This window comes from Candidatus Manganitrophaceae bacterium, from assembly GCA_016200325.1.
Classification (GTDB): domain Bacteria; phylum Nitrospirota; class Nitrospiria; order SBBL01; family Manganitrophaceae; genus Manganitrophus.
The window spans coordinates 173015-229738 of record JACQEZ010000008.1; the positions used below are offsets into that span (position 1 = coordinate 173015).

Consider the following 56724-nt stretch of genomic DNA (forward strand, 5'->3'; position numbering starts at 1 on the left):
ACGATCATCTAAAAAAGCCTGCACATAAATTGTATCGCGAAGATCATTTAAAACAAGCGCCAGAGCCAATATTAAATTACAGACGTATTGTGGTGTCTCATTATCACCGATAAAAACCGCCGGATCGAAAGTTTCGAGTGAGCTCAGATCCGACCATATCTCATCGAACTCCATCAAAACCCCCTCTTCCCAATAATTTATTAAATTTTCCCAAATTAACATTTTCTATTTTAAAAGAAAAGAATAAAGCCAATGAAACTAAGGTATCCGAGAGAGCTGACAGCGCGCCCCGAAAAGCGGTCACGCCGCCAGCATTCCCGATCTATCAGTATGCCAGCTTTCCCCTTTTATTCATCCAATCCACCCCCCGACCTCGAAGCGAGGGGGGCGGTTGGATGAATTTTAAAAGGGAGGAAACCATGACATACACGATCACCGGGACCATCGCAGGCAAACAGTACTCTTTCGCGTCACCGTGTCTCAGTAAAGCGGTGGCCCGTTGGGCCGAACTGAAAGATGTTGCAAGGAATAATTTTGAGTTTAGAAGCAGCACAAATCTCCGCTCAATTTTGAGCTTCTGAAGTAACTCTGCTAGCATACCAACTGGTTATTTATGTATAATACGACTAGATCCCCCTGAGCTTAGAGATGAGAGAGACGGCGCGCAGTATTTTAATCGTCGATGACCATGAAGATACCCTGAAGCTTTACTCACAGGTTCTCTTGAGAAACGGTTATGAAGTCGCGATCGCGAGAGATGGGGAAGAGGCGCTGGAGTGGATCGACAAATACCCGCCCAACCTCGTTGTCCTGGACATCATGATGCCAAGCCTCAATGGGTGGGAGGTCTGTCGGAGGATTAAAAATACCCCTGCCTTGAGTTCCGTGATCGTCCTGATTGTCAGCTCAGGCATTCGCCGCGACGGGGCCTTACAGCAACTCGCTTCCGAGTGCGGCGCGGTGGAAGTGGTGCCGAAGCCACTTTCCCCACCGGAGCTTCTTACCAAAATTAAGACTTATCTTAAAAACCCTCCCTCCAGATCAGCCGCTTAGTTGTGTTCGCTTCTCGTAGGCTTCCTATTACGTCTCGTCGGCCCTTTTGAAAGGCACCCTACCCTCCTTGCCGGGACTCTTTTTAATTCCGCTCACTCCCTTCCTTGGAAGGATAGTCCGGCGCAGGGGATGCCTGCGCTTTCGATTCTCTCAATGTCAAAAAAGAAAGGCGTCAGCGACAACCGGCCGGGCGATGTGGTCAGATATATCGGTGATTTGAAATAGAGCGGATGATGGATAAATGAATATACTTTATCGCATTAGAACGGGTTTCTGAAAGAACAATCAGACGATACGAAGGGAGGGCGCCTTACTGGACCTTGAAAGATGTTTTCTCACATGCTCTAATATTTCTAATGGGTATACAGGTTTAATCAGATATTGGCAAACACCCAAAGCATAGGACCGCTCGATCAAAAGTTTGTCCGGCATGGCGCTGACGATTAAAACCGGGACGTTCTTCATGCTTGCGAGGTTTTTGAGCGTTTCGAGAACGTTTAGGCCATTTCTGTCCGGAAGGATTAAATCGAGGATCACCAGCGCAGGCGCCTCTCGCTTTGCGCGCTCAATCGCCTCCGCGCCGCTTCTTGCCGGAACAACAAGATACCCCCCTTCTTCCAAAACGGCCGAAAGGATCGTAATGGTATCTGCATCGTCATCGACTGCGAGGATCTTGGGGACGGCCACCGGTATTGACCTCAATGAATGCTTATCATAGCAATCATATACCGGAAGCCTTTCCGTTCGCAATCATAATTGGCGCTTCATACAAGAGCCTGAGTCGGCACGGGAGGAGGTTGTCAAACGAACAGGGTAACGCTTCAGAATAAACAATATAGGAATCCGGCGCCTTCTTTACAGAAAAAGAAGCCGATCGGCCCCTTGCGATAAAGTTCGGTTGTCTTAACAGGCCGCTTTATTCCCCCTGGGAAGATGCTCCCTCACCCGATTCAAGAGATCTGAAGGGTAGATCGGTTTCGTCAAATATTCGCGGACGCCGAGGGAATACGATCGTTCCTTGGAATATTTATCCGACATCGCGCTCACGACTAAAATGGGGACATTCTTTAAAGGGGCGATCTTTTTAATCGCCTCGAGAATGTCTAGACCATTTCTATCTGGAAGGATTAAATCGAGTAAAACCAGCGCAGGCAACTCTCGCTCAGCAAGCTCAATCGCCTCTGCGCCGCTCCTTGCGGAGATAACCGCATACCCCGCCCTTTCCAGGATGCTGGAAAGGATCGTAACGGTATCTGCATTGTCATCGACCGCCAATATCTTGGGGATCGCGGAGCCGATATCGGCCTCCATATGAGGGTTATAAAGCGTCATATCACACCGAAGCCTTTCTACTTGCAACCATAATTAGAGTTAAATAAACGCTTTAGATGTTTAGATATACGAAGCGGCGTCCGCCATAAAGGTTGCCTCAAAAAAGGAGGTCGATACGCAACCAGACGGAATGCTAACACAATGAAGATCGGCTATCTGTCATTCAACGTACACGGGTAACGCAATGATAACCGAATCCTCGTCGGGCGCGGTTCACTGACCGTCGGAGATCGGCTTTCTCTCTTTATTCATCCAATCCATCCCCGACCTCGAAGCGAAGGGGGAGGTTGGATGAATTTTAAAAAGAGGCGCTGATGATACAAGATTTTTACAGATGAGACAGGCTGGATTTATCGGGATCCGAGCGCGGAAATTCTTTTCTTTGTCGAGAGGCGAATGGCGGTGAGACGACGATTAACTGAACGTTCCTTCAAAATTCAGATAGCCCTTTTGAACGGCATAGTGGACCAGCTGTCCGCTATGCCGCAGGGCGAGCTTGTTCATGATCTCGACACGGTGCATTTGGACCGCATCGATCGACAGACAAAACTTCTCGGCCAGCTGCTGATCGGTTAAGCCCTCTGCCACGAGTTGAAGCACTTCCTTCTCTCTCTTCGTCAGTCCACCAGACACAGATTCCATCGATGTATCTCCATTGGGTTAAGTGGGGGCGGCAGAGTCATTTATACCAGAGTTTTTTGAATCGGCAAGTTCAGGCGGATAAAATCGGCGGACCGACCGACGCAGGAGCAAAGGGAATACGAAAGGAGGAAAGGTCAAAGACTACATTTCAATGGCAGGAAGGTGCGTTTTGATTTTTTGAAGGAGCCCCTCCGGGCTGAGCGGTTTCGTTAAATAATCACTCGCGGAGAGGGGAAAGCCTTGCTCAGGCTGAAAAGAGCCGACCTTTTCGGTCAGTATTAAAATAGGAATGTCTTTGGTGATTGGATTTTTGCCGAGCGCCTCGAAGACGGCACTCCAATCTCTTCTCGAATGAAAGACATCCACCACGATCAAGGAGGGGATATCTCGCTCGGCATTCCGAAGGACTTCCGAGCCCTCTTTCGCCGTGATGACGGTATATCCGGCGCTCTGAACGATCGCCGCGATAATTTCGAGCATGTCGACCATCTCATCGACCACTAAGATTTTATGAGGCAACGTCCACCCTTCACCTCTTATTCAGTTCAATCCTGAAGAGAGCCGCCTTGGATTTTATAGAAAGCGCTTCCCTATTACAATCGATGAAATACTCTGCGGAGTTCAACGCAACGCCGGCAAAAGCGGCGTTCCGGCCGGATCGTGCCCCGGATCATGTCGATCATGCGGAGAAGCGTACCCAAGGAGAGATCGGGCTGCGATTGAAACAGAGGGTGGGCCTCCCCTCTTCTTGAAGCCCTCCCCTTTTTGTCGGGATACGCTGAATAGAAATAATGCAATTAAGTATTTACAGCTCCTGCCTTTCATGATAAATTCACCAGACGGGCATACGACGGCCGATGGCCGCCAAGGAGGGAGGCGAATGAAGACACGCATCGTGATGGAATTGGGATTCGTGAGGGTCGAAACATCCAAGATGGTTCTTTTCGTCAGCACGCAAGGGAAGCACCGGAGAAAGATCGAGGCGATCAAAAAAGCGCTGGTCGAACATCCCGACGCGGAAATCTTCGGCCTGACCGCGCTGGAACTCAATGAGCTCCAGATTGAAAGATAACGAAGACCGGCCCGCGTCCCGTTCCCGAAATAACCCTCTACTGTATCGCCTCGGTATCGCCTCAAACGCGCCCGAATCCGATTTGTCCATTCCGCGCCATCCGTGCTAGAATAAACCGTTTTTTCAAATAGGGGAGAGAACCGGGATGGGAAGTTGGCGGCGGATCAAGCGCGATCTTGCGTTGGCAGCGATGGGGGTTCAGGAGGCGACGGTCGCCATCGCCGAGCGGGTTCACCAACGGGTGGAGACGGTCAAAACGTCCTTGGCGATGGCCGACCTGGAACAGCAGATCCGGCAGAGCCAGGCGACGCTCGGTGAGAAGATTTATCGAAAGCTAGAGGCCGGCGTGACCGATCTCGATCTTCTGTCGAAGGAGACCGAGCTCGCCCTTCTCGGGAAAGAGATCGAAGCGCTTCAAGCGGAGCTGACGATTCTCGAAGCGCACACCGCCGTCGATGAGCCGGTCCATCTCTTCGAGCAGCTGCTCGCCCAATCCGACCTCGTTTTCCAACAGGTGACCGTCTCGGAGCAATTTCCTTGGATCGGAAAACCGCTTCGGGAGTGGGCGTTGCCGGAGGACATGCGGATTCTCTTCGTTCAGAAAAACAGCCAGGTCGAAATCGCTTACGGCGGGACGATCATCGGGATGCACGACCAGGTCGCCTTCATCGGCCCCAAAAGTAAAACCTACCTCTACAAACACTTCTGGATCACCCGTTAGCGCCGTCTTTATCCGTTTGATCAGCTGCTCACCTCCGCCTGTGAGATCCGGTGCGGGAGCAAAACGATAAAGGTCGTCCCCTTTCCGAAGACACTCTCGACGGCAATCTCTCCCTTCAACAAGGAGACGAGCTCCTTCACGATCGCCAGCCCCAGCCCCACCCCGCCGAACTCCCGCGTCGTCGTTCGATCGACCTGATGAAACGCGTCGAAGATTCTTGAAAATTGATTCGGAGGAATGCCGATGCCGGTGTCTTGGACGACGATTTCAATCCCTTCATTCCGCAGCCGCCTCCGGATGGAGATCGTCACCCCACCGCTCTCCGTAAACTTCAGGGCGTTGGAGAGAAGATTCGTGATGATCTGCCGGATTTTGTAAGGGTCCGATTCTATCATCGGAAGGCCCTCTTCAATTTCCCACGCAACCGAGAGCGACTTCTTCTCGAACAGCGGCCGTATCCCGATATGAACATCTTCCAGCAGCTCCGGAAGATCGACGACTTCAATGTTGACCGGCATTTTTCGAGATTCGATTTTGGTGAGATCGAGCAGGTCGTCGACCAGCTTCAACTGATCTCTCGCATTTTTGAAAACCCCTTCCAGCGGCTCCTTCTGCGTGTCGGCCACCGGACCGTACACCCCGTCAAGCAACAGCTGGGTGTAGCCGATAATGGCATTGAGCGGGGTCCGCAGCTCATGCGAGACGGCGGAGAGAAAATACGACTTCGTTTGATTCGCCTCCTCCGCCTCGATCGTTTTTTGTTTCAGCTGCTGATTGGCCCCGAGGAGTTCGGCGGTTCGCGCTTCCACCCGGCTTTCCAATTGGGAATGCGCCTCCCACAGCGCGCGCTGGGCGGCCTCGTATTCCGTCCGCAACCGCTCCTTCTCCAGCGTCTCCTTCACCGACAAAGAGAGCTGGAAGAGATATTTCTTCAGGACATAATCGCTGAGCCCCGCCTTCATCCCCTTCACGGCGATCTCTTCATTCCCGGTGTCGGTCACCATGATGACGGGGAGGTGAGGATGACGCTCCTTGAATTGGGAGAGGACCCAGAGCCCGTCGGTCCAGTTGAGCCGATAGTCGGTGAAAACCAGGTCGAAGCCGCCCCGGGCGATCGCATCGTCAAAATCTTTTTTTCGAAAGGCTTCGGTATAAATCGATGCGGGATACTCTTTCTTCAATTCCTGAATAATCAGCTCGCGATCATCCGGATTGTCGTCGACGATCAGAAACTTCAACGCGCCTCCCGCCGCTCCTGCGGCTCGGCCACTTCAAGCTCAATCCAAAACCGGCTTCCGATCCCCTCGGACGAATCGGCCCCCACCCGACCGCCCATGATTTCAATCACCTTTTGAACCGTCGACAGGCCCAGACCAAATCCGGGATATTCCTCGATGCTATGCAGACGGACGAAAGGAGAAAAAATCCGACCCAGATTTTCGGATGAAATCCCGATGCCATTGTCCTGAATTTCGATCCGGCAAATTCCGACGCGCACGGAGGCGGAGAGGGTCACCCGGGGCCGGGTTCCGGGGGCGACATATTTAACGGCATTCGAGAGGAGGTTGGTCAACGCCGCTTTCAGCAGGGTCGGGTCGGCCTGGACGGCGGGAAGATCTCCCTCGACGCGGACCTCCCCCTTCGCCGCTTCGACCTCCTCCTCCACGTTCCTCAAACAGCTTTCCACCAAAGAGGCGAGGCGGACGCTGCGGAGGGCGATTTTCTTCTGTCCCAGCCGGGAAAATGCCAGGAGTGAATCGATTAACTCCCATGCCTGCTCGGCAACGGAGTAAATGCGCTCGAGCTGATGCTGTCCGCGCGCATTGAGCTTCTCCGGCTGTTCATTGATTAATAATTTTGCAAAGCTCGAGATTACACGCACCGGCGCCCGCAGGTCGTGCGTCAGCGCTTGAGCGTAGGTCTCCAGCTCATCGTTGCGAACCTTCAGCTCGGAGGAGAACTGTCGCGAACGGAGCAATACATCGACCCGCACCTGCAGTTCCACCTTGTCCACCGGATTGATAATCAACTCGTCTATACTTTCCCAGAGGTGCTGTTTGAAGAGGCCGACATCGTGTCTCGGAACGATCAGGAGGAACGGAAGAAATCGGGGACGATCGGCCTCTCTCCTCGATTGGATTTCTTTGACCCAGCGATGGAGGGCCGGGCCGTCGACGATGCCGAGGTCAAAGGGTTGGCCGAGCGCCGCTTCGGAATCAGCGACAACCACCGGGTGGCGCGGCTCCAGCCATTCCGCCAACAGCCGGCGATTTTCCTTATGGTCGATCAGAAGCAAGATACGGTTCATATCACTACGTTTAGGGTCCGACGCGGTTCACTGGGTTTTAGGCGGGGAGACCCATTCGGGGATCCCTCTGAGGATGCCCCGCAGCTCGGTCAACGGCCGGCCGACCTTCACCCCGTCGCCGGTAATTTCAATCTCCCGAAGGGTCTTCTCGAAATCGGTCAGCCGCTTCTTCAACACGCCGATCGTCTTCCGCAGCTCCCCGTGCAGCTCCAGGTAGCGGAGGAAAACCAAATTATCGGCCAGGTAGCTGATGCCGACCTCGGTCGCTTTAAAGTCCCCGGTAATCTCTTCGGTTTCATTGATCAGAATGACCGTCACCCCCATGTTCTTCAGATACCGGCAAAGAGAATGGAGATGCCGGATGAGGTCTCCGCCCCGGACCGAAAGCTGATAGCCGGTCACCCCGTCGATCATGACGATCCGGGTATTTTGCGCTTCGACCTCCGCGCGAACCATCGAGGCGAATTCATCCGGGGCAAACTGAAGCGGCTCGACCTGAACGACCGAAAGGGTTCCCCGCTGGATCATCTCTTGGATCGGCACCTTGATCAACGCGGAGCGATGGAGCAGGGTCTCCATCCCTTCCTCGAATAGATAGATCACGGAGCGCTCACCCCGGGCCGCCGCCGCCTTCATGAACTGAACGCCGAGGGTCGTTTTGCCGACCCCGCTCGGGCCGGTGAAAACGCTGATCGTCCCTCGCTCCAGGCCGCCATGAAGAAGGGTGTCGAGCTGGGGCACGCCCGAGGAGATCGATTCGGCGACAAATTCTTTCTGGTGAGATTCGGGAATCAGGCGCGGCGAGATGGCCATTCCATGATCGGTCAGCCGCATCGTGTGATCGCCTCCCAAGAAATCCGATCCGCGAAACTTGGTAATGCGGACGATCCGCTGTGAATCGGAGAGTACAAGGTGGATGGCGCCATCGCACATGAATTCCAGATCGTCATCCGGCGCAGACGCCGTCCCTTCGGAGGTGAAGAGAACCGTCCCTTTTCGGGAGGTCAGAAACTGAAGAAAGGAGAGGACCTGCTTTCGGAACTGAAAGGGATCGGGGGAGAGGTAGCGGAATTGGGTCATCGAGTCGATCAAAATCCGCTGCGGATTGAGTTCCTCCATCTTCTCAATAATCTTCCGGGTCGTCGGCTCTCGCTCGACGTCGGCCGCGGAGAAGATGTCATAGGTTTTTACTTCAGAGAAAAACGCCATCGACGGGCTCAAATCGAGAAAGGAAATCCCGGTCAGATCGAGCCCCAGCGTCTCCGCATTTTTACGGATCTGCGCCTCCGCTTCCCCCAGGGTGATCAGCAACGCTTTTTCCCCATTGACGGCGCCGGCGCCGAGGAAATGGAGGCCGAGGATTGTTTTGCCGGTGCCCGGCTGACCGCTCACCAGGTAGGTTCGGGCCGGGGTCAGCCCGCCAAAGAGGATCTCATCCAGGCCGGCGATGCCGGTCGACAAACGGCGGGAGGGCTCTCTCATTAACATCTCCAGGTTAGAAGGATCGACGGGTCTAGTCCCTGTGGGTCTATTCTACTACAAATAGATGACCTTCTAAAACCACGGATCACCACTGCAAGAAAATTGGGAGACAATCGGGAGACAATTTCCGGATACAACGGCCCTCCTCTTCCCGGAGGAAGACTACGGCAATTCCTCCTCTTTCCGAAGCATCTCGACCTCCGCCAGCAGCTCCGCTTCGGTGATTATCTCCTTTTTGAGGAGGAGCGAGATCAGCGCCTCTTGGAACTGTCTGGCCCGCTCGTCCTGCCCTTTTCCACGGTCATACCCCGACCGCTCCTTTCCATTCTGCGGAGGCATCGCCGTCTGGCCCCGGCGGCTCGCCTTGGAGCCAAACCGCGCCAGCAGAATGATGGCCGAAATCCCCAACAAAAATAAAAAAAGAAATCCCATGGCTTATTCCCCGCTTATTCCCAGTTATTCCAGCCGATTCAGCCGATTCAGCCGATTCAATGGACCGGTTTTTGCGCTTCAACAAAAACCTCATCCAATAGATGAAGTTTAAGGAGGTCTCGCGCACTCCCTCCCGGAACGAAGAGCTCCAGGTGACCCGAGCTGTTGATAATCAGATTGCCGGCCCCCCGCTTCCCCTCCGCATAATGGCGTTTCAATCCGGCAAGCCGCTTCCCTTTGAGACGGAGAAGAAGCGCGTCCGGATCGGCGGTGCGGTCAAGATGGTCGGCGGTGAGATTGGTGATGGCGTTCCCGAACCGGTCGAAGTAGACAATTTTTCCGACGACCTGCGTCCCCTCCCGCCGGGGGGAGAGCCCGTTCATTAATACCGGATCGTCGATCTTCCGTCCGAGCCGCTCCTGGGAGACACCGGCCGCCAACCGGGCCGCGATCGGGGCAAATTGGTCGCGGCCTGCGAAGGTCGGACTCTTCTTGAGCGGAAGATGCGCCTCCTCGACCGAAAAGACCCGGCACCCCACCCGCTGGAGAATATAGGTGAGGAGGCCGTTGTCGGGGGCGACGTAGAGCTGATCCCGCTCGGCGGCGATCAGCCGCCGCCGGTCGGTGCCGACCCCGGGATCGACCACGGCGAGGTGGACCGTTTTTGCGGGAAAATAGAGCGAGATCTCTTTCAGAATGAACGCGGCGCTGATCAGATCTTGAGGGGCAATCTCATGGGTGATGTCGACGAGCCGGAGGGAGGGATCGTGCCGCAGCAAGACCCCTTTGACGCTTCCGACGAAATAATCGCTTGAGCCAAAATCGGTGGTGAGGGTGATGGTGGGAGCGGCGCTCGAAATTTCGGAGTTCGGATTGCGGATTGCGGAATGAGGAGCGCGTTTTTTTTTATCCGGCATCCCTCACCCCGCACGCCCGCATTCCTCGCCTCGCGTCATTCAAATGTAATTTTGAGAATTTCGTATTCGACCGTCTTGGAAGGGGTCACGATCGAGACCGAATCGCCGACCCGCTTTCCGATCAGCGCTTTTCCGACCGGCGATTGAACCGAGATCTTTCCCTCTTTCAGATCGGCCTCGTCTTGGCCGACGATCGTATACTTCTTCTCTTCGTCGTTCTGAAGGTCCATGATCGTCACGGTCACCCCGAAGACGACTTTTTCGGTCGAGAGGCCCGTCGTGTCGATCACCTCCGCATTGGCCAGCTTGTCTTCCAGCTCCCGGATCCGTCCCTCGACAAAACTCTGCTTCTCCTTGGCCGCCGCGTACTCCGCGTTTTCGGAAAGATCGCCGTGCGCCCGCGCCTCTGCAATCAAGGAGATGACATGGGGGCGCTCCACGCGCTTGAGCCGGTCGAGCTCTTCTCGAATCAGCTCATACCCTCTTTGGGTCATCGGTACTTTCACTTTTTTCCTCCCATTTCTGCATGATACTCCTGGAGCGTTTTCACCGCCATCCCCTCCTTCAAGAGTGATTCAATCCCGCGGACCGCCGCTCTCGCCCCCGCAATCGTCGTGAAGTAGGGAATGCCGTTCAACAACACCGTCTGACGGATCGAATACGAATCGGTCTGCGACAGTTTATCGCCGACAGTGTTGATCACCAGATGAATCTCTCGGTTCTTTAAAACATCGACCACATGGGGTCGTCCTTCGTTGACCTTATAGACCTTCTCGACCGTTAAACCCCGCTCGCTCAAATAGGCCGCCGTTCCCGCCGTGGCGATGAGGCTGAACCCCAACTCCGCCAGCCGCTGCGCCGACGCTAAAATCGCCGGCTTGTCTTTGTCCTTGACGCTGATGAAGACCTTTCCGGCGGTCGGAAGAAAGTTCTCCGCCCCCGCCTCCGCCTTGGCGAATGCCCGGCCGAAATCGTGGTCGATCCCCATCACCTCCCCGGTCGATTTCATTTCGGGTCCTAAGATCGAATCGGCGTTCAGCCGCTTGAAGGGGAAGACCGCTTCTTTCACGGCGATGTGGGTGATCGGCCGCGCCTGAAAGACCCCCTGCTCCCGGAGCGATTTCCCGAGGACCGCCTTCATCGCGATCTTCGCCAGCGGCAATCCGATCGTTTTGCTGACGAACGGGATCGTGCGGGAGCCGCGCGGATTGACCTCCAGAATATAGACCTCGCCGTCTTTGACCGCAAATTGGACGTTCATCAGCCCGATCACCCCGAGCTCCTCGGCGAGGAGGACCGTCTGCTCCCGAATCGTCTTTAAAATCGACTCGCTCAACGAGAACGGCGGAAGGGAGCAGGCCGAATCGCCCGAATGGACCCCCGCCTCTTCGATATGCTCCATGATCCCGCCGATGAAGACCTCTTGGCCGTCGCCGACCGCATCGACGTCGATCTCGACCGCATCTTCGAGATATTTGTCGATCAGCACCGGATGTTGCGGAGAGGCCTTGACCGCGTTCGTCATATACCGCTGCAGGCTCTCCTGATCATAAATCACCTCCATCGCCCGACCGCCGAGCACATAGGAAGGCCGGACCATCACCGGATAGCCGATCTCTCCGGCCGCGCGGAGCGCTTCGGGATAGGAGCGGGCCAATCCACTCTGCGGCTGCTTCAATCCGAGTTTTTCCAGCAGCGCCTTGAACCGCTCCCGGTCTTCGGCCCGGTCGATCGCGTCGGACGAGGTTCCCAAGATCCGGACCCCTTCCCGCTCCAGCGGCACCGCCAGCTTCAACGGCGTCTGGCCGCCGAACTGGACAACGACCCCTTCGGCTCCCTCGCGCCAGATGATATGGAGCACATCCTCCAACGTCAGCGGCTCGAAGTAGAGCCGATCGGAGGTATCGTAATCGGTGCTGACCGTCTCCGGGTTGCAGTTGACCATGATGCTCTCATAGCCGATCTCTTTCAGCGCCGCGACCGCATGAACGCAGCAGTAATCGAATTCGATTCCCTGCCCGATCCGGTTCGGGCCGCTTCCGAGGATGACCACCTTCTTTCGGTCGGTCGGCGCCGCCTCGCACTCCCGCTCATAGGTCGAGTAAAAATAGGGGGTGTACGCTTCGAACTCGGCCCCGCAGGTATCGACCCGCTTGTAGACCGGCATCACCCCTTCTTTCTGGCGGTAAGCGCGGATCTCCGCCTCCGAGAGGCCGACGAGTTGGCCGATCCGCTTATCGGAGTATCCGGTCTCCTTGGCCAGCCGGATCACCTCCCGATCGAGCGGCGAGCCATGGTTGAGCTTCTTCAGCTCCTCCTCGAAGGCAATCACCTGTCGAATCTGATCGAGAAACCAGGGATCGATCTTGGTAATCTGATGGATCTCATCGATCGGGAGACCGAGCCGGAGCGCGTCGGCGATCTGCCAGATCCGATTGAACGTCGGACGGGCGAGCATCTCTTTCAAGCGCCCCCCGTCGTCTTCCAACGCCCGGTGGTGCGGCTCGAATCCCTCCCGCTTGATCTCCAGCGATCGGAATGCTTTCAATAGCGCCTCTTTGAAATTCCGGCCGATCGCCATCACCTCGCCGACCGACTTCATCTGAAGGGTCAGGGTCGGATCGGCGTTCGGAAATTTCTCGAAGGCAAACCGGGGAATCTTCACCACGACATAGTCGAGGGTCGGCTCGAACGACGCCGGCGTCACCCGGGTGATGTCGTTTCGAATTTCATCCAACGTCAGGCCGACCGAGAGCTTGGCGGCGATCTTCGCGATCGGAAAGCCGGTCGCTTTCGAGGCGAGCGCCGAGCTGCGGGAGACGCGCGGGTTCATCTCGATCACCCGCATCTCGCCATTTTCCGGGTTGAGCGCGAATTGGATGTTCGATCCGCCGGTGTCGACGCCGACGCCCCGGATGATCCGGATCGACGCGTCCCGCATCCGCTGATACTCTTTGTCGGTCAGCGTCTGGGCCGGCGCGACGGTGATCGAGTCGCCGGTATGGACCCCCATCGGGTCGAAATTCTCGATCGAGCAGACGATGACGACATTGTCCCGCTTGTCGCGCATCACCTCGAGCTCGAACTCCTTCCATCCCAAAACGGATTGTTCAATCAACACCTCATGGATCGGGCTGCTCGAGAGACCGGCCTCGACCCGCGTCTCAAACTCCTCGCGGTTGTAGGCGATGCTCCCCCCCGCGCCGCCCATCGTGAACGAAGAGCGGATGATCGCCGGAAAGCCGGTCTCTTCCACGATCGCGAGCGCTTCTTCCCGGTTGCGGGCGCGGCCGCTCTTCGGATATTCCAGGCCGGCCGCTTCGATCACCCGCTTGAACGCCTCCCGGTCTTCGGCCCGCTTGATCGACTCGTACTTCGCCCCGATCAGCTCGACGCCGAACCGCTCCAGAATCCCCCGCTCGTAGAGGGCGACCGCCATGTTGAGCGCCGTCTGTCCCCCCATCGTCGGCAGGAGCGCATCGGGCCGCTCGCGCGCGATGATCTCCTTCAACACCTCGACGGTGATCGGCTCGACGTAGGTCCGGTCGGCGACGTCGGGATCGGTCATGATCGTCGCCGGGTTGCTGTTGACCAGGACGACCTGATACCCCTCCTCCCGCAGCGCCTTGCACGCCTGCGTCCCGGAGTAGTCAAATTCGCACGCCTGCCCGATGACGATCGGCCCGGAGCCGATCAAAAGAATCTTGTGAATGTCGGTTCGCTTCGGCATTGCTCCCTTTAGCTCTTTTTGTTTTTTGACTGTTTCAATTTCTCTTCCAAAAGACTCGTTCGTGATGTGCGATGGCAAACCCGCCGATGAGCACATACCGAACACTTATCTCATTCAACGATTTACAAAGTTGCTTCCAATCCTCTATCGTTGGGTTTCTACTGAAGCCTTCGCGATCATCCGGACCATCCATTGATCTGCTTCCTCATGCGTTCTGAAACGATAGACTCCTTTTGGACAGATGCGGTTCCCACTCAGCGCCGCCAGGGTCTTCAACAAGACGTTATAATCCTGCTCCGTTTGGGTCTCTCGCGGCTGTCGTTTTCCGACGATTTTGATTTTGTCCGGTTTTATTTTGTCCGCCATCCGTCGCTTAAGGCATCCAGAGATATAAAAACTTCGCCGAGTTTCCTTGTCCTTGGAGCAGCCGTTTGGGATCGACCCCCCAGGCGGAGAGAGGATTCGCCTCTCCCTGCATCGCCTGCGAGTAGATGTTATTGGTATGCTCGTTCGGCCGGCTGTAGAGGATCACCTTGGCCTGCTGAATCCCCGCCTCCGACTTCGCCAGGTCGATCGCCTGATCGAGATAGCCGATCTGGTCAACCAGGCCCGCCTCTTTGGCCTGGGTCGCGGTGTAGATCCGGCCGTCGGCGAGCGTTTTAATCCGGTCGGCCGCGAGCCCCTTCCGTCCCTGGCCGACCACTTCCAAGAACCGACTGTACATGTCGTTGATCATCGCCTGCAAGATCTCGCGGTCTTCCGGCGCGAGCGGCTTGGTCGGGATCCCCATATCTTTGTGCGCGCCCGACTTGATTGAATCGGCCTCGACGCCGACCTTCTCCATCAGCCCCTGAAGATTCACATGAAGCATGATTACGCCGATGCTTCCGGTGACCGCCGTCGGATGGGCGACCACCTGGTCGGCCGACATGGCGATGTAATATCCGCCGGAGGCGCCGATATCGACGATCGAGGCGACGACCTTCCGGCCGGTCCGCTCTTTGAACCGCTGGATCTCGTGATAGATGATGTCGGATGCAGTCACCGTTCCCCCCGGGCTGTTGATCCGGAGGACGACCGCCTTCACCGATTTGTCCGACTCCGCCTTCTTCAGCTCCTCTTTAATTCGGGAGACCATATCGGGCTTCTCCACCAGGCCGTCGACCTTTTCCTCGGAGATCATTCCGGTGATATCGAGGAGAAGGACTTTGTTCTCGCCGCTCCCCTCGACCACCTTCTCCTCCAGCGGCCCCGTCTGCGGAAGGAGAGAAATATTATAGATACAACCCGACATCATCACGCAGGCGAGCCAACCGGTCAACGCCGCCAACAGCCTCACAGAGAATTTCGCCCTCATCGCCCCTCCTGGATGTGGATCAACCGCTTTGAACTTCGAATGAATCGATAAACCGCTTAAAGAGAAAATGGGCATCGCGCGGTCCCGGCGATGCTTCCGGATGGTATTGAACCGAAAAGACCGGGAGGGTCCGATGGCGCATCCCCTCGACCGTGTTGTCGTTCAGGTTGACATGGGTCAGCTCGACCTCTTTTTCGATCGATTGAATATCGACCGCAAAGCCGTGGTTCTCGGCGGTGATCTGGACTTGACGGGTCACCAGGTCCATGATCGGCTGATTGCCGCCGTGATGGCCGAACTTGAGCTTCCTGCATTTCCCCCCGAGCGCCAGCCCGAGAATCTGATGGCCGAGACAGATTCCGAAGAGCGGCTTTTTCCCGATCAGCTTCTCCGTGTTCCGGATCGCGTAGGAGACCGCTTCGGGATCTCCCGGCCCGTTGGAGAGGAGGACGCCGTCGGGATTCATCGACAGTACTTTTTCGGCCGACGTCTCGGCCGGAATGACCGTCACCCGGCATCCCGCCTGCGTCAGCCGCCGGAGAATATTCTGTTTGATCCCGAAGTCATACGCGACGACATGGTAACGCGCCGGGACAACCGGTTCTTGCCAGGCCCCTTCTTTCCAGGGATAGGCCTCCGCACAGGTGACCTGCCGGACCAGGTCTTGGCCTACCAGGGGCGGCTGCGCTTTTAATTTCTTCAAAAGCTGCGCCGTGTCAAACGCTTCCGTTGAAAGAATCCCTTGCATCGCCCCCCGATCGCGGAGCTTCCGGGTGAGGGCGCGGGTGTCGAGTCCTTGAATGGCGACGATCCCGCTTCGTTGCAAAAGCCGGTCGAGCGGTTCCGTCGCCCGCCAGTTGCTTGGAAAGCCGGAGTACTCTTTGACGATGAACCCTTCCAGCCACGGCCGCGGCGATTCGACATCGTCGGGGTTGACTCCGACGTTGCCGATCAGCGGATAGGTCATCGTGACGATCTGCCCTTTGTAGGAAGGGTCGGTAAGGATCTCCTGATAACCGCTCATGCTGGTGTTGAAGACCACCTCGCCGACCGCCTCTCCGTCGGCGCCGAACGACCGGCCGACGAAAGCCGTTCCATCTTCCAGGAGGAGAATCGCCCGGCTCATGAAGTTTTCCCCGGCTCTTTGCCCGCGCCGGCCGCTTCCGCAGAGGGGGTCCACTTTCCGGCCACGACGATTCCGGCGATCCGGCCCTTCAGCTTCCAGCCGAGGAAGGGAGAGTTCTTGCTCTTCGATTTAAAGGAGCCGACATCGACGCTCCACTCCGCGGCGGGATCGATCACCGTCACGTCGGCGGTATCGCCGACGCCGAGCCGCCCGATTTTCTTCCCGATGATCCGCGCCGGACTCTCGGTCAGCTTTCGAATTAAGTCTTGTAATGACAGGACGCCTTCTTCCACCAACATCAGCGAGAGGGCGAACGCCGTCTCGAGCCCGATGATCCCGAACGGCGCATGGTCGATCTCGCACTCCTTCTCCTGCGCCGCGTGCGGGGCATGGTCGGTGGCAATCGCGTCGATCGTCCCGTCGGCCAATCCGGCCCGGACCTCTTCGAGATCGCGCCGCGTGGCGAGCGGCGGCTTCATCTTCGCGTTCGCGTCGAAGCCGCGGACCCGGTCGTCGGTCAGAGTAAAATAGTGCGGGCAGGTCTCCGCCGTCACCGCGATCCCACGCCGCTTCGCCTCCCGGATAAGATGGACCGAGCCGCCGCAGCTGATGTGGGCGAGGTGGACCCGTGCCCCGGTCAGCTCCGCCAGGGCGATATCCCGCGCGACCATCACCGTCTCCGATGCCGCCGGAATTCCCTTGAGCCCGAGCGCCGTCGAGACCTCCCCTTCGAACATCACCCCGCCGGCCGAGAGGTTCAGGTCTTCGCAATGATCGATCACCGGGATATCGAAGATCTTCGCATACTCCATCGCCCGGCGCATTAATTCACTGTTCATCACCGGGCGGCCGTCGTCGGAGATGGCGACACAGCCGGCGGAGACCAGCTCCCCGATCTCGGCGAGCTCCTCCCCTTTTGACCCCTTCGTGATCGCGCCGACCGGAAGGACATGAACTTTTCCCTCCGCCTTCGCCCGCTCTAAAATAAACTCGGTGACCGACTGGTTGTCGTTGACCGGATTGGTATTCGGCATGCAGCAGATTGAAGTAAACCCGCCCGCCGCCGCGGCCGCCGTCCCGCTCGCCACCGTCTCTTTGTATTCGAACCCCGGCTCGCGCAGATGACTGTGGAGATCGATCAGTCCCGGCACCACGAGCTTGCCCGCGGCATCGATCCGCGTGACCGCCCCTTTGATTGCGAGCTTCGGGCCGATCTCCCGGACCACCCCCTCTTCGATCAAGAGATCGCCGACTGCGTCGCGGCCGTGCGCCGGATCGAGGATCCGCCCCCCCTGAATCAAAATCCGCTCGGTCATTGTTTCTCCCCGGAGAGTAAAAAGAGCAATGCCATCCGGACGGCCAGTCCATTCGTCACCTGGTCTAAGATTACGGAGGAGAGGCCGTCGGCCACCTCCGAGGTCACCTCCACCCCCCGATTGATCGGGCCGGGATGCATTACCAAGACGCCGCCGTTGGCGAGCGCCAATTTTTTGCTGTCCAACCCATACAGCCGCGCATACTCGCGCAGCGTCGGGAAATATCCTTTTCCCTGTCGTTCCAATTGCAGCCTCAGGAGGATGATCACGTCGGCCCCGGCGATCGCTTCTTCCAGACGGTAGTGGACCTTCACCCCCCACTGTTCTATTCCGCGCGGGATCATCGTCGGCGGACCGGCGAGATGGACCTCCGCGCCGAGCTTCTTCAGTCCATGAATGTCGGAGTGGGCGACCCGGCTGTGGAGGATGTCGCCGACGATCACGACCTTCAGCCCCGCAATCGTCCCCTTCTTCTCTTTGATCGTAAAAAGATCGAGCAGCCCCTGGCTCGGGTGCTCGTGCGCGCCGTCGCCGGCGTTGATCACGGCGCTTCGCAACGCCCGGGCGAGAATATACGGCGCGCCCGACGACGCATGGCGGAGAATCAGGATGTCCGACTGCATCGCTTCGATGTTGCGCGCCGTGTCGAGGAGCGTCTCCCCCTTCACCACGCTGCTCGAAGAGGTCGAGATGTTGATCACGTCGGCGGAGAGCCGCTTGGCCGCCAGCTCGAACGAGGTTCGCGTCCGGGTGCTCGGCTCGAAAAAAAGGTTGACCACTGTCTTTCCCCGGAGGGTCGGCACCTTTTTGATTTCGCGGGTGGAGACCTCTTTAAAAGACTCTGCCGTTTGGAGAATCAGATCGATCTCCTCCCGCTCCAATTCGGCCACCGCCAAAATGTCTTTTCGCTTCAGTCCCATCGTCGCCTCAGGCGTGTGATCCGGTTACGTCTCCGCCCCTTGAACGCCGACATCCGACAGCCGTCTCAAGAGGATCCGATCCTCCTCTCCGGCTTCTTCAAGGAGCACTTCAACTTTTTCGTCGAAGCCGGTCGGCAGGTTCTTCCCGACGTAGTCGGCCCGGATCGGCAGCTCGCGGTGTCCCCGGTCGATCAGCACCGCCAGCTGAATCTGCCGCGGCCGGCCGAGGTCCATCAACCCATCCATCGCCGCGCGAATCGTCCGGCCGGTGAAGAGAACGTCATCGACCAGGATAATCCGGCGGCCGTTGAGGTCGAACGGAATGTGGGTCTTCCTGAGGACGGGAGATTCTTTGCGGGTCGCAAGGTCGTCGCGGTAGAGGGTGATGTCGAGCTCGCCGATCGGCACCGTCTCCCCTTCGATCTCTTGAATCTTTTTGGCCAGCCGCTGGGCGAGAAAGACGCCGCCGGTCCGAATGCCGACGAGGACGATCTCCTTCGACCCTTTGTTTCTCTCGACGATCTCGTGCGCGATCCGGGTCAGCGCCCGAAAGATCTCGACCGAGTTGAGAATCACCCGTTCCATTGCCGGCCTCCAGGTACAAAAAAACCTTCTTCCGGCCGCGCTGACCGAAAGAAGGCTCTTATGAAGTCGCTATAAGTCGTCATCCGAATCCTTACCAGCCTCACCGGACCGGTTTAAAGGGAATTGAGGTTATTCTAGTGCGATGGGAGAGGAATGTCAAGAGGTTATTGTTATGTTTCAGGTAGGCTCCTCTAAATCGTAATAGCGATGGAGTTCGAATGGTGTAATCGAAGACTGAAGAGAATCGTCGCTTCAAGTAAGTAGACGAGAGCTCGACCATTGAGGGCTATCAATGATGAATCGCCGATTTTCGCCTTTCCGCATGCTCTTCTTCAGGAGTAACGACCATCACTGGCATACGATTTGAAAAAGGAGCTCATCGTTCCTCACAAAGATCTCGCAACGCCAACACCGTCCGCCAATTCCGCGTCGTCGCAGGCACTCCCAACTTTCTTTCGAAAAAAGCATTATTCAGCTTCGTTCTCCCATAGCCATGCGGACAGTAAAGGAACACCACCTGATCGATCAACACCGCCCGCTCCCCTTCCTGCGCTGGGAGGACGAGCTTTTCAAAATCAGTCTTCAAGATAGGCTGAAAGAGGAAGGTTGCGTGGAACAGTGTTTCTTTTCGACCTAACTTCGGGAGCGGATTGGAAGCGGCGATGCGGTTCAGCTCCCCCGCCGACAGGACGAGGACATCCACCTGATGTCCGAACGCCTCGGCGATGTCGGCTTGGATGGCGGAGGCGAGCTTCTTTACATTGCTTCGACGGCTGCGGAAGACGACGTTTCCGCTTTGCAGATAATTCCGAGCGTCTTCGAATCCCAACGCCTTAAAGCGCTTCAGCAGATCGGCCATCCGGATTTGCTTTTGTCCGGAGACGTTGATCCCGCGCAGGAGTGCGATGAAAGAGGTCATCGGATCGGTTTATTCGCCGGGGTCGTCGGGACGGACGGTGGTGCGGCATTCGGGGCAGATGCTGTGGGAGAGTTTGGCGTCTGAATGCTTCAAGAGGTAATCCTCCAGCTGCTCCCAATAGCCGTCCTCCTGGCGGATCTTCTTGCACCAGGCGCAGATCGACAGGAGCCCCTGCAGCGTCTTGATGGTCGCGAGGCTCTCCTCGAGCCGGCTGATCGCCCGCCTTTGTTCCAGTTGAACGATGATCTGCCGGGCGAGCACCTCCAGCGCCAGGCGCTGATCGACGTCTAAAGAACGGGGGACATGGTCGATGACGCAGAGCGTCCCGACCGCAACGCCGTTCGGCGAGATGAGCGGGGCGGCGGCATAAAACCGAATGTGCGGCGGTTGAAGGACGAGGGGATGGGTCGCGAAGCGCTCGTCGTTGTGAGCGTCGGGGACCATGAAGACGCCGCGTTGCTTGATCGCCTGCCCGCAGAAGGCGTGCGGAAAGGGGGCCTCCTGAACGTCGAGGCCGACATGCGATTTAAAAAAGAGGCGCTCGGCATCGACCAAGCTCATCAGCGCGATCGGAGCGCCGCAGATGCGGGAGGCAAGATGGGTGATCTCATCAAAACGGGCCTCGGGTCCCGTATCGAGCACCCGGTATTCCTGCAACACCCGAAGCCGCGTCTCCTCCGCTGACAAAGAGGAATCGATCCGATGGGGTTCCTCTGCCGGTCGCATTTTTTCCTGATCTCCGTATGTATGATAAAGGGGTGGTGTAAGAAGGCACTGATATATCACACGCCGACATTAAAAACAATATCGCAAGTAGAATCCCGCCTATCCGATAAAGAGGGTAAACGGCGGCCGCCCCGCCAACCCGGGGACGGTGGTAGAGAGCAATAGATGAAAAGGCATCGTGAGGGCGGCGACGGCGACGGTCCGTGAGAGCGGCGCGAGACGCGGAATCTCCGCCAACTGGGCCAGGGTGTAAAAACCGCATTGGGCAATCTCTTCGGTCGGCGCCGAGACCAGCGCCCCGCCGACCGCTTCGAGCAGAAAGACCGCATAAGCGGTGTTCATCTCCGGATCGGCCCGGTTGCGAAACCCGACCATCCCGATCACGCGGCAATGGAGGCCGGTCTCCTCCTCAACCTCCCGCACAACGGCGACCTCCACCGTCTCATCGAGATCGACAAACCCCCCCGGGATCGTCCAACCTCCCCGGTTCGGCTCTTGATTGCGCTCGATCAGAAGGACGCGCCGCTCCCCCGTTTTTCGATCGATGTCGATCACCAGCCCCCCTACCCCGAGCGTGAAATGCCCATAGTCGACGAACCCGCAACCCCCGACCTCTTTGGAACAGACGTAGCGCAGCAGCCGCTCGATTTTATGTTGGGCCAACGGCTTCCCACACTCCGGACAAAAATTCATCTGCATCATGACACCTCACTTTTCCAACCGGTCTTTGACTTTAATTGAATCACCCGAATGAGTCAACCGCTCCTCCGGAGCGGGTCTATCAAAACCGTCCCCCCGAATTCCCCCCTCGCTTTTCAATTCCCCTTGCACTAAAATAAAATCATCTCATCCCGGAGCCGTTCTGATGCGAGCCATGGTCGTCGAAAAACGAGCCCCCCTCGAAGAAAGACCGCTGCAGCTCGTCCAACTCCCCACCCCGGAGCCGGGTCCCGGAGAGGTCCTGATCCGGGTCGAGGTCTGCGCGATCTGCCGGACCGATCTGCATGTGGTCGAGGGGGAGCTGCCGCCCCACAAAAACAGAGTCGTCCCGGGCCATCAGGTGGTCGGTGAAATCGTCCGGCCCGGCGCCGAGGCAACCCGGTTTCAGGTCGGAGAGCGGGTCGGCGTCGCCTGGCTCTGGGCCGCATGCGGCGGCTGTCTCTACTGTTTGCGGGGCGATGAGAACCTCTGCGAGCTGCCGCAGTTTACCGGCTACGACGTCGACGGCGGTTACGCGGAATATATCGTCGCGCCGGAAGCGTTCATCTATCGGCTGCCGATCCGGCTTCCCGCCCATCAGGCCGCGCCGCTCCTCTGCGCCGGGATCATCGGCTACCGGGCGCTTCACAGAAGCAACATCCGGCAGGGAGGGCGTCTCGGACTCTACGGCTTCGGCGCCTCGGCCCATGTTGTCATTCAGATCGCCCGATATTGGGGGTGTGAGGTCTATGTCGCAACCCGGGGGGAGAAACATCGCCGACTGGCGCAGGAGCTCGGCGCCGCCTGGGTCGGCGAAGCGGCCGACGCCCCGCCGATCAAGCTCGATGCCGCGATTATCTTCGCGCCGGCCGGAGAGCTTGTTCCGGCCGCGCTGCGCGCCGTCGATAAGGGCGGGACCGTCGCGGTCGCCGGAATTTATCTAACCGATATCCCGAGATTAAATTATCAGAAAGAGCTCTTCTACGAGAAAACCCTCCGGAGCGTCACCGCCAACACCCGCCGCGACGGAGAGGAGCTCCTCAAACTGGCGTCGGAGATTCCGATCCGAACCCACACGGAGCTCTTCGACCTGGAAGAGGCGAACGAAGCGCTCTCCCGCCTTAAACACGACGGCATTCAAGGGGCCGGCGTCCTCCGGATCAAACGCAACGGATAAAGAACCGATCCAAAACGACTCGAAGAACAGACCCGGCGCCGTCCGGATGAGAAGGCAAAGACCCTTTATTTTAGGGGGGGGCGAGGGCCGCTGGGCGGCTGGGGGGTTCTCTTCGCCACCTCTTTTAGAATGTCCTCCCTCAATCTTTGGAGTGCTTCTTTGACCGCATCATTCTTGAGGATGCCGGCGGGAATGGCGTCGAATCGATCATTGATCGCCCCCACCAGGGACTCGTTCGCCGGTATTGCGCGGCGGTCGAGCGACGTCTGAAGGTGGAGCATCGCGTCGGTGTTTGCAGCGAGATTTTTGTTCATCGATTCAAGCAACGTCTTAATCTCCGCGAGGGTGTCGGCCGACCGCAAGGCGGAGAGCGCCGCCAATCCGCCGGAGCTGATGGAAGATCCGTCGCACCGTCTGGCATCGGCGTTCCAGTTCTCGAAACAGATGAGGTCTCCATAGGTGCTCGGCAAGATGACCTTGCCGTCATACGCCTCGAGGTTCTGAGCCTCCAGGGAAGAGACCTCGATCATTGACACGAACAAGAATGACATCAACACAGACAGGATCAAGCCCAGTGGACGGTTCATCAATCGCTCCCTCCGCTCTTTTCGTTTTGATGACCCGGCCTGAGAGCGAACCTCAGCAGGGATCCGACGGGCGCGCCTCTTTGCAGCGGGCGATCCAGTCTGAAAGTTCGCCGAGCAGCCTGGCGACGGCGCGGTTGGCGGCGAGGACCCCTCCGTAAGCATCTTCGCTGGGGGCCGGTTCGAAAACTTCGAAGACCTTCGTGCCGACGGGACGAAGCTGCTGCAGGTCGACCAGCTGCGCGCGGAGCGTCAGTCGGACGCGGCTCGGCGCTTCAAAAAACTCTTGGCTGAGGGCGAGATCATCGGAATCGACCCGGTAATCTCCTCGGACCGCGGTCGGCGTCGGCACCACCGCCTGCCAGGTGTCGGTCCGCTCCAACGCTTGAACCAGCAACGGCGCCAACATGCGGGCGGGGGTATCGGCCCATTCGCTGGCGGCGTAATAACCGACCTCATTCGGCCGCCGAAGATAGGCGATCCGCTCCGTGTCGAAACCCGACTGCGCCTGCGGAAGGGCAACCAGCAACACCGCCATCGCTCCCCTCCCCTGCGCCCCCCGTCCGATCGTCTCGGGCGGCGCGGTCGCGGTCCAATCGGGGTTCAGAAGATAGGTGTGGACCACCTTCTCTTTTACGGGGCCGGGAAAAGAACAGGCAGCGACGACCGTCAGAAATAGTGATAGGAAAACGCGTCGACCCACCGGTCGGATCAAGCCGAAATCATCTATCTCGCCAATTTTGTCAATCTTGCCGATTGTGTCGGGCATAGAAAAGGTCCAACTCACTCTCCCGGTCCGCGCGGAAGCGGCCCCTTGCCGAAGATCAGGGCGTTCGGCTCCCGCTCCAGCTTCGACGCGAGCCGCTTCGTGGTGGCGGTCAGCTGCCTCAGCTCCGACACGAGCAGACCTGATTCAGTCAATGTCTGTCCGGTAAAGACGTCGAGGCTGGCCCGATTGTGATCGATCAGCCGCTCCACCATCGCGCTCGTCTGCACGGCGCGGTTCGACATCTCTTGCAGCGCCTGGGAGCTCTCCTGAAGGCGAGTGAGAAGGATCGGCAGCTGCTCGCCGACCCTTTCGGTCATCCGATCGACGGTTTGGGTGATTTTCGCCGTTTCGGTCAAGAGCTGCCGGACCGCCGCGCGATTCTCGTCGTTGACCAGGGTTTGGGTATTGACGGTCAGGTCGTCTAAATGATGAATCAGCCGCGGCAGCGACGGATCGGTGAGCGCGCGGGAGAGCAGGGCGTACAAAGAGGGGGTGTTTTGAATGACCGGATAACGCTCTCCTGGTCTTGCGGTGAGGGGAGGCGACTCCCGGCTGCCGTTGGTTAGATTGATCAAGGCGACCCCGGTCAGCCCCTGGAACTCCAATACTGCTTCGGTATCGATCTTCACCGGCGTCTCGGGCGCGACCGAAAGGGTCAGCCGGACCTGCTCGGGACGGTTCGGATCGACCACCATCTCCCTGAGGTATCCGACATCGACCCCGTGATATTTGACCGACGCGTCGACGCTCAACCCGGTGACCGACTCCTGCACATAGACATAATAATGCCGATATTCCTTCCGGTACTCCCGTTTGCCGAGCCAGAGGAGTACGCCGACCAGCGCCGCGCCGAAGAGGAGGACGAAGAGGCCGACCCGCGTATAATTCACTTTTTGTTCCATCGCTGCTCCTTTGCCATCGGTTCCGCCGGTCCGGTGAGCCCGCGCGGCCCTTGAAAAAACGCCCGGACCTGTAGATCATTCGACCGGGAAAGCTCCGTCATCGTTCCGATCGCGAGGATTTTCCCCTCGCTGAGCATCGCGACACGGTCCGCCAGCCGCCAGAGGGTGTCGAGGTCGTGTGTGACCATCACCACCGTCAGACCGAGCCATCCTTTCAGGCGGTCGATCAGATCAGCGAATCCCCGGGCGCTGATCGGGTCCAACCCGGCCGTCGGCTCGTCGAGAAAGAGCAGCTCGGGATCGAGCGCAATCGCGCGGGCCAGCGCGGCCCGCCCTCGCATCCCGCCGCTGAGCTCGTCCGGATATTTGCCGGCTCCCCCCGGCGGAAGGCCGGCCAGTCCGATTTTGACCGCGGCGATCTCCTCGATTAACCGGTCGCTGAGATCGGTATGCTCCTTCAGCGGGACGGCGGCATTTTCGGCCACCGTCAGGGCGCTGAAGAGCGCTCCGTCTTGGAATAAAACCCCCCACCGACGGCGGAGTTGTAGCGCCCGGTCGGGATCGATGGCGCTCAGATCCTGTCCCAACACCCGGATCGATCCGCCGTCGGGCTCTCGCAGAAGGGTCATCTCCCGCAGCAGGACCGACTTCCCGCTCCCGCTCCGGCCGACGATGGCGAAGAGCTCACCCCGGTAGACCGTGAAGCTGATGTCGCGATGGACCACCGTACTGCCGAAGGTGGTCGAGACCTGCCTGACTTCCACCACCGGATCTGCCTTTTGCGGCGGGGCGGCCACGTTACAGGTTCCACCAGCTGACGACAATCGAGTAGAAAGCGTCAAAGGCAATCACGAGGAAAATCGACTGGACGACGCTGGTGGTGGTGTTTCGGCCGACGCTCTCGACGCTCCCCCGGACACGGAAGCCTTGATAACAGCCGGTCAGAGAGATGAGCAAGGCGAAAACCGGCGCCTTGCTGAGGCCGATCAGGTAATGCTTCAACGCAATCGCCTCCCGGAAGCGGGAGATGAATTCGGCAAACCGGACCCCGAGTTGATCGAAGGCGACCAACATCCCGGCGAAGATGCCGACTCCGTCGGCAAACACGGTCAGGAGCGGAAGGGCGATCACCATGGCGGCGATTCGAGGGAGCACCAACAGCTCCATCGGCGGGATGCCGATCGTCCGCATCGCATCGAGCTCTTCGGTGACCTTCATCGTGCCGATCTCGGCGGTATAAGCCGCCCCCGAGCGGCCCGCCACCACGATCGCCGTCACCAATGGCGCGATCTCGCGCAGCAGAGAGATCCCGACCAGGTCGACGATGAAAATCTGGGCGCCGAAGAGGCGAAGCTGCGTCGCCCCCTGATAGGCGATTACCCCTCCCATCAAAAAAAGAAGGAGCCCGACGATTGGAAGCGCATTGTACCCATCGAGTTCAAGCCGCTTCAGCAACGTTCGCCAGCGGAAATGCTTCGGGTGGGTCAGGGCGAAGAGGAAGGTCATCAGGCTCTCCCCCAGGAATGAGATTGCGTCGCGCAGTTCGCCCAGCCCTCGCCAGGCTAGTCTGCCGACCCGCTCCAACGGTCCCGGCTGAGGGAGAAAGGGGGCAATCGGAACCGTCGCGAAGCTGGCGGCCACCACCTGCATCAACTCGGCGTGTTCCGGTGAGAGATGCCGCAGAACGATCTGTTTCCCCCCCTGCCTGAGCGCGTCCAGGGTCCGGTGCAGCAGCCAGGCGCCGCCGGTGTCGAGCGTTTCTACCGCCCCAAACTCCCAGACCACCGCATCTCGATTCGGCCAGGGAAACGCCTCAATCCGCCGCTCCAGATCGGCCAGATGGGGAAGGGTCCAGCGGCCGTAAACATGGATCACCTGATCGACGCCGAGAGAGAGACCCGCCTGCTCCGCCGTCGACGCTCCTTTATCGTTCATCTGCCGCCACTGAAAGGGCTACCACCTTCAACGTTCTCTCTATCAACTTAGGGGAAAGGAGAGGGCGACGTCTGTCGTAACCGTTACAGACCCTTTCATCCGATGCCGTCGGAGAGAGCCGCGCTAAAACCAATCGAACGAACGGAGTGCCCGTGTCAAAATAATCATAAATGCGATGAGGCCGATCAGGCATAAAAGCATCGCGACACCCATGCTGGGAGACCATCCCGGCATTTTTTCATACCCGGAGATGTCATGGAACAGGCCGCTGTGCAGATGCCGTAGGATCAATTTATATTGCCATAGTGCAATCGCCAAGGAGAGGGTCCCCATGCCGATCAGAAGGAGGCCGATGACGTAGGGGAAGTTCGAACTCCTTGTCGGATTCACCCCGTCGGTTTGAGAGAAACGGTCTAAGACCTGCACGATCGCGAATCCGAATCCGATCAAAGAGACCGACGTTCGCATCCATGCCTCCAACGTCCGGTCCGCGCTCATACGGGTGCGAAGCCACGAAAGATGGATAATGAGATCTTGAGGCGCCAAGGACCTTTTATGGATACCCTCCCCGTCCTCCATGCCTGCTTCGATAGAAAGATCCGATTGTCGAAGGACGAGACGGCCGGCGGTTGATCCGGTCTCCCGACCTCCTGTTTTGTTATCCTTGATATTTGACCGCCACGCCGATGAGCTTCCGGCCGGAGGTGGTGCGGACTGTCCCACTTCCCCACCAGAGGCCGGAGACATAGACGCCGAGCGGCTGGACACCATCGTAAACGATCACCACCGCGTCGGCGCCGAGCTTGCCTCCTTCTTGACGGAGCTTCTTCTCCAGCTTGTAGACCGGCGGCCCCGGCTTGATCGTCGCATCGACCACAATTTCACCGAGACGTTGATTCGGCCGGCTTGGCTCTTCACGCAGGATTTCAACCGCCACCGGATTGCTTTCCGGAAAATGCGGCGCGCCGGCATAGGGGATGGTGGCGGTCTCGAAGCTTGCGCACGACATGAGTAGAAAGGCGAGCATCATCGGCAACAAGAGATCCAGACTTTGCCTTATCGTTGAGCGCCATCCGGCTTTCGATTCATCCCGGTACATCCCCGGTTGAATCACGGCCCTTTTTTCATAAACAGATCGGTTTCGCATTATTCCTCCGTATGCCGGCGTATACCGGCTTGGTACCGGCTTGTACCGGTCGGCAGCGCCGAGGGCCTTGCCTCTCGGCAGAGAGACAGATGTAAACCGCTGTGGCCGGAAGGATTTATGATTTATTGTATTGAAGAACGGGAATCGAAACCGGAAGGTCCATTACAATTAAACCGGGCGGAAATTGGGTAATCTTTATGGAGGGCTCGTCCCTTCGTGGAGGAATAGCTCTTTTAGGTAATTGAAGCGTACTGGTTATAAGAATTAAAATAAAAACCATGGATTAGCTTTAGTTCAATGGAGGGTCAAATATGAAAAATGCAGTGGTGTTTTTAACCGTTCTTCTCACATTCGCTGGTTGTGCCTCGACCCACAACATGTTCGGCGGAGGATCCAAACCGCAGGTGGCATCGCCGAAAGAGATGCCGGAAACGGCCAAAGATGAATTCAATAAGGGAATGACTGCTTATGAAAACGAGCAGTATGTGAGTGCGGAGCAGCATTTTGAGAATGTCGTTCGAATCGACAATACCATTCCCGAGGCGCATCTCAACCTGGCGCTCTCTCTTTATCAACAGTCGAAAACCGACCAGGCCAATAAACATTTCGACGAGGCAAAGCGACTTTACTCGGATGAGATCGGAAGAGGGAGCCGCGCCCGAGGGGTACGGCCGATGCCCTCCGATTCCGGGACAAGCCCATCAGACCCTTCCAGTTCCAGATAACGCTTTACGGGATGTGCGGAGAAGACGGGGGGAGAAAAGGGTTACTCTTTGAGGTCTCGCGCGCAGCGGAATCCGACGCTGCTCTCCCCCCGTTCGGGGTGGGCGCCGCCGAAGCGCTTGGAGGCGCGGAGGTCGTGCGCCGTGCTGTTGAATGATCCGCCACGGTAGACCAGGACCTTATTCATGTCAGGCTGTTCCGGCCCTTTTGGATTCTTGAAGGGAGAGGTTTTATAGTAGAACTGGTCATACCAGTCGGAGACCCACTCCGAGACATTTCCGGCCATGTCATAGAGGCCGTAAGGGCTCCGTCCCTGCTCGAAGCTGCCGACCGGCGCGCTGTATTTGAAACCGTCTTCCTCACCCCGGCCGTTGGCCAGCTTCGTATTGAACGGGTCTCCCCAGGGATAGGTCTGGCCGTTTTCGCCCCGCGCCGCTTTCTCCCACTCCGCTTCGGTCGGGAGGCGCTTGCCGGCCCATTTACAATAGGCAAAGGCGTCGATCCAGGTGACGCCGACGACCGGCTGCTTGTCCCCCTTTAATAGGTTGACATCGTCTTCAAAAACGGGAATGGTTGGCAGCGGTCGCTTCAGCATCTTCGCGAAGCGCTGATAGTCGGTGTTCGTCACTTCGTATTTATCCATATAATACGCGTCGAGATAGATCACCCGCTGGGGCTGTTCGTCAAAATCCCCTTCGGGTCCTCCGCCCATGGTAAACGAGCCGGCGGGGATCAAGACCATCTCCCGATCGTCTCCCCCTTTGATGGTCTGAAACTGACTGTAGTCGACCGTCTTCATGGTGGGAAGCGCCTCTTTTTCGGTCTTGATCTTTCCCGCCCGCTCCGCCAGCTTCTTTGATTTTCCCGACTCAACCACCAAGGCAGCCATCATTAAGATCGTCAGCATTACCATGGTCACGGCGATTCCGATAATGACCCCTCGGTTCATTCGAACTCCTTAGAATGATTGTAAATGGTCGTTCAAAATCGTTTCAATATAGCGAATTCACCCTTCCATTGCAAGTCCAATCCAGGCTGGATCGTCTCCGAATTAGGATCCGAGGCGCAGGAATTGGACAGGAATTGGAATGGAGCGCTGCGCTTGACCTGCCTGCCTGAAAGTTGTGGGGTGAAACCCGACAAGACACACCCAACCACGGCTTCCCTTCTTACAAATATGGCGATCGACCAGGTGAAATCCACCGCGCATCATCTGAACCATTCCGATTCTGCCCATCACCAACAGATCCCTCCGGGATAGAAAATGTTCCTCCAGATCCGAGTCGTCCGTTGCAATTTCCCCGACGCGTCGATATAATCGCCCCTATGAACCTCCTCGATCGGCGGAATTTTCTCCGTTACAGTAGCCTCGGCATCTTCGCCACCCTCTTCACCCGCAAGGTCGAAGCGGCGACCTTTCTGATGAAGAAATTCTTGGCCCTTCCCCCGAAAGAGGTCCCCTTCATCACTTCCAACGAAAATTTCTACGTCGTCAATTACTCAAAGCCGCCTCAGGTCGATCTGGACGGCTGGGCGCTGCAGATCACCGGCAAGGTGGAGCGACCGCTTCGGCTCACCTATCTAGAGCTTCTCTCCCGCCCCGCCGTCGAAAAGGTGGTAACCCTCGAATGCATCGACAATGAGGTCGCGGGAGAGCTGATCAGCAATGCCCTCTGGAAAGGGGTGTCGCTCAAAAGCCTGCTTCAGGAGGCCAAGCCGCTGACGACGGCGCAAGATGTGGCGATGTTTGGCGCGGAAGCCTACTCCGACAGCATCACCCTCGATCGCGCGATGAATTACGACGTCTTTCTCGCGTATCAAATGAACGGGGCGACGCTGTCGAAGGAGCACGGCTATCCGCTGCGGGCGGTGGTGCCGGGATTGTACGGAATCAAGAATGTAAAATGGTTGACGAAGATTGAAGTGGTCGATGAAGACTACAAAGGCTATTGGCAGCAAAAGGGATGGACCGACGAAGCGACGATTAAGGTGACCTCTCGGATCGATGCCCCCGGCGCATATAATACGATAAAGCCGGGATATCTCTTTCAAGGAATCGCCTTCACCGGTGGATATGGCATCAGCACCGTCGAGCTCTCCTTCGACGGCGGAAAGAGCTGGGAACGGGCCGCGCTGGAGCCCCCTCCCTCGATGTATTCTTGGGTCTTCTGGAAATACGAGTGGAAAGATCCGACGCCGGGGAGCTACCAAGTCTTCTCAAAAGCGACCGACAAGCTCGGGCGGACCCAAACCGCCTTCGTCGCCCGCGCCTTTCCCGACGGCACCTCCGGACTTCACTCCGTCGTCACCTTCGTCGAGTAGCCGTCACCGCTTCGAATCGGGTTTCTCCTCAAGCCGCCTCTCCCCTCGAACCAGCCAATAAACCAGTCCGACCACCACCGCCACGGCGAACAAGAGGCTCAGGCTTTTTGGGATCAGCGGAGAAGCGTGCAGAGCCAGCTCGGTGGCGCTGTAGCCAAGGCCGAAGATCACCCCGGACCAGATGAAACAATTGATCAGCTCCAGCCCGGCAAAGATCGGCCACGGCATGCCAGCGAGCCCGATCGCCACGGCGCCGACGATCCGCATTCCGTAAAGGTATTGAAGGAGAAAAATGCTCAATGTCGGATGGGTCTGGAGGAGCGAGAGCGCCCGATCGATCTTCGGTCGCCAGCGGGGAAGCCACGCCAACAGATCTCTCTCATGCATGTATCGGCCCAAGGCGTAGAAGACGAGATGCCCGACATACGCGCCGAGGGCGCCGACCAGCCAGACGCGCGAAGCCGACAGGAGATGCTCGCGCGCCAGTCCGCCGGCAATCAAAAGGATCGCCTCTCCTTCGAAAAAGGTGCCGAGCAGAACACCCCAAAGGCCATAGTATTGAAGCAGCTCGATGAGAGACATCACGAACCCTTCCTGCTGCATCTACCGCTTCATTATCGCCGAACGGGTCGGAAGGCCGCAAGCCCCGCCGAAAAATTAAGATAAAGAACCCCGCCCTATATGTTAGGGCTCGACCAGAGGAAATCGATGTTGAACGGTTCTTATCTGTTGATGGAACATCCGTCGGTGTAAAAGTAGCGCTTGTGTACAGGGAAAGGACCCATCCCGGTCCTCAGAGGACTTCCTTTTCGAAACCCAAAATATGCGGTTCCCCGCCTAAAAGGCGGGGCCTAGGACTGAAGTAAAATAAAGGTCGGCACAAAAGCGCACGAGGCGTTCTGTCGAGCGCTTCCTTATTCTGTGCTCTTGATGTGAAGCTCTTTGAGCTGCCGGAGATCGACCTCGGAAGGGGCGTTCGTCATGAGGCAGATTCCCTTTTGGGTCTTTGGGAAAGCGATCACATCCCGGATCGAGTCGACGCCGGCGAGAATCGCCGTCAGCCGATCGAACCCGAACGCGATGCCGCCGTGCGGGGGCGCTCCGTACTGAAGCGCTTGAAGGAGAAAACCAAACTTGGCCTCGGCCTCCGGTTTGGTGATGCCGAGCAGATCGAACATCTTCGACTGAACATCGTTCTGATGAATACGAATGCTTCCGCCGCCGATTTCGGTCCCATTTAAAACGATGTCGTACGCTTTGGCCCGCGCCCGAAGGGGGTCGGTCGACAACAGCGGGATGTCCTCATCCATCGGAGAGGTGAACGGATGGTGCATCGCCACATAGCGCTTTTCGGTTTCGTCATATTCCAGCAGCGGGAAATCGGTTACCCAGAGGAGCTTGAGCGCCTTCGGATCGATCAGGTTGAGCCGCCGGGCGATGACGAGACGAAGGTGTCCGAGGACTTCATAGACCACTTTTTCCCGATCGGCGACAAAGAGGAGGAGGTCCCCCGGCACCGCTTCCAGCCGCTGCCCGATTTCATTGAGCATCTCCGGTTTGAAGAACTTGGCGATCGGCGCCTCCATTCCTTCCGGCGTTACCTTCATCCAGGCAAGCCCCTTGGCGCCGCGTCCGGTCGCCTCCAGCGTCAGCGCATCGAGCTCCTTCCGGGAGAGGGTCGCCAATCCCTTCGCATTGATCCCATGGACCCGCCCCTTCTGCTCGACCGCGTCACGGAAGACTTTAAATTCAGAGCGCGCCGCGATGTCGGAGAGGTCTTTTAATTCCAGCCCGAATCGAAGGTCGGGCTTGTCGACGCCGAACCGGCTCATCGCCTCCTGATAGGTCATCCGCGGGAAAGGGGTTTCAAGTTGAATCCCTTTTACCTCGAAGAGGACGGTCCGGACCATCTCTTCCGTCAGAGTCAGGATGTCCTCCCGCTCGATGAATGACATCTCGATGTCGATCTGGGTAAATTCCGGCTGGCGATCGGCGCGGAGGTCTTCATCCCGGAAGCAGCGGACGATCTGGTAGTAGCGGTCGAATCCAGAAATCATCAAAATCTGCTTGAAGAGTTGCGGCGACTGCGGCAGCGCATAAAACTGGCCGACGTTCAACCGGCTCGGGACGAGGAAATCGCGCGCCCCTTCCGGCGTGCTCTTTGTAAGAAAAGGGGTCTCTATCTCTAGAAATTGATGCGCGTCGAGAAAGCGGCGAACCGCCTTTGAAAGGTTGTGACGGAGGATGAAATTCGCCTGGACCGATCTCCGTCGCAGGTCGAGGTAGCGGTATTGAAGCCGAAGCGATTCGGACGGCTCCTTCTCCTCTTCGATCGAAAAGGGGGGGGTCAATGCGGCGTTGAGGATGGTTAGATCGCTGGCATGGACCTCAATCTCCCCAGTGGGAAGCTCTCGATTCTCCGTTCCCGCGGGCCGGCGGATCACTTTGCCGTCGACCTGAATCACATACTCCGATCGGAGCTGATGCGCCCGCTGATGAATCTCCTCGGAGAGCTGCGGGTTGAAGACGACCTGGACCAGCCCTTCCCGATCCCGAAGATCGATAAAGATGAGCCCCCCATGATCGCGCCGGCGATGGACCCACCCCACCAGCGTGACCTCTTTTCCAACCTGCGCCGCGGTCACGGCACCGCAATATTCCGTCCGTTTCATCCGTCTATACCTTCCCTGAAATGCACTGGCGTGCAGATTAACACGCGGGATTTCCCTTGTCAACGCGCGGAAAAATTTTTGAACGATTTTGCTTATTTCAGGAAGTTTAATGAGAGGATCAAGAACGTCGGAATAGGGTGCTGCTCTTGACCCACCTGCCTTAAAGTCGTCGGGTTTTACCCCACCCCCCACCGTGGGGGCCGACTGCCCGGCCGTTTATCATCTGTGGGGCCGGCGCAAGGAGAAGAAGATGGATTTCCGATCGTTACACCCGGTGCGCCTTGCCCCACTCCCAAGGCCTCCCCGTGCAGCCGGGGGAGAGATCCCCCCGCACCCCCTTACGGTCACAACTTGCACCACGCACGGAAGAGCGCCGTGGATGGTGCTTCGACAGGTGACCTGATTCGGTAGGTGAGGCGTCTGATATAAAACGCAGCAGACTGGGGGGGGCGTAGTACGCCCTTGCCGCGCAGTCGCTTACGCCCCTTTTTTAAACAGACCTGGAATCGGGTTTATCTCCTCGAAGGGGGGCAGAGGGGAAGCCTTGGGTATGGGGCAGGGCACACCGAGTGTGAGGATCGGAAATCCACCTTCTTCTGCCGGCGCCGGTCCCACAGCATATCAACCATGGCAAAACGGCCCCACGCCTTGCATGTCGTGGGACGTGGGGCGAAGCCCCATTCCAATATCCGATGATCTTAATTCTTAAGCAGGACAGTATCGATTCACCAGCGACGATCTAATTGCCGGCGACTGTCATACGGGAGATTTTAAGGGTCGGTGCGGCGGTGCGCCGCCACGGATTAAGATCATTGCCGATCATCTCGATCTGCTTGTACATCTCTTTGAGATTGCCGGCGATGGTGATCTCTTCCACCGGATAGGCGAGCTCCCCGTTTTCAATCCAGATTCCGACCGCGCCGCGGGAGTAATCGCCGGTGACCATGTTCACGCCGAAGCCGATCAGCTCCGTCACATAGAGCCCCGCCTTTACCGACCGGACGATCTCTTGCGGGGTATACCGCCCCGGCTTCAGGTGAAAATTGCTCGATCCGGCCGAGGGGGGATCGCCGATGCCTCGGACCGCGCTGCCGGTCGAAGCGAGCCCCAGCTTTTTGCCGGAATAGGTGTCGAGCAGATAGGTTTTAAGGACCCCGTTTTCAATGACGGTCTTTTTATAAGAGGGAAGTCCCTCCCCGTCAAAGGGACGGGAGCCGAGCCCTGACGGAAGGGTCGGATCGTCTTCAATCGTCACGTCGGCCGAGGCGATCTGCTTTCCCAATTGATCGATCAGGAACGAGGCCCCCTTATAAATCGAATAGCCCGAGACCGCTGAAGCGAGGTGTCCCACCAGCGAGGAGGAGATCTCGGGATCGAAAATCACCGGCACCTCTTGGGTGGTGACCTTTCTCGCCCCCAGCCGTCGGAGGGTCCGCATCGCCGCCGTCTTCCCGACCGCCTCCGGCGATTCCATCTCTTTATATTTTCTCCGGGAGGAGTACCAATAGTCGCGCTGCATCTGGCCGTCTTGCGTCGCAATCGGCATCACCGAAAGAGACGCGCCGGTGGTCTGATAACTGCCATGGAAGCCGTTGCTGGCGGCGTAGAGAACGAGTGTATGATAGTGGCCGAACTCGGCCCCTTCCGAATTGGTGAGGCGCGGGTCTTGCTCCAGCGCCGCCCCCTCCGCCCGCCGGGCGATGTCGATCTTCTCCTCAATCGGGAGCTTCTCGACATCGGTGTCGGCCAGATCGCGCTCGGGGACGCTCTTCGCCAATAACTCCGGCGCCGGCAGTCCGGAAAAGGGATCCTCCGGGGTGATCTGCGCCAAGGTGCAGGTGTCCGACACCAGCCGGTCGAGCGATTCGTGGCTGAAGTCCGAGGTGGAGGTGATCGCCGACCGCTTCCCAAAAAAGATCCGGAGCCCGAGGCTCTTGCCACGGGCATTGCTGATCTTCTCGACCTCCCTCAGCCGGACCTGCGCCGAGAAGGAATCCCCCTCGACGACGATTAAATCTCCTGCGGTCGCCCCTTGTTTTTCCGCCTTCTTCAGTAGCTCTTCGGCGCGATTCAGATCGAATGCCATTTTTTCTCCACTGTTAGCTTTTGGTTCCGCCGACGGTCATCTCGGAGATCTTGATCGTCGGAAGCCCGACGCCGACCGGCACGCTTTGTCCGTCTTTCCCGCAGGTTCCGATTCCGGAGTCGAGGGAGAGATCGTTCCCGACCATCGTCACCTTGGTGAGGACGTCGGGTCCATTTCCGATCAAGGTCGCCCCCTTCACCGGACGGCCGATCTTTCCGTTCTCGATCAGGTAGGCCTCGCTCGCCGAGAAGACAAATTTTCCGCTGGTGATGTCGACCTGGCCGCCGCCGAACGAGACGGCATAAAGCCCTTTCCGGACCGATCGGAGGATCTCCTCGGGAGCGGACTCCCCGGCCAGCATGTAGGTGTTCGTCATCCGCGGCATCGGGCTGTGGGCGTAGCTCTCGCGCCGGCCGTTTCCGGTGAGCGGCATCTTCATCAACTTCGCATTCAGCCGGTCTTGGAGATAACCTTTCAAGATCCCCTTCTCGATTAAAACCGTCTTGCTGGTCGGGGTTCCTTCGTCATCGCAGTTGAGCGAGCCGCGGCGGGAGGGAAGGGTGCCGTCGTCGACGATGGTGCAAAGCTCCGACGCGACCCGCTGTCCGATTTTGCCGCTGAAGGCGGAGGTTCCTTTCCGATTGAAGTCGGCCTCCAACCCATGGCCGATCGCCTCATGAAGGAGGATGCCGGGCCAGCCCGGTCCGAGGACCACCTCCATCCCTCCCGCCGGCGCATCGATGGCGGAGAGGTTGACGATCGCCTGTCGCGCCGCCTCTCGGGTGTACTGCTCGAAGCGCTGCTCGTCGAGGAAATAGCCGAATTCATACCGCCCGCCGCCGCCGAAGCTCCCGACCTGGCGGTTCCCCTGCTCTTCCGCGATGCAGGTGACATTCAACCGCTCGAGCGGGAGGATGTCGCCGATGACGACCCCTTCGGAATTCGCGATCAAAATAATCTTGTACTCGCTGCTGAAGGAGGCCATGACCTTCTTGATTCGCGGATCGTATTGCCGGGCGATCCGGTCGATCTCTTCAAGGAGCTTGATCTTTCTCTCCACCGGCACCTCGATCGGCGGGGTTCCGACCGGGTAGAGATTTCTTTCCGGCGCGGTCACCTGATGCATCGGCACGGTTGCCGACGAACTCCCCTCCTCGGCGATATAGCGGGCGGTTTTGGCGGCGATGAGGAGCTGATCGGTGTTGATGTCGTCCGAATAGGCGTAGCCGGTCTTCTCCTGGGCGAGCGCCCGAACCCCGACCCCCTGGGAGACGTTTTTCGAGACCTTCTTGACGATCCCCTCTTCCAGGCTGATCGACTCGCTCGTCAGGTACTCGAAGAAGAGGTCGGCATAGTCGATCCGCTTCCCCAGCACCTTCCCCATCGCCGACTCCAACGAGGAGGTCGACAGACCATATTTCTCCAAGAAGAACTGGTCCGGTTTCTCCGGGTTGTTCGTCGGACTGTTTGCCGTTTTGTTCGTCATCTCTTTAAGTCCCTTCATAAAAGTGGCTGATTTTTATTAATTTTACAGGAGTGGGGCCGCTTCTTTCAAGTGCGACTTTTATTCAGCCGTTCCAAGCGCCTCTGCTTCCGCTCCAGCGCCTCTTCGTGGCGGCGCCGCTCTTCCTCCGTCGTCAGGATCAGCTTCGGCACCGGCACCGGACGGCCTTTGAGGTCGACGGCGACATAGGTCAAAATAGCGCTGCTCGTATGGACCCGCTCCCCGCTCAACCCGTTCTCGGAGTAGACTTCGACCCCCACTTCCATCGAGCTCTTTCCGGCGTAGTTCATCTGTGCCTTTAAGATCACCAAAAAGCCGAGGCGGACCGGGACGAGGAAGTCGAGCCCCTCCATTGAGGCGGTGACAATCGGCCTGCGGCTGTGCCGGTTGGCGACGATGGCGCCGACCATGTCGATCCAATGCATCAACGTGCCGCCGAGAAGGTTGCCGAGCATGTTCGTGTCGTTCGGCAGGATAATCTGAACCATTTCGGTCGCCGTTTCGGCCACCGTTTTTCCTTCTTCCGCCATTGTCCCTCCGATCAGATCGCGTCGATCACTTTATCAGCCCGTCATTCTCGATTAAACTTCGGGAACGACGGTCAAGTAAATAAATGGGTAAGGTCGTTCATTCTGAATCGCCTCTCTTACGCCGTCGTCGCCCCCCCGCAAATATTGAGGGCCTGTCCGGTCATCGCTTGAGAGGCCTCCGAGGCGAGGTAGACCGCCAGCTCCGCCACCTCGGCCCCTTCCGTGAACCGCTTCATCGGGATGGCGGCGACCGCCTGGCGACGGACCTCTTCCATCGACAGCCCGGCCCCCTCGGACCACTCTCTTAAACCGAGCTGCGCCATCTCGGTCTCCACCCAGCCGGGGCAGAGGGCGTTCACGGTGATGCCGCGGGAGACAACCTCGAGCGCGAGCGCACGGGTAAAGCCGATGATTCCATGTTTCGTCGTGCAGTAGGCGGTGTAGCCGGCGACCCCGAATTTTCCCAACACGGAAGAGAGGTTGATGATCCGTCCGTGGGAATGGTCTCTCATCTCCCGCAAAACCCGCTTGGTGACAGTGTAGGTTCCGGTCAGGTTGGTCTGAAGAATCGCCAGCCAGCGCTCATCCTTCTCTTGATCGATCGGGGTTTGGCCTGAGATCCCGGCATTGTTGACCAAAATCTCGATCGGTCCGAAGGCGCCGACCGCGTTGGCGACAAATTGATCGACGGAGCGGCGGTCGGTCACATCGACCTGAAAACCGGCAACCGGATACCCATCCTTCTGAAGCTTTTCGGCATAAGCCTTGTGGTGGTTCGGATTTCGTGAGCCGATGACGACCCGGGCCCCCTCTCTTAAAAATTGCTCGGTCATCGCCGCCCCAATTCCGGTACCCCCACCCGTAATGATGGCCACTTTATCTTTCAGTCTCATCGATCCTCCCGATAGCCTAAATGGTGTGAGTATATACGAAATAGGTTATTGTGATCGATCCGTTCACGGGTGTCGACCGTCTCTATCTATAAACATATGTTTTTACAGTGGAATTACAAAGCGCTTTGCTGAAAGAGAAGGCACAGCGCTTGCAAAATACTTTAAACGTTCTTACAACCACCAAACAGGAGGAGTTCGAATGAAGAAATTGATGATGTTCTTTGTTGCTGCCATGGTTGCCTTTAGCTTCGCCACCGTCAGCTTCGCAACGGGAGACCATAAGGTCTCCGGCGAAGTCACCAAGGTCGAAGGGGACATGGTCACCGTGAAGGACGACAAGGGCAAAGAGCACAAGATCCATACCGATAAGAGCACCAAGACCACCGGCGACATTAAGCAGGGTGCCAAGGTCGATGTGGACATGACCGACAAAGGTCACGCCACTGCAATTTCGGCGAAGAAATAGTCTGAACTCTCCGCGTTTTTCAAACACCTCTCCACTGTGTGCAACCCGGTGGAGAGGTGTTTTTTTATAGGGGGTCTCTCGATCATAGAGGGTCTACCATAGATGGTCTGCCAGGGCCTGTAGAGAAGAAATGCGTGGGACCGCCCGCTCGTTTGGATAGCGTCCTGTGCGATCGAGCAGGAGGACTTTCATCCCGATCTCCTGAGCCCCTTTGATATCGTGATCGGGGCTGTCTCCGATATAGAGCGACTCTGTCGGGAGGAGGCCTGCTTTCTTCAAGGCTTTCTTGAAGATTTCCGGCGACGGCTTGGCGACCCCTTCTTGGCTTGAGATCGTCACCGTCTGGAAGTAGCGGCGGATGCCGAGGGCGCTGCAGACCTCCTCGATCCGCGAATCGAAATTGGAAATAATGCCGAGCGGGTAACCCTCTTTGCTCAGGCGATCGAGGGTCTCTTTCGTATCAGGGAATAAGACCCACCCTTCGGCCCCCCTGAAAAAATGAAAAATCTCCTCAAAGAGCGGATCAAACTTCGGAAAGCGAATGTCATCGAAGACCGCCCGGACGATCCGGTACCACCACTCCTTCTCCCGGGCTTTCAACGCGGCCCCGCTCAGGCCGGGAAAGGCGAGCGGCGGGCTCCGTTTAAAGACCTCTCGGAAGCGCTGATTTAAGAGATCGGGCGCGACATCGATCCCATACTTCTTCGCAAAGCGGCTGTACTGGACGCCGACACCCTCTTTGACCTGAAATAAGGTGTCTCCCGCGTCAAAGAAGATTCCCTTGGCTTTATTCGACATTGTGATCCGCTCTGTCCGTCTGCTTTATCGTGTTTGATCCTGCGCGTTTGATCCTGCTCTTTTTTGTTCGAGCCCTTTGACCAAGCCATAGAGGGTGCGGTGGGTTGCCACCGGAATGCCCCGCCGCTCCCCGCGGCGGATCAGATCGCCGTTGAGATGATCGATCTCGGTCGGTTTTCCTCCCTTGAAATCTTCATACATCGACGTGTGGTATTCCCTGAACTGCGAGGAAACGGTGATCGTCTCGTCGATGGTCTTCTCCTTGAGAGCGATCCCCTCACTCGCCGCCACGGCGATGATCTCCGCGATCGCTTGACGAACGATTTCCAGAAGCGGCGGAGAATCGAGAATCAGGGAGATCGGATGATCGAGGATCACCGACAGCGGATTAAAAGTCGCATTCCAGCAGAGCTTCTCCCACTTCGCTTTCATGATCTGACCGGTGAGGGTGCATTGAATTCCGGCGTCCGAGAGGAGCTGATGGATTTGCGCCGCGCGTTCGCTCTTCTCCCCCGAGCGCTCACCGACGGAGATGATCCCTCTTCGGAAATGCTCCACCACCCCCGGCGCCGCCAGGCGCGAGGTGATGTAGGCGACCCCGGCGACGAAGCACTCTTTTTTATAAAAATCAAAAATCCGCTCTTCGGAATCGACCCCGTTCTGCAGCGTCAGAAGGGTCGCTCCCCGTTCGACGAGCGGCGCAATCTCTTCGAGGACCGGGAGAAGGTCATAGGCTTTCACCGCCATAATGATCAGGTCGGCCGATTGCATCTCCGAGCGCTTTTGAACCAGGGTGGGATGAACGGTAAAGTCGCCGGAGAAGCTCTTGATCTGCAGCCCCTTTTTTTGGATCGCCTGGAAGGTTTGGGGACGGACCAAGAAGGTGACGTCGGCGCCCGACCGGCAGAGGAGGGCGCCGAAATAGCCGCCGACCGCGCCGGCGCCGACGATCAAGATCTTTTCAAATTTTTTCTGAGAGGGTGTTGCCGCCATGTCATCCTGAATCGGTCGGAAGTCAAGTCGCTTCCCGCCGTCTGAGCCTCGCTCTTTATAAAGTATTCCATCCAGATCTCTAACACGGTGATTCAAGAAGTGTCAAGCCGACCGGACGAGATAGACTGAGATGAAGGTGAAAATGAAGCGGCCGGAAAGGGCGATCCGATCCTCTCCTTTGTATCGGGTTATTTTCCGCGGCAGAAGGACTCGGCCTCTTTCACATCTTCGGCGCTCCCGATGATCAAGGGAACTTTTTGATGGAGCGATTCGGGCTTGATGTCAAGGATCGGCTGGGTGCCGGTCGTCGCGCGCCCTTGCGCCTGCTCGACGATGAAGGCGAGCGGGGCGGCTTCATAGAGGAGGCGAAGCTTCCCGTGTGGGTTCCTGCTGTCGCCGGGATAGAGGAAGATTCCCCCCTTCAGAAGGTTGCGGTGGAAGTCGGCGACGAGCGAGCCGACATAGCGGGCGGTGGCGCCGCTCTTCTTCATCCCCTCGATGTAGCGCTTCATCCCGTTTTCCCAGAGCGGCGCGTTCCCGTCGTTGATGCTGTAGATTTTTCCCCTGGAAGGGATTTTTATGTCTTCATGAGAGAGTAGGAACTCTCCGATGCTCGGGTCGAGCGTGAATCCATGGACGCCGTAGCCGGTGCTGTAGACCATCATCGTCGACGAGCCGTAGATGATATAGCCGGCGCCGACCTGATCGCGGCCGGGCTGAAGAAAATCGTCCATCGTCGCTTCGTTCCCGCCGCTCTTTCGGCGATGGATGGAGAAGATGGAGCCGATGCTGATATTGACGTCGATATTCGAGGAGCCATCGAGCGGATCAAAGACCAGAACATATTTTCCCTTGGGATGAGGATCGGGAATTTGATAGATTCCTTCCAACTCTTCGGAGGCGAAGCCGATCAGGTGGCCGGTATGGCTGAGCGTTTTGATGAATGTTTCGTTGGCAAAATCATCAAGCTTCTGGACCCGCTCGCCATGGACATTTTCTCTCCCCTGGTAGCCGAGGATGTCGATGAGGCCCGCTTTATTGACCTCTCTTGAGAGGATCTTGGCGGTCGTGGCGATCTCGGCCAACAGCCCGGTGAAATCGCCGGTCGCTTTAGGATAGTGCTTCCGTTGCTGTTCAATGAGAAATCGAGTGAGAGTGGTCCCCAGCTCCATCGCTTGCTCCTCTTGGGTATAATGGACGAACCCTTATTTCACCATCCGCGCGCCCAGCCGGTCCATCTGGGCGATTCGTATCTCCGAAAGAACCTGGTGTCCTTGAAATGCTCTTTCCATGGCCTTCCCGATCTTCTCCCCCTTCTTCGAATCGTCGGTGACCGCAAAGATCGAAGCCCCCGCGCCGGAGATCGAACAGCCGAAGGCCCCTGCCGTCAAAGCGGCCTTTTTAACATCTTCAAAGCCTTTAATCAAGGGGGCGCGGGCCGGCTCGGCAACCCGATCTTGTATCGACCGGCCGAATCGAACCGGGTCTTTTTTCGCAACCGCCCAGGTGATCATCGACGCATAAGCCATGTTCGAGATAAAGTTCTCCATCGGAATCATCCGGGGAAGCACGCGTCTCGACTCTCTCGTGAGAAGGGGAAAATCGGGGGTCGCGATGATGATCACCGCCTTATCGATCCGTCCCAACGGAACGACCTCTTTGGTAAAAGGATTGTTCCAGGTGATCCCTCCCATCATCGACGGCCCGACATTGTCGAGAAAGAAACCCCGGCTGACCTGCGATTCGGCCACCGCCGCCAGCGGGATCAATTCGGCCTTGGAGAGCTTCTCCCCGAAGAGGAGGTTGACCGCATAAGCCCCGGCCACCGCGCTCGCGGCGCTGCTCCCCAGCCCGGTTCCCGGAACCCCTTTGTGAAGGGTGAGTTGAACCCCTTCCCGAATTCCCAAATGGGTCAGGACGGTTTGTACCGCGATTCCGGCGGTGTTTTCCTCGGCCTTATACGATAGACGGCCGCGGTCTCCGGTGATTTCCGTGATCGAGACCCCCGGCTCGGACCGCCGCATCGCCGTGACCGTGTCTCCCATTCCTGCGAGCGCCATCCCCAATACGTCGAATCCCGGGCCGATGTTTCCTACCGACGCAGGGGCAAAGACACGAACCGACTTCATTCGAACTCCTTATGCAGGGAGGGACGAGGAACATCCTTCCGGTTCAATGCTGATTAATGACGTCGATCAGTTGGCGCAGGCGGCCAAAATCTCTTCGGTTGAAGTTAAAGACAAGACGGGGAAGCGAGAGGAGCTTCGGCTCATTTGCTTCATCGGGAAGCGGACCGCTTGCGGCAAACTCTCCGCTGACGAGGATGTCGGAGAAAGATTGGTTCAAACGGTCCAACAGGGTCGGCTCCGCCGTTTTATTCATCCGAATCACCAATTGATCTCGAACAAACCGAAGCGAGTGGTAATTTCGATAGAAGCCGACGATCTCCTCTACGGCGACGTCGATTTGATCTGTGACCTTGAACAGGTTTAGATCTTCTTCCGAGATCAGCCCGCGTGCGAGGAGCTCATCCTCGACATAGACGCGCCACGCCTTCCAGTAGGTCCCGCCGGGAGAGTCGACAAAGACGAGCGGGATCGGGCTGGTCTTCCCCGTTTGAAGGAGGGTCAGCGCCTCAAATCCCTCGTCATGGGTCCCGAAGCCGCCCGGGAAGAGCGCGATGGCGCTCGCCTCTTTGATGAAAAAGAGCTTCCGGGGGAAGAAATATTTGAAGGTCATCAACTTCGGATCGTTCTCGATAAACTCGTTTGCGGCCTGCTCGAACGGGAGATGGATGTTCAATCCGAAGCTGTTGCTTCGTCCGGCTCCCCCCTGAACGGCGCGCATGATCCCCTCGCCGGCGCCGGTGATGACCATGAATCCCTTTGCCGTAATCTTTCTGGCAAACTCTTCCGCATGCTGATAGATTGGCTCCGTCGGCCGGGTTCGCGCCGAACCGAAGACGCTCACCTTGCGGAAATCTTTATAGGGAGCGAAGAGCTTAAACCCGTACCGCATCTCTTTGAGCACGGTATGGATGATCTTCAGATCCCCGCGGGTGGCATGATTTTTTGAGAGGGTCAGTGCCGTCACGATAATCTCACGGATGAGATCTTCATTCTCGGTGGGACCGGACGTGAGGTGGATGAGGTCGATGATACGTTCTTGAAGTTCTTTTAGATCCATTCTTTAATTATGCACCTGGGGCCTTTATCGTGAGCAGAGGCTGCGTAAACCGTATTGATTATTATTTATCAACCTGCCGTTGCTGTCAATATAAAATCCTGTTTTTGGTGTGGTAACGGCCATGTCGCTCCTTTTTTTTGACCGATCGGATACAAACCGCTCCATTTGGAGCTTCCGGTGATGATACCGGTTGAAAGGCTTTTATTGAACGGTTTTGAAAGGAGGGCTCGATGTGATCTTATTGGAAGATGAGAAGTGGCCTCTCCTGATTTTCTTTCCCATCGTTTGAACTTCCGACAGGTGGCGAGGACAAAAAACTACTCGGCTTCCTGGCCCAGGGCCTCTTCAAGGATCGATTCCAACTCCGCCATGCGGAACGGTTTGTTCAAAAAATAGTCGATCCGTTTCGACTCGATATCTTGAGCCGCATCCTGATAAGAAGCGCTGGTTAAGATCACCGTGAGCGGTTTTGAAAAAGCTTTTACCCGGTCGGCGACCTCAAGGCCCGACATCTCCGGCATCACGTAGTCGACCAGAACGGCCTGGACTTCATTTTCCCGGCAGAGTTCCAAGCCTTTCGGTCCGTCTTGCGCCAACAAAGGGGTATATCCCAAACAGGTCAATGCCTCGCCAAAGAAATCAAGGGTCGAGTCATGGTCGTCGATGACGACGATTCTTCCCTTTGTCGCGACGGGCATCGTTATCTCAGGATCGATTATTTTTGTTGATCGGATCATCTTCTCCCCTCTTCTTATTGAAGAACTTGAGCAACAACTGTGCCCCGAAAGCGAAGAGACAGGTAAGAAACTAAATTGTTGATTTATTGTGGTTCTCCCCATTTTGATCGGTTGAGGTGGGACGCTTTGCTGTATTCAATGTCCATTTCACGTCGTGCCGATATGTAAGCAATTACCCAATCGATCGCTTTAAGTCCAAGAACAAAATAAAATTGACTCAGCGGGAGGGGTGTGACATAATGACATTCAATTTCCAGGGGTGCCGCACGGCTGAGAGTTCCGAGCTTCGGAACAACCCTTTGAACCTGATCTGGGTAATGCCAGCGAAGGGAACACGGTTTATCCTCTTGACGAGGCCGCACCCTTTGAGGGCGCGGCCTTTTTTATTTTTTTATTACTTTATAAATAGGTTTTCGGAAATCCGTTTTAGACAAAAATAACCTCTCGCAGGAAGGACAAAGCTGCCATGAAAGAGACGACATCGAATCCGAATGGAACCGATCCAACCCTGACCGCTCAGAAGGAGACCGATGCGAGTTTGCTGACAACCGCCCCCTACCCTTCTTCTCGGAAGAGGTATGTGAAAGGAACCCAACCGGGGGTCCGGGTGGCGATGCGCGAAATCCTCCAGACCCCGACCCGCTCCGCAAAAGAGGGAACGCTCCAAGAGAACGTCCCGGTGGTGGTCTACGACACCTCCGGACCGTATACCGACCCGACCGCAAAGATCGATATCCGAAAGGGGCTCTCGCCGCTTCGCGTCCATTGGATCTGGGACCGGGGAGATGTCGAAGCGCTCTCCGACATCTCCTCCGATTATGGACGGCGGCGGGCGGCCGATCCCGCGCTCGAAGAAATCCGCTTCCGGGATTTGCGGAAGCCGCTTCGCGCGAGACCGGGAAGCAACGTCACCCAGATGCATTATGCCAAGAAGGGGATGATCACCCCCGAGATGGAATACATCGCCATCCGTGAAAACCAGATGCTGGAGTTTGCCCGGTCCAATCCGCAATTGGCATCGCAGCATCCCGGAAATGGATGGGGAGCCGGTATTCCCGCCGTCATCACCCCGGAGTTCGTTCGAGACGAGGTGGCGCGGGGCCGGGCGATCATTCCTTCCAACATCAATCACCCCGAATTGGAGCCAATGATCATCGGCCGCAATTTTCTGGTAAAGATCAACGCCAATATCGGAAACTCGGCGATCGCCTCCTCGATCGAAGAAGAGGTGGAGAAGATGATCTGGTCGATCCGGTGGGGATCCGACACGGTCATGGACCTCTCCACCGGAAAGAACATTCATGAGACCCGCGAGTGGATCATTCGAAACTCCCCGGTGCCGATCGGGACGGTCCCGATCTATCAGGCGCTGGAGAAGGTCGGCGGCAAAGTCGAAGCGCTGAGCTGGGAGATCTACCGCGACACCCTCATCGAGCAGGCGGAGCAGGGGGTCGATTACTTTACCATCCATGCCGGCGTGCTGCTCCGGTATGTTCCCCTCACCGCGCAGCGGGTCGCCGGCATCGTCTCGCGCGGCGGGTCGATTTTAGCGAAGTGGTGCCTGGCGCATCATCAGGAAAATTTCCTCTACACCCACTTTGAAGAGATCTGCGAGATCATGAAAGCGTATGATGTCTCCTTCAGTTTGGGAGACGGTCTCCGGCCGGGTGCGGTGGCCGATGCGAACGATGCGGCGCAATTCGCCGAATTGGAAACGCTCGGCGAGCTGACGAAGGTCGCCTGGAGACACGATGTCCAGACGATGATCGAAGGTCCCGGACATGTCCCGATGCAGATGATCCAGGTGAACATGGAAAAGCAGCTCAAAGAGTGTCACGAGGCGCCGTTCTATACCCTCGGTCCCCTCACCACCGACATCGCTCCCGGCTACGATCACATTACCTCCGGGATCGGCGCCGCAATGATCGGCTGGTTCGGCTGCGCCATGCTCTGCTATGTCACCCCGAAAGAACATCTCGGTCTTCCGACCAAAGAAGATGTGAAGACCGGCGTCATCACCTACAAGATCGCAGCACACGCCGCCGATCTGGCGAAGGGACATCCGGGCGCGCAGGCGCGCGACAACGCCCTCTCCAAGGCCCGCTTTGAATTCCGGTGGGAAGATCAATTTAATCTCTCGCTCGATCCGGAGACGGCCCGATCTTTCCATGACGAAACCCTCCCTGCGGAGGGGGCGAAGGTCGCCCACTTCTGCTCGATGTGCGGCCCCCATTTCTGCTCCATGCGGATCACCGAAGATGTCCGGGACTATGCGCAAAAGAAAGCGCTCGACGCGCAGGCTGCCCTGGAGTTGGGGATGATCGAGAAAGCCGAGGAGTTCAAAAAGAAGGGGTCGGAGATTTATCAATAGTTGGAACCGGTTGTCGTGAGGGTGTCATCATGAAGGAGAGAGAGATTCAGCCACTGCGCGAAGCGGAGATCACCCGGACAATCGCGCGGGAGTATTTTAAAGAATTCGATCAGATGATCGAGTCCGACGTGATCATCGTCGGCGCAGGTCCCTCCGGGCTCGTCTGCGGCCGGGATCTGGCTTCATCCGGATTGAAGGTGGTGATCATCGAACAGCTGAATCACCTCGGCGGCGGTTTCTGGAACGGCGGCTATCTGATGAACAAGGCGACGATCGCCCATCCGGCGCAAGAAATTTTGGAAAAGATCGGCGTTCCGGTCAAACGGATCTCTAAAGAAATGTACATCGTCGATCCCCCTCATGCGACGGCCAAGCTGATCGGATCGGCCTATGATGCTGGCGTCAAGGTGATGAACATGACGAAGGTGGTCGATCTCGTTTTACGAGGCGAGGAAAATCGGATGGAAGGGGTCGTCGTCAACTGGTATCCGCTCGAGGCGATGGGGCACGACGCCGCTCATGTCGACCCGATCGCGCTCGAATCGAAAATCGTCGTTGATGCCACCGGACATGACGCCGTCACGTTGCAACTCCTCACCAAACGGAATCTTTATCCGCAGATTCCCGGCAACGGCGCGATGTGGGTCGATCGATCGGAGGAGGAGGTGATGGAAAAAACCGGCGAGGTTTATCCAAATCTCTTCGTCATCGGCCTTTCGGTGGCCGCCGTTTATGGAACCCCCCGGATGGGGCCGGCGTTCGGATCGATGCTCCTCTCGGGCCGCAAAGGGGCGGAGCTGATCCGGAAAAAATTAAAAAGATAGATCGTGCGAGCGGCGCGAAGACCGCGCCGCGGATCGTCCTGCCATGACGAAAATTGTTGCCTTCGGCGACAGCCTCACTGTCGGTTATCTCTCCCCGTTTGAATCTGCCCCCTATGCCTTGTTTCTTAAACCGCTCCTCGGCCCGGAGGTCGAGATCGCTCTCGCCGGCGTCAGCGGCGAGACAACCGCCGACATGCTCCGCCGATTCGACCGGCAGGTGATTCGGGCGGCCCCCCGCTATGTGATTGTGCTGGGCGGGACCAACGATATCGGCTGGGGGATCGCAACCGATGAGATCGTCCAAAACCTCCTTCAGATGTATCAGGCCGCCCTCCAGGCGGCGATCATCCCCGTCGCCTGCGCCATCCCTTCTCTCCTCGGCGCGGATGACTTCATCCCTCCCCGCCTTGATTTGAATCGCAGGATCGGTCAAGAAGCGGCGCGTCTAAAAATCCCTTTCGCCGACCTCTTCACCCCCACCGCCGATGCGGGGGGGCGCCTCTTGGAGAGGTACTCTCAGGATGGGCTTCATCTGACACCGGAAGGGTATCATCAAATGGCCCGCATTCTCTCTGAATCTGTTTTTAAGATGAGAAGGGATTGACCGTGAAGCGGGCCGATTTTTGATCGGCCCGCTCGCGAGACTCAAGGTGGAATGACCCTGATTCGTTTTATTGCGACGAGGTAGGGGGGAGGTGAATGAGGGCCATCCCACCAGCCGTCCCCTTCAACCGCTTAAGCGAGATCGAAGGGAAGGACCGACTGTTTGAATTGTCCAGAGGGTTTATCTATTCCTCTATGAAAATCTACCAGATGTATTAAGCAAACATCGTTCCAAATAATTTTTTAAGGCAGGAGATCGAAATCAATCAGGGTAGGATGGTCTTTGAGGCTGAAAAGAGAAACCTTGAGGGATGAATTCCTTGGAGGAGATCCCCAGAATGAGACGCTTCGGCAATCATTCGCCCAAGATATGCAGAAGATGTGCAACCCCTTTCCGGAGAAATGAGCGTTCACGAAAGAATGCGGCGGTGGAATAACTTATTGAAAGGGATTCTGAAGGACGATCGTCTCTCCCCGTTTCGAGCTGGTTGAAACGAGATCGATTCGGCAGCCGACCTTCTCTGAAAGGGCTTCCAGATAAATTTTCGCATTTTTGGGAAGTCGGTTGTACGAGGTCGTTCCGGTCGTCGGCTCGCTCCAGCCAAGGAAGCGTTCGTAAATAGGCGTGCATTTCTCGAGAACTCTTAAAGAGGAGGGCATCTCGCGATAGACCTTTCCTTCGAAGTCATAACCGACGCAGATCTGAATTTCCGGAATGCCGTCGAGCACGTCGAGCTTGGTAATCGCCAAAGAGGTCAGGGCATTAACCCGGACGGCGTAACGGACCGAGACGACGTCGAACCATCCGCAGCGTCGGGGCCGGCCGGTCGTCGCGCCGAATTCCTTCCCCTTCGACCGCAAGGTCTCCCCCATTTCATTCGTCAACTCGGATGGAAAAGGCCCGCTCCCGACCCGCGTCGTATATGCTTTGGCCACCCCGAGGACCTTATTGATCCGGGTCGGTCCGACGCCGGTTCCGGTGCAGGCGCCCCCGGCCGTCGCGTTGGAAGAGGTGACATAGGGATAGGTTCCCAGGTCAACATCAAGGTGGGTCCCCTGCGCCCCCTCGAAGAGAAGATGATAACCGCGATCAATCGCTTCGTTGATCAGCTGGGTCGTGTCGGCGATATACGGTTTGATCCGGTCTGTGTATCCCATGTACTCCTGATAAACCTTGTCGAGATCAAAGCCCTTCACCTTATAAAGCTGTTCGAGGAAGTAATTCATCTCGATCAAGTTGGCGGCGAGCTTCTCCCGGAACAATTCCGGATCGAGCAGATCGACGACGCGGATCCCGATCCTCGCCATCTTATCGGCGTAAGCGGGACCGATCCCCCGACCGGTCGTCCCGATCTTGCGGGTCCCTTTCACCTTCTCGCTCTCTTTATCGATCGCCTTGTGGTATGGCATGATCAGGTGGGCCGACTCGCTGATGAAGAGGCGGCCTGTCACGGAGATCCCGTGCGTGGAGAGGGTCTCAATTTCTTCCAACAACGCCCCCGGATCGACCACCACTCCGTTTCCAATCACCCCGAATTTGCCGGGATGAAGAAGGCCGGTCGGTATTAAATGAAGGACGATGACCTGGTTCCCGTTGACCACGGTATGTCCGGCATTGTGCCCTCCCTGATATCGGACGACATAATCGGCCGATTCGGAGAGAAGATCGACGATCTTCCCCTTTCCTTCATCCCCCCACTGTGTCCCAATCACCACCAGATTCATCTCTACTTTTCCTTGATCAGATCATTAAACAAAGCAGTTTATCCATACGAGCCACACGAGCCACAACCGGACGAGCCACAACCGGTCACAAAAAAAGGCCGATCGGCCTTTAAGGCACCCATCATAGGCTTTATCATTTTTGTTGTCAAGACAAAGCCTTGACATCTTTCAGGTTTGGATGGTATTATCCTCTCCACTGCAACATCTATATGGGGCTGTAGCTCAGCTGGGAGAGCACAAGGCTGGCAGTCTTGGGGTCAGGGGTTCGATCCCCCTCAGCTCCACCAAATAAATTGAGGAGTTAGCCGACAAGGGTTAACTCCTTTTTTATTGAAGTGTCTAGTTTTTGCAAGAAGATTCCTGATCGCCACATCTTTATTCCTCCTTTTGATAAGTCATCCGGCCGCATATTGTTTCTCCCAAGCATCGCTCTCTTCGTTCTCAATAAGTAATCTGCATACCTTGCCGTTCACATCCCAAAACATCTCTATCAATTTAAATTGTGTTTTGCTGCGAATCAACTTCGCATCCTTCCCACGCGCTGCCACCGCTACTACGCAGCGGAGGAGCGTATCGGGCCGGCAATTTAAGGCAATTTAAGTATTTGGCATCTTCAGAGGGATTCAGCCCAGGGCATCGAGGTTGCACTCGAATCCATTGAGGCTTCACGATGAAAGCGAAGGAACTGTTTGTTGGAAAGCGATCTGAAGATTCTTGGGTTTGGAGGGAAGCTGTGGTGGGACTTGGATCTGCGCTCAGGATAAAGGTCTCGGGCTTATTATTTCAACTGCCTCAATTCCCTATCGTGGCGGCGAGAAAGGGTCAGCTGCGCGGTGAGGGCACCGATGAGGGCGCAAAACATATCCCATTGGGTGTCCCAAACATCCCCCTGTGTTCCCAAAAAATCATTGGCCGACTCTCCTTGCACCAGAGCGGTCCACCACTCAAACAGCTCGTAGAATGCGCTAAATGCCAAGCAGACAGAGGTCACGAGGAAAAAGAGCCACTTGCCGGGATGGAGGGGTGTGCGTCGGAGGAGAATCTCCCGGGCCAGAATGGCGGGAACAAATCCTTGGGCGAGGTGGCCGAGTCGATCATAGTGATTGCGGGTGAAATGGAAGAGATCTTGAACCCAGAAACCGATCGGAACCCGCGCATAGGTGTAATGGCCCCCGACCATGAGAATGATCGCATGAATGAAGAGAAGCCGATACAACAGCGGGGTCAGCGGAAAGCGCCGGTGGCTTAGAATCAGGAGTGGGAAGCCGATGAGGATTGGAAAGGTCTCTAAAATCCAGGTGAGTCGATCATAGGAATCAACATCGGATATGATTAGCCCGACAACTGCAAGCGCTAATAAGACGAGTGGCTCTTTGTGATCCCCCTTCTGGTCCTTTTTCATGAGCTTGCTGATCCACCTCGTATAATCATCTATCTTTACGAGTTCCTGGATAGGATATCATGTTTATCCCAAAGCATGGCCCCACCTCCAGCCGCAGGCCCCACACGGCGGGTATCAAGGCCGCGATCAATGCACTGGTCAGGAGAATGAACATCTGATACGAGCCGGTCGGGTCGACTTCGATATTCATGGGGATCTCCTGTTTGTCGGTGATTAAAACCCCTTCGGATGCGCTTGCCGTTTCCCGATACGCAGCGCCATCGCCAGCGGAAATCCATCCAGGATGAAACAGAGCAAAACCGCTGTGGTCCAAAGATATTAACCTCCACGATCTAGAACTCCTCCCCCATCGCATCCGTTCAACCGCACGTTCGATGCGCTGACGCAGGGACGTATTCATTCAGAGGCTTCGGCCCACAGAGACTGAACCGGATCTGCCTTCATCCTGCGCACTCTCTTTTTCGCCATCGTCATTTCTCAAAATCTTTTAGAGCTACTCTCCCTTCCCTCATCCCGAGGCGCTCTCTGCCCGGCGAAAGGTTCGCCAGCGATGCAGCGCCGCCAGAGCAATCATGGCGAATATCTCCGGGAGGAAGTAAGAATATAACCGCTTCACGAGCAATTGCTGAACGATCGCCGCGAGAAAAACACCATAGAAGAGATAGGAAGAGGTCAGGGTATAAAGAAAGCCGTCCAGGATAAAGGAGGGATGTTCTCCTTTCAAAGAAGCACCGGTCAACAACACCAGCGCGATCACGAGAAGAAAGCGTAGAATTTCCAATCTCGATCATGGATCACGAAGTCTCCCGACCTTCATTCGGATGCGGTGTGATTCCCGCGATATGAATCTCTCGGCCAGGCTCTTTCGCTCTGTGTCCGAAAATAGATGCGCCCTTTGATTTGGCTTCGCAAGATTCTATTTTCCGAAACCAGATATTCAATGCGTGAGAGCAACTCTATCATTGATAGAATCCGGGATATAACCGAGAACTCTCTTCCAGTCCATTATATGTTCCCGTCAGGGTGGTGGTCTCGACACCCACGCGTGTCAGGGGAGTAAGTTCATGACACCTATCCAGCGTCCGAAGCGCGTGTTGCGAGCGCGCGACTTCCAACCGCGATGGCGAGCGCGACGACGATCAGAACGGCCGCGACGGCGAACGTGATCCGCATGCCGGCGGCAACGGCGTCTGGACGCGCCGTGGCGATGTCGGTCGTGGCCGATGCGAGCGCGAACAGCGCGCCCATCGCGGAGGCGCCGGTGATCAGCCCGAGATTGCGCGACAGGTTGAGCATGCCGGAAATGACGCCCCGCTGGTCCGCGCGGATCTCTGTCATGACGGCGGTGTTGTTGGCAATCTGAAACAGCGCATAGCCGACGGTGAGGATGACGATGGGGGCGATGTAGCCGGGGAGGCCGAGCGTCGCCGGCATCATCGATAGAAGGAAGGAACCGGACGCGATTCCGATGAGCCCGACGAGGGTCATCCGTTGCGCCCCGAAACGATCGGCGAGGCGGCCGGCGGGGAGACCGGCCAGGGCGGCGGCAAGCGGGCCGGCCGACAAGACGAGTCCGACCAGCGCGGCGTCGAGCCCGAGCGCGCGAGAGAGGTAGAACGGCCCCACCACCAGCGTCGCCATCATCACCGTCGAGACGATCGCGCTCATGGCGAGGCTCGCGCTCAGCGCGGGATCGCGGAAGATCCCCAATCGGATCAAAGGCGAGGCGGCCCTCGCCTCGACGAGGACGAAGAGGCCGGCGCCGAAGGCGGCCGCCGACAGCAATGCGATGTTGATCGAACCGAAACGGCCGCGCCCCATCGTCATGGCGAGTGCGTAAGCCGCGAGCATCAGGGCCAGCAGCAGCGTGCCCAGGTTGTCGAAGCCGGCCCGATCGGCCTGCGGCCCCCCGCGATCCACGGGCAGGGTGCGATAGGCCAGAAGGAAAGCCAGGAGACCGAACGGGACGTTGACGAGGAAGAGGGCCCGCCACCCGAGTCCGGCGATCAGAATGCCGCCGAGCGACGGGCCGAGCGCGGTGCCGATCGCGGACATCGTTCCGAGCAGCCCCATGGCGCGGCCGGTCTTTGCCTTCGGAACCGTCTCGCCGACAAAGGCGATGGTGAGGGCCATCATGATCGCCGCTCCCAGGCCCTGCGCCGCCCGGGCGGAAATCAGCAGCCGGAGCGTCGGCGCGGCGCCGCAGAGGAGCGAAGCCGCCGTGAACAGGAAGATTCCGGCCGTCAGCAGCCGCCGGCGGCCGGTGAGGTCGCCAAGCCGTCCGACGCTGACGATCAGGGTGGTGATGGCGAGGAGATAAGCGAGGACGACCCACTGGACTTCCTGGAAGGAGGCGTTGAACGCCTGCGCCAACGCCGGCAAGCCGACATTGGCGACGCTGGTGCCGAGCGAGGAGAGCAACATCGACAGCGAAAGGCCGGCGAGCGCCCACCGAACCGAAGGGGCCCCTTCCGCGCTTCCAGCGACGACCTCATCTCGTTCTGCAATGATGGCCTTCATCCTGACCTCCTTTTTTCCAACGGCTTTCGGCGGCCGCCTCATTTCGACCTTGGATGAAACGCTTGCAGATCGATTATTCATTTTTCAGCAACCAAACGGTCTCATTGACGGCACGGATCCCCTTTAACCCGCCGGGTACTTTCTGGGTCGCCACGAGATCCAAATGATATCGATCTCCATAGAGGCGACTCACTTCCTCGGCATCAATTGAAAAAGGAGGACCTTCCATCAGGCTTTGGTCGTACTCATAGCAAATCAGCAGCTGCGGCGCCTGGTCCGTGATCTCCGTCAAGTGCGCCGCGTATCGCTTGCGCATCTCCGCCGGCAGCGCCACCAAAGCGGCCCGATCATAAATCGCATCGACCGGGCCGAGCCTCTTTCCGGACAAATCAAAGAGATCTCCGACGAAGAGGTCGATCTTTGTTGCGCTGTAGTGATCGAGCTCTCCGACCCGTAATATTTTGGGTTCGATCCCAAGCTCCGAAAATAATTGCTCGACGGCGATTTTGCTGAGCTCCGCGCCGGCAACACGAAAGCCGTTGGAAAGGAGCCAGGGAATATCGAGGGTTTTGCCGCAAAGCGGCAAGAAGAGACGGCCGCCGTTCGCCGGAGCAAGTTTTTTGAAATATTTGATCAGGAGCGGATTTGGTTCAGATGCGTGGAAAGCGATTTCATTTCTTTCCCATTTTTGGCGCCAAAATTTTTTATCCATTCTGAATATCCTCTTTAGAGATTTACCGATCCATCACGCCGCTTTCTTGCGACCCAGAAACCGAGCTGTCAAAACAGAGTTTATTCCTTTGCCCGACATTGCGGAAGACGCGCCATCTGCACTTTATTCGTGCGTTGAACGCCCGATCACAATCAAATTGTGCTATGGTGAAGGCATGTCGAGACCCGATTTCAACCTTCTTGTCGCCCTGGATGTGCTGCTCGCCGAAGGGAGTGTTGCGCGCGCCGCCCGGCGATTGCGCCTCAGCCCGTCGGCGATGAGCCGGGCGCTGGCGCGATTGCGCGAGACGACGGGCGATCCGCTGTTGGTCCGGGCGGGACGCGGTCTCGTCCCCACACCGCGGGCGCTCGAACTTCGCGAGCGGGTCGGTCGACTCGTGCAGGAGGCGGAATCGGTCCTGCGCCCGGCTGAGAAGCTCAATCTCAAACAGCTCGTCCGAACGTTCACGCTCCGGACCAGCGAAGGCTTTGTGGAAAACTTTGGACCGGGCCTCATCGCCCGCGTCGGCGAGGAAGCCCCCGGCGTGCGGCTCTGCTTCGTGCAGAAGCCGGACAAAGAGAGCGCGCCGCTTCGCGACGGGACCGTCGATCTGGAAACCGGCGTTGTCGGGAAGACGACCGGTCCGGAGGTGCGCGCGCAGGCATTGTTCCAGGACCGTTTCATCGGCGTCGTGCGAAAGAGGCACCCGTTGAGCCAGGGCAAGATCACCCCCTCCCGTTATGCGGCCGGCAAGCACATCAGCGTCTCGCGGTGGGGGCTCGACCGGGGGCCGATCGATGAAGCCTTGAAGTCGTTCGGGCTGGAACGGGAGATCGTCACGGTCGTCGGCGGCTTTTCGACCGCGCTGGCGCTGGCCCGGGCCTCCGATCTGATCGCCAGCGTTCCCGAACGGCACACCGGAAACCTGCGCGCCGGCATGCATCCTTTTCCCCTTCCGGTCGCCGTGCCGGAAATCACGGTATCCTTGCTCTGGCACCCGCGGCTCGATGCCGATCCGGCGCACCGCTGGCTGCGCGGCTGCGTTCGGGACGCTTGCGCGGAGCAACGCACCGATTCATCGGCATGAGGAAGAACGCCGAAAGTTGAATGGATATCGTGAAGATGAACTCATCGGGAGATCGTCACGATCGCCGGTGGCTTTTCAACCGCACCCCCCGTCAGGCCGACGCTTCGCGCAGGGTATGATACAGCGTCCGATCCTCCCTTAGAGATATAAAAAAGCACTCAGACAGAAAGAGAATCCCCGCCTTCTTCGGCTTTCTCCTCTTTCTCTCAAAATCACATTGGCTTTTCAGATGAAATATTTTGCTAATATTCGGCAAACCCCAAGGTTCTATCGAGCGGAATAAGGCCATCTAAGCGGTCTTTTAATGGCACTCTATTTGCGTATTGAAAGGTTTAGCAGTTGAATTGATAGAAATAAATAGCGATCTTTTTGAGAATGGAGGACGACAATGAAGTGTGCGCGATGTTCAGGCTCGATGGTATACGAAAATTACGATGGGATTGAAGACCAATATGCATGGGGGTATAAAGCCTTTAAATGCCTTCACTGCGGGGATGTGGTCGACCCGATTATTCTGGCCAATCGGAGACGGTTTAAATCTCCTTGCCGAAAAGCCGCCTAAAGTTCCTTCTCTTCCTTCAGGGTCGGTTTCACCTATCACCGGTTAAGCAGATAGGCGCTCTCCTGTCGCCCAGCAGAGCATGGTTATGGCCGTATGCGAAGTTGCAGGTATATGACGACGACCGATGCCTTGCCAGCCGTCTTGAAAATCTTTGCTC

General features: G+C 57.4%; 58 protein-coding genes, 1 tRNA gene and 1 riboswitch (1 of these 60 running past the window's edge). Of the genes, 12 read left to right on the forward strand and 47 right to left on the reverse strand.

The genetic code is table 11. The annotated features are described in order from the left end of the window. On the reverse strand, positions 1-174 hold the start of the coding sequence (locus tag HY282_06610) for a hypothetical protein (protein MBI3803417.1). 585 nt of this gene lie to the left of the window's left edge; only the first 174 of its 759 coding nucleotides appear in the window; the start codon lies at positions 172-174; its stop codon lies beyond the left edge, outside the window. A gap of 474 nt (positions 175-648) precedes the next feature. Between HY282_06610 and HY282_06615 the strand changes: the two genes are divergently transcribed. Continuing rightward, the gene (locus HY282_06615; protein ID MBI3803418.1) at positions 649-1053 is read left to right on the forward strand and encodes a response regulator; all 405 of its coding nucleotides are present in this window, start codon (positions 649-651) and stop codon (positions 1051-1053) included. Positions 1054-1338: 285 nt separating this feature from the next. Here the strand turns inward: HY282_06615 and HY282_06620 are convergent, their stop codons facing one another. From HY282_06620 to HY282_06635, 4 genes are all read right to left on the reverse strand, one after another. Then, complete coding sequence (locus tag HY282_06620; protein ID MBI3803419.1) at positions 1339-1740, reverse strand: response regulator; 402 nt, start codon at positions 1738-1740, stop codon at positions 1339-1341. Positions 1741-1956: 216 nt separating this feature from the next. Continuing rightward, a complete protein-coding gene (locus HY282_06625; GenBank protein MBI3803420.1) occupies positions 1957-2385 on the reverse strand; it encodes a response regulator in 429 nt (142 codons plus the stop codon). 414 nt (positions 2386-2799) lie between these two features. Then, a complete protein-coding gene (locus HY282_06630) occupies positions 2800-3027 on the reverse strand; it encodes a helix-turn-helix transcriptional regulator (protein ID MBI3803421.1) in 228 nt (75 codons plus the stop codon). A gap of 141 nt (positions 3028-3168) precedes the next feature. Then, a complete protein-coding gene (locus tag HY282_06635; GenBank protein ID MBI3803422.1) occupies positions 3169-3546 on the reverse strand; it encodes a response regulator in 378 nt (125 codons plus the stop codon). Between the two features lie 361 nt (positions 3547-3907). Between HY282_06635 and HY282_06640 the strand changes: the two genes are divergently transcribed. Together HY282_06640 and HY282_06645 are read left to right on the forward strand one after the other, a co-directional pair. After that, complete coding sequence (locus tag HY282_06640; GenBank protein ID MBI3803423.1) at positions 3908-4099, forward strand: hypothetical protein; 192 nt, start codon at positions 3908-3910, stop codon at positions 4097-4099. A gap of 145 nt (positions 4100-4244) precedes the next feature. Further along, positions 4245-4820 (forward strand): TrkA C-terminal domain-containing protein, encoded by a 576-nt coding sequence (locus HY282_06645; GenBank protein ID MBI3803424.1) that lies wholly within the window; start codon positions 4245-4247, stop codon positions 4818-4820. Positions 4821-4840: 20 nt separating this feature from the next. Here HY282_06645 and HY282_06650 read toward each other — a convergent pair whose 3' ends face one another. The 16 genes from HY282_06650 to HY282_06725 all read right to left on the reverse strand — a co-directional run bounded on the left by HY282_06650 (position 4841) and on the right by HY282_06725 (position 21340). Further along, positions 4841-6058 (reverse strand): hybrid sensor histidine kinase/response regulator, encoded by a 1218-nt coding sequence (locus HY282_06650; protein MBI3803425.1) that lies wholly within the window; start codon positions 6056-6058, stop codon positions 4841-4843. After that, positions 6055-7128: a hypothetical protein gene (locus HY282_06655; GenBank protein ID MBI3803426.1), complete on the reverse strand. Its 1074-nt coding sequence runs from the start codon at positions 7126-7128 to the stop codon at positions 6055-6057. The genes HY282_06650 and HY282_06655 overlap by 4 nt, the downstream gene beginning before the upstream one ends. Positions 7129-7155: 27 nt before the next feature. Beyond that, complete coding sequence (locus HY282_06660; protein ID MBI3803427.1) at positions 7156-8610, reverse strand: AAA family ATPase; 1455 nt, start codon at positions 8608-8610, stop codon at positions 7156-7158. 162 nt (positions 8611-8772) lie between these two features. Continuing rightward, positions 8773-9042: a hypothetical protein gene (locus tag HY282_06665; GenBank protein ID MBI3803428.1), complete on the reverse strand. Its 270-nt coding sequence runs from the start codon at positions 9040-9042 to the stop codon at positions 8773-8775. Between the two features lie 56 nt (positions 9043-9098). Beyond that, positions 9099-9959: an SAM-dependent chlorinase/fluorinase gene (locus HY282_06670; GenBank protein ID MBI3803429.1), complete on the reverse strand. Its 861-nt coding sequence runs from the start codon at positions 9957-9959 to the stop codon at positions 9099-9101. A 35-nt stretch (positions 9960-9994) separates the two neighbouring features. Beyond that, positions 9995-10453 (reverse strand): transcription elongation factor GreA, encoded by a 459-nt coding sequence (gene greA, locus HY282_06675; protein MBI3803430.1) that lies wholly within the window; start codon positions 10451-10453, stop codon positions 9995-9997. Between the two features lie 8 nt (positions 10454-10461). Continuing rightward, positions 10462-13689 (reverse strand): carbamoyl-phosphate synthase large subunit, encoded by a 3228-nt coding sequence (gene carB, locus HY282_06680; protein MBI3803431.1) that lies wholly within the window; start codon positions 13687-13689, stop codon positions 10462-10464. Positions 13690-13833: 144 nt separating this feature from the next. Further along, on the reverse strand, positions 13834-14055 hold the full coding sequence (locus HY282_06685) for a hypothetical protein (protein ID MBI3803432.1): 222 nt from the start codon (positions 14053-14055) through the stop codon (positions 13834-13836). Positions 14056-14062: 7 nt separating this feature from the next. Then, positions 14063-15046: a signal peptide peptidase SppA gene (gene sppA / locus HY282_06690; protein MBI3803433.1), complete on the reverse strand. Its 984-nt coding sequence runs from the start codon at positions 15044-15046 to the stop codon at positions 14063-14065. Positions 15047-15065: 19 nt separating this feature from the next. Further along, positions 15066-16172 (reverse strand): glutamine-hydrolyzing carbamoyl-phosphate synthase small subunit, encoded by a 1107-nt coding sequence (gene carA, locus HY282_06695; protein MBI3803434.1) that lies wholly within the window; start codon positions 16170-16172, stop codon positions 15066-15068. Beyond that, entirely contained in the window at positions 16169-17488 is a 1320-nt protein-coding gene (locus HY282_06700) for a dihydroorotase (protein MBI3803435.1), read from the reverse strand. Before HY282_06700 ends, carA begins: the two co-directional genes overlap by 4 nt. After that, positions 17485-18408: an aspartate carbamoyltransferase catalytic subunit gene (locus tag HY282_06705; protein ID MBI3803436.1), complete on the reverse strand. Its 924-nt coding sequence runs from the start codon at positions 18406-18408 to the stop codon at positions 17485-17487. Before HY282_06705 ends, HY282_06700 begins: the two co-directional genes overlap by 4 nt. A gap of 24 nt (positions 18409-18432) precedes the next feature. After that, the gene (gene pyrR, locus HY282_06710) at positions 18433-18993 is read right to left on the reverse strand and encodes a bifunctional pyr operon transcriptional regulator/uracil phosphoribosyltransferase PyrR (GenBank protein ID MBI3803437.1); all 561 of its coding nucleotides are present in this window, start codon (positions 18991-18993) and stop codon (positions 18433-18435) included. Between the two features lie 376 nt (positions 18994-19369). After that, positions 19370-19912 carry a DUF1697 domain-containing protein gene (locus HY282_06715; protein MBI3803438.1) on the reverse strand — a complete coding sequence of 181 codons (543 nt, stop codon included), beginning with the start codon at positions 19910-19912 and terminating at the stop codon, positions 19370-19372. 9 nt (positions 19913-19921) lie between these two features. Further along, positions 19922-20638: a GAF domain-containing protein gene (locus tag HY282_06720; GenBank protein ID MBI3803439.1), complete on the reverse strand. Its 717-nt coding sequence runs from the start codon at positions 20636-20638 to the stop codon at positions 19922-19924. Between the two features lie 99 nt (positions 20639-20737). Further along, complete coding sequence (locus tag HY282_06725; GenBank protein ID MBI3803440.1) at positions 20738-21340, reverse strand: NUDIX hydrolase; 603 nt, start codon at positions 21338-21340, stop codon at positions 20738-20740. A 163-nt stretch (positions 21341-21503) separates the two neighbouring features. Here HY282_06725 and HY282_06730 point away from each other — a divergent pair, with 163 nt between their 5' ends. Then, complete coding sequence (locus HY282_06730) at positions 21504-22514, forward strand: zinc-dependent alcohol dehydrogenase family protein (GenBank protein MBI3803441.1); 1011 nt, start codon at positions 21504-21506, stop codon at positions 22512-22514. A gap of 65 nt (positions 22515-22579) precedes the next feature. On the opposite strand, the gene HY282_06735 is transcribed toward HY282_06730, so the two are convergent. From HY282_06735 to HY282_06765, 7 genes are all read right to left on the reverse strand, one after another. Then, entirely contained in the window at positions 22580-23101 is a 522-nt protein-coding gene (locus HY282_06735) for a hypothetical protein (GenBank protein ID MBI3803442.1), read from the reverse strand. Positions 23102-23153: 52 nt separating this feature from the next. Beyond that, positions 23154-23801: a membrane integrity-associated transporter subunit PqiC gene (locus tag HY282_06740; protein ID MBI3803443.1), complete on the reverse strand. Its 648-nt coding sequence runs from the start codon at positions 23799-23801 to the stop codon at positions 23154-23156. Positions 23802-23881: 80 nt separating this feature from the next. Further along, positions 23882-24769, reverse strand: coding sequence for an MCE family protein (locus HY282_06745; GenBank protein MBI3803444.1), 888 nt, complete (start codon positions 24767-24769; stop codon positions 23882-23884). Then, a complete protein-coding gene (locus HY282_06750; protein ID MBI3803445.1) occupies positions 24754-25566 on the reverse strand; it encodes an ATP-binding cassette domain-containing protein in 813 nt (270 codons plus the stop codon). Before HY282_06750 ends, HY282_06745 begins: the two co-directional genes overlap by 16 nt. 1 nt (position 25567) lies before the next feature. Continuing rightward, complete coding sequence (locus tag HY282_06755; protein ID MBI3803446.1) at positions 25568-26704, reverse strand: MlaE family lipid ABC transporter permease subunit; 1137 nt, start codon at positions 26702-26704, stop codon at positions 25568-25570. A 123-nt stretch (positions 26705-26827) separates the two neighbouring features. Further along, the gene (locus tag HY282_06760) at positions 26828-27172 is read right to left on the reverse strand and encodes a DUF202 domain-containing protein (protein ID MBI3803447.1); all 345 of its coding nucleotides are present in this window, start codon (positions 27170-27172) and stop codon (positions 26828-26830) included. A 190-nt stretch (positions 27173-27362) separates the two neighbouring features. Then, a complete protein-coding gene (locus tag HY282_06765) occupies positions 27363-27803 on the reverse strand; it encodes a hypothetical protein (GenBank protein MBI3803448.1) in 441 nt (146 codons plus the stop codon). 359 nt (positions 27804-28162) lie between these two features. Between HY282_06765 and HY282_06770 the strand changes: the two genes are divergently transcribed. Continuing rightward, complete coding sequence (locus HY282_06770; GenBank protein ID MBI3803449.1) at positions 28163-28576, forward strand: hypothetical protein; 414 nt, start codon at positions 28163-28165, stop codon at positions 28574-28576. Between the two features lie 41 nt (positions 28577-28617). Here the strand turns inward: HY282_06770 and HY282_06775 are convergent, their stop codons facing one another. Continuing rightward, positions 28618-29523: a formylglycine-generating enzyme family protein gene (locus HY282_06775; protein ID MBI3803450.1), complete on the reverse strand. Its 906-nt coding sequence runs from the start codon at positions 29521-29523 to the stop codon at positions 28618-28620. 377 nt (positions 29524-29900) lie between these two features. On the opposite strand from HY282_06775, the gene HY282_06780 reads away from it, so the two are divergent. Continuing rightward, positions 29901-30896 (forward strand): molybdopterin-dependent oxidoreductase, encoded by a 996-nt coding sequence (locus HY282_06780; GenBank protein MBI3803451.1) that lies wholly within the window; start codon positions 29901-29903, stop codon positions 30894-30896. 3 nt (positions 30897-30899) lie between these two features. Here HY282_06780 and HY282_06785 read toward each other — a convergent pair whose 3' ends face one another. The 6 genes from HY282_06785 to HY282_06810 all read right to left on the reverse strand — a co-directional run bounded on the left by HY282_06785 (position 30900) and on the right by HY282_06810 (position 38581). Further along, positions 30900-31499: a DedA family protein gene (locus HY282_06785; GenBank protein ID MBI3803452.1), complete on the reverse strand. Its 600-nt coding sequence runs from the start codon at positions 31497-31499 to the stop codon at positions 30900-30902. A 311-nt stretch (positions 31500-31810) separates the two neighbouring features. After that, the gene (aspS, locus tag HY282_06790; protein ID MBI3803453.1) at positions 31811-33568 is read right to left on the reverse strand and encodes an aspartate--tRNA ligase; all 1758 of its coding nucleotides are present in this window, start codon (positions 33566-33568) and stop codon (positions 31811-31813) included. A 739-nt stretch (positions 33569-34307) separates the two neighbouring features. Continuing rightward, positions 34308-35654, reverse strand: coding sequence for a TldD/PmbA family protein (locus HY282_06795; protein ID MBI3803454.1), 1347 nt, complete (start codon positions 35652-35654; stop codon positions 34308-34310). A 13-nt stretch (positions 35655-35667) separates the two neighbouring features. After that, positions 35668-37140 carry a metalloprotease TldD gene (gene tldD, locus HY282_06800; protein MBI3803455.1) on the reverse strand — a complete coding sequence of 491 codons (1473 nt, stop codon included), beginning with the start codon at positions 37138-37140 and terminating at the stop codon, positions 35668-35670. A gap of 65 nt (positions 37141-37205) precedes the next feature. Continuing rightward, positions 37206-37688: an acyl-CoA thioesterase gene (locus HY282_06805; protein ID MBI3803456.1), complete on the reverse strand. Its 483-nt coding sequence runs from the start codon at positions 37686-37688 to the stop codon at positions 37206-37208. A gap of 116 nt (positions 37689-37804) precedes the next feature. Further along, entirely contained in the window at positions 37805-38581 is a 777-nt protein-coding gene (locus HY282_06810; GenBank protein MBI3803457.1) for an SDR family oxidoreductase, read from the reverse strand. Between the two features lie 199 nt (positions 38582-38780). On the opposite strand from HY282_06810, the gene HY282_06815 reads away from it, so the two are divergent. Continuing rightward, positions 38781-39047, forward strand: coding sequence for a hypothetical protein (locus HY282_06815; GenBank protein MBI3803458.1), 267 nt, complete (start codon positions 38781-38783; stop codon positions 39045-39047). Positions 39048-39140: 93 nt separating this feature from the next. Here HY282_06815 and HY282_06820 read toward each other — a convergent pair whose 3' ends face one another. The 6 genes from HY282_06820 to HY282_06845 all read right to left on the reverse strand — a co-directional run bounded on the left by HY282_06820 (position 39141) and on the right by HY282_06845 (position 44722). Beyond that, a complete protein-coding gene (locus HY282_06820; GenBank protein MBI3803459.1) occupies positions 39141-39845 on the reverse strand; it encodes an HAD-IA family hydrolase in 705 nt (234 codons plus the stop codon). A 24-nt stretch (positions 39846-39869) separates the two neighbouring features. After that, positions 39870-40838, reverse strand: a complete 969-nt coding sequence (locus HY282_06825; protein MBI3803460.1) for a ketopantoate reductase family protein — start codon at positions 40836-40838, stop codon at positions 39870-39872. A gap of 188 nt (positions 40839-41026) precedes the next feature. Continuing rightward, positions 41027-42010, reverse strand: coding sequence for a class 1 fructose-bisphosphatase (fbp, locus tag HY282_06830; protein MBI3803461.1), 984 nt, complete (start codon positions 42008-42010; stop codon positions 41027-41029). Positions 42011-42043: 33 nt separating this feature from the next. Then, positions 42044-42967 carry a homoserine kinase gene (locus HY282_06835; protein MBI3803462.1) on the reverse strand — a complete coding sequence of 308 codons (924 nt, stop codon included), beginning with the start codon at positions 42965-42967 and terminating at the stop codon, positions 42044-42046. Positions 42968-43010: 43 nt separating this feature from the next. Further along, on the reverse strand, positions 43011-44024 hold the full coding sequence (locus HY282_06840) for an LOG family protein (protein ID MBI3803463.1): 1014 nt from the start codon (positions 44022-44024) through the stop codon (positions 43011-43013). Between the two features lie 317 nt (positions 44025-44341). Then, positions 44342-44722, reverse strand: coding sequence for a response regulator (locus HY282_06845; GenBank protein ID MBI3803464.1), 381 nt, complete (start codon positions 44720-44722; stop codon positions 44342-44344). Between the two features lie 284 nt (positions 44723-45006). After that, positions 45007-45110: riboswitch (TPP riboswitch) on the forward strand. A 117-nt stretch (positions 45111-45227) separates the two neighbouring features. Between HY282_06845 and thiC the strand changes: the two genes are divergently transcribed. The 3 genes from thiC to HY282_06860 are packed head-to-tail and all read left to right on the forward strand — an operon-like array spanning position 45228 to position 48560. After that, positions 45228-47132 carry a phosphomethylpyrimidine synthase ThiC gene (thiC, locus tag HY282_06850; GenBank protein MBI3803465.1) on the forward strand — a complete coding sequence of 635 codons (1905 nt, stop codon included), beginning with the start codon at positions 45228-45230 and terminating at the stop codon, positions 47130-47132. Between the two features lie 29 nt (positions 47133-47161). Further along, complete coding sequence (locus HY282_06855) at positions 47162-47956, forward strand: thiazole biosynthesis protein (GenBank protein MBI3803466.1); 795 nt, start codon at positions 47162-47164, stop codon at positions 47954-47956. Between the two features lie 43 nt (positions 47957-47999). Next, a complete protein-coding gene (locus HY282_06860) occupies positions 48000-48560 on the forward strand; it encodes a hypothetical protein (GenBank protein ID MBI3803467.1) in 561 nt (186 codons plus the stop codon). A 437-nt stretch (positions 48561-48997) separates the two neighbouring features. On the opposite strand, the gene HY282_06865 is transcribed toward HY282_06860, so the two are convergent. Next, positions 48998-50284, reverse strand: coding sequence for an adenylosuccinate synthase (locus HY282_06865; GenBank protein ID MBI3803468.1), 1287 nt, complete (start codon positions 50282-50284; stop codon positions 48998-49000). A 211-nt stretch (positions 50285-50495) separates the two neighbouring features. On the opposite strand from HY282_06865, the gene HY282_06870 reads away from it, so the two are divergent. Next, a tRNA-Ala gene (locus HY282_06870) sits at positions 50496-50571 on the forward strand. A 491-nt stretch (positions 50572-51062) separates the two neighbouring features. Here HY282_06870 and HY282_06875 read toward each other — a convergent pair. The 5 genes from HY282_06875 to tmpT all read right to left on the reverse strand — a co-directional run bounded on the left by HY282_06875 (position 51063) and on the right by tmpT (position 54918). Next, a complete protein-coding gene (locus tag HY282_06875; GenBank protein MBI3803469.1) occupies positions 51063-51686 on the reverse strand; it encodes a DUF2238 domain-containing protein in 624 nt (207 codons plus the stop codon). 25 nt (positions 51687-51711) lie between these two features. After that, a complete protein-coding gene (locus tag HY282_06880; GenBank protein ID MBI3803470.1) occupies positions 51712-51999 on the reverse strand; it encodes a hypothetical protein in 288 nt (95 codons plus the stop codon). Between the two features lie 195 nt (positions 52000-52194). After that, entirely contained in the window at positions 52195-52467 is a 273-nt protein-coding gene (locus HY282_06885; GenBank protein MBI3803471.1) for a hypothetical protein, read from the reverse strand. Between the two features lie 290 nt (positions 52468-52757). Continuing rightward, positions 52758-54206, reverse strand: coding sequence for an MFS transporter (locus HY282_06890; protein MBI3803472.1), 1449 nt, complete (start codon positions 54204-54206; stop codon positions 52758-52760). Positions 54207-54279: 73 nt separating this feature from the next. Then, the gene (gene tmpT / locus HY282_06895) at positions 54280-54918 is read right to left on the reverse strand and encodes a thiopurine S-methyltransferase (GenBank protein ID MBI3803473.1); all 639 of its coding nucleotides are present in this window, start codon (positions 54916-54918) and stop codon (positions 54280-54282) included. A 175-nt stretch (positions 54919-55093) separates the two neighbouring features. Between tmpT and HY282_06900 the strand changes: the two genes are divergently transcribed. Then, positions 55094-56005: a LysR family transcriptional regulator gene (locus HY282_06900; protein MBI3803474.1), complete on the forward strand. Its 912-nt coding sequence runs from the start codon at positions 55094-55096 to the stop codon at positions 56003-56005. Positions 56006-56724 lie beyond the last annotated feature (719 nt).

Excerpts from the sequence above, each read along its gene's own strand:
- HY282_06865 (MBI3803468.1), bottom strand. The coding sequence starts at position 50,284 with ATGAATCTGGTGGTGATTGGGACACAGTGGGGGGATGAAGGAAAGGGG.
- sppA (MBI3803433.1), bottom strand. The coding sequence starts at position 15,046 with ATGAGGGCGAAATTCTCTGTGAGGCTGTTGGCGGCGTTGACCGGTTGG.
- HY282_06805 (MBI3803456.1), bottom strand. The coding sequence starts at position 37,688 with ATGGCGGAAGAAGGAAAAACGGTGGCCGAAACGGCGACCGAAATGGTT.
- HY282_06725 (MBI3803440.1), bottom strand. The coding sequence starts at position 21,340 with ATGATGCAGATGAATTTTTGTCCGGAGTGTGGGAAGCCGTTGGCCCAA.
- aspS (MBI3803453.1), bottom strand. The coding sequence starts at position 33,568 with ATGAAACGGACGGAATATTGCGGTGCCGTGACCGCGGCGCAGGTTGGA.
- HY282_06890 (MBI3803472.1), bottom strand. The coding sequence starts at position 54,206 with ATGAAGGCCATCATTGCAGAACGAGATGAGGTCGTCGCTGGAAGCGCG.
- HY282_06840 (MBI3803463.1), bottom strand. The coding sequence starts at position 44,024 with ATGGATCTAAAAGAACTTCAAGAACGTATCATCGACCTCATCCACCTC.
- HY282_06845 (MBI3803464.1), bottom strand. The coding sequence starts at position 44,722 with ATGCCCGTCGCGACAAAGGGAAGAATCGTCGTCATCGACGACCATGAC.
- HY282_06745 (MBI3803444.1), bottom strand. The coding sequence starts at position 24,769 with ATGGAACAAAAAGTGAATTATACGCGGGTCGGCCTCTTCGTCCTCCTC.
- HY282_06700 (MBI3803435.1), bottom strand. The coding sequence starts at position 17,488 with ATGACCGAGCGGATTTTGATTCAGGGGGGGCGGATCCTCGATCCGGCG.
- tmpT (MBI3803473.1), bottom strand. The coding sequence starts at position 54,918 with ATGGATAAAAAATTTTGGCGCCAAAAATGGGAAAGAAATGAAATCGCT.
- greA (MBI3803430.1), bottom strand. The coding sequence starts at position 10,453 with ATGACCCAAAGAGGGTATGAGCTGATTCGAGAAGAGCTCGACCGGCTC.
- HY282_06815 (MBI3803458.1), top strand. The coding sequence starts at position 38,781 with ATGAAGAAATTGATGATGTTCTTTGTTGCTGCCATGGTTGCCTTTAGC.
- HY282_06820 (MBI3803459.1), bottom strand. The coding sequence starts at position 39,845 with ATGTCGAATAAAGCCAAGGGAATCTTCTTTGACGCGGGAGACACCTTA.
- HY282_06795 (MBI3803454.1), bottom strand. The coding sequence starts at position 35,654 with ATGGCATTCGATCTGAATCGCGCCGAAGAGCTACTGAAGAAGGCGGAA.
- HY282_06660 (MBI3803427.1), bottom strand. The coding sequence starts at position 8,610 with ATGAGAGAGCCCTCCCGCCGTTTGTCGACCGGCATCGCCGGCCTGGAT.
- HY282_06855 (MBI3803466.1), top strand. The coding sequence starts at position 47,162 with ATGAAGGAGAGAGAGATTCAGCCACTGCGCGAAGCGGAGATCACCCGG.
- HY282_06705 (MBI3803436.1), bottom strand. The coding sequence starts at position 18,408 with ATGGGACTGAAGCGAAAAGACATTTTGGCGGTGGCCGAATTGGAGCGG.
- HY282_06665 (MBI3803428.1), bottom strand. The coding sequence starts at position 9,042 with ATGGGATTTCTTTTTTTATTTTTGTTGGGGATTTCGGCCATCATTCTG.
- HY282_06835 (MBI3803462.1), bottom strand. The coding sequence starts at position 42,967 with ATGAAGTCGGTTCGTGTCTTTGCCCCTGCGTCGGTAGGAAACATCGGC.
- HY282_06630 (MBI3803421.1), bottom strand. The coding sequence starts at position 3,027 with ATGGAATCTGTGTCTGGTGGACTGACGAAGAGAGAGAAGGAAGTGCTT.
- HY282_06730 (MBI3803441.1), top strand. The coding sequence starts at position 21,504 with ATGCGAGCCATGGTCGTCGAAAAACGAGCCCCCCTCGAAGAAAGACCG.
- tldD (MBI3803455.1), bottom strand. The coding sequence starts at position 37,140 with ATGACGAACAAAACGGCAAACAGTCCGACGAACAACCCGGAGAAACCG.
- HY282_06735 (MBI3803442.1), bottom strand. The coding sequence starts at position 23,101 with ATGAACCGTCCACTGGGCTTGATCCTGTCTGTGTTGATGTCATTCTTG.
- HY282_06775 (MBI3803450.1), bottom strand. The coding sequence starts at position 29,523 with ATGAACCGAGGGGTCATTATCGGAATCGCCGTGACCATGGTAATGCTG.
- HY282_06900 (MBI3803474.1), top strand. The coding sequence starts at position 55,094 with ATGTCGAGACCCGATTTCAACCTTCTTGTCGCCCTGGATGTGCTGCTC.
- HY282_06645 (MBI3803424.1), top strand. The coding sequence starts at position 4,245 with ATGGGAAGTTGGCGGCGGATCAAGCGCGATCTTGCGTTGGCAGCGATG.
- fbp (MBI3803461.1), bottom strand. The coding sequence starts at position 42,010 with ATGGAGCTGGGGACCACTCTCACTCGATTTCTCATTGAACAGCAACGG.
- HY282_06755 (MBI3803446.1), bottom strand. The coding sequence starts at position 26,704 with ATGAACGATAAAGGAGCGTCGACGGCGGAGCAGGCGGGTCTCTCTCTC.
- HY282_06720 (MBI3803439.1), bottom strand. The coding sequence starts at position 20,638 with ATGCGACCGGCAGAGGAACCCCATCGGATCGATTCCTCTTTGTCAGCG.
- HY282_06760 (MBI3803447.1), bottom strand. The coding sequence starts at position 27,172 with ATGCGAACGTCGGTCTCTTTGATCGGATTCGGATTCGCGATCGTGCAG.
- pyrR (MBI3803437.1), bottom strand. The coding sequence starts at position 18,993 with ATGGAACGGGTGATTCTCAACTCGGTCGAGATCTTTCGGGCGCTGACC.
- HY282_06785 (MBI3803452.1), bottom strand. The coding sequence starts at position 31,499 with ATGCAGCAGGAAGGGTTCGTGATGTCTCTCATCGAGCTGCTTCAATAC.
- HY282_06655 (MBI3803426.1), bottom strand. The coding sequence starts at position 7,128 with ATGAACCGTATCTTGCTTCTGATCGACCATAAGGAAAATCGCCGGCTG.
- HY282_06625 (MBI3803420.1), bottom strand. The coding sequence starts at position 2,385 with ATGACGCTTTATAACCCTCATATGGAGGCCGATATCGGCTCCGCGATC.
- HY282_06825 (MBI3803460.1), bottom strand. The coding sequence starts at position 40,838 with ATGGCGGCAACACCCTCTCAGAAAAAATTTGAAAAGATCTTGATCGTC.
- HY282_06670 (MBI3803429.1), bottom strand. The coding sequence starts at position 9,959 with ATGCCGGATAAAAAAAAACGCGCTCCTCATTCCGCAATCCGCAATCCG.
- HY282_06780 (MBI3803451.1), top strand. The coding sequence starts at position 29,901 with ATGAACCTCCTCGATCGGCGGAATTTTCTCCGTTACAGTAGCCTCGGC.
- thiC (MBI3803465.1), top strand. The coding sequence starts at position 45,228 with ATGAAAGAGACGACATCGAATCCGAATGGAACCGATCCAACCCTGACC.
- HY282_06640 (MBI3803423.1), top strand. The coding sequence starts at position 3,908 with ATGAAGACACGCATCGTGATGGAATTGGGATTCGTGAGGGTCGAAACA.
- HY282_06875 (MBI3803469.1), bottom strand. The coding sequence starts at position 51,686 with ATGAAAAAGGACCAGAAGGGGGATCACAAAGAGCCACTCGTCTTATTA.
- HY282_06765 (MBI3803448.1), bottom strand. The coding sequence starts at position 27,803 with ATGTACCGGGATGAATCGAAAGCCGGATGGCGCTCAACGATAAGGCAA.
- HY282_06715 (MBI3803438.1), bottom strand. The coding sequence starts at position 19,912 with ATGACCTCTTTCATCGCACTCCTGCGCGGGATCAACGTCTCCGGACAA.
- carA (MBI3803434.1), bottom strand. The coding sequence starts at position 16,172 with ATGAGCCGGGCGATTCTCCTCCTGGAAGATGGAACGGCTTTCGTCGGC.
- carB (MBI3803431.1), bottom strand. The coding sequence starts at position 13,689 with ATGCCGAAGCGAACCGACATTCACAAGATTCTTTTGATCGGCTCCGGG.
- HY282_06615 (MBI3803418.1), top strand. The coding sequence starts at position 649 with ATGAGAGAGACGGCGCGCAGTATTTTAATCGTCGATGACCATGAAGAT.
- HY282_06860 (MBI3803467.1), top strand. The coding sequence starts at position 48,000 with ATGACGAAAATTGTTGCCTTCGGCGACAGCCTCACTGTCGGTTATCTC.
- HY282_06810 (MBI3803457.1), bottom strand. The coding sequence starts at position 38,581 with ATGAGACTGAAAGATAAAGTGGCCATCATTACGGGTGGGGGTACCGGA.
- HY282_06770 (MBI3803449.1), top strand. The coding sequence starts at position 28,163 with ATGAAAAATGCAGTGGTGTTTTTAACCGTTCTTCTCACATTCGCTGGT.
- HY282_06685 (MBI3803432.1), bottom strand. The coding sequence starts at position 14,055 with ATGGCGGACAAAATAAAACCGGACAAAATCAAAATCGTCGGAAAACGA.